Raw genomic sequence first — 55,927 nt, 5'->3', positions numbered from 1 at the left:
GGAGCCCGGACTTTCCTCCCCGTATGCCTTACGCGATACGCGGCGACTGTCTGCCCGTCCCGTGTGCGGCGCGGATTATAACACGAAACGCAAAAATGCCGTCTGAAGCGGCACAGGCTTCAGACGGCATACAGCCTAAACTACACACCCTGTTTCAGGCTGGCTTCGATAAAGCCGTCCAAATCGCCGTCCAATACGGCTTTGGTGTTGCCGACTTCGTAGCCTGTGCGCAAGTCTTTAATGCGTGAGGAGTCCAAGACGTACGAACGGATTTGGCTGCCCCAACCCACATCGGACTTGCCTTCTTCCAACGCCTGTTTCTCTTCGTTGCGTTTGCGCATTTCCAATTCGTACAGTTTGGATTTCAACATTTCCATCGCAGCAGCTTTGTTGGCGTGTTGCGAACGGTCGTTTTGACATTGCACCACAATCCCTGTCGGCTCGTGGGTAATGCGCACGGCGGAGTCGGTTTTATTGATGTGCTGACCGCCCGCGCCCGATGCACGGTAGGTGTCGATGCGCAAATCGGCGGGGTTGATTTCGATTTCGATGGAATCGTCGATTTCAGGGTAAACGAACACGGAGGCAAACGAGGTATGGCGTTTGTTGTTCGAGTCAAACGGCGAGTAACGCACCAAGCGGTGAACGCCGGTTTCGGTACGCAGCAAACCATAAGCGTATTCGCCTTCCACTCGGATAGTCGCGCGGTTGATGCCTGCGATTTCGCCGTCGTCTTCTTCGAGGATTTCGATTTTGAAGCCTTTGCGCTCGGCGTAGCGGCTGTACATACGGAACAGCATCCCCGCCCAGTCTTCCGCTTCGGTACCGCCCGCGCCTGCGGTGATGTCGATAAAGCAGTTGTTCGGGTCGGCAGGCTGGTTGAACATCCGTTTGAACTCCAAATCCGCCATCTGTTTTTCCAGTCCCGACACGTCTTCCTGCACGGCGGTAAAACCTTCTTCGTCGTTTTCTTCAACGGTCATTTCAATCAGCATGCGGTTGTCTTCAATGCCCGAAGCGATGTTGTCCAGCGTCAGCACGATGCCTTCGAGGATTTTGCGCTCTTTGCCGATTTCTTGGGCGCGTTTCGGGTCATTCCAAAGTTCCGGGTCTTCGGAGAGGCCGATGACTTCTTCCAATCGGTCTTTCTTGCCCTGATAGTCCATATAGACGCGGATGTCTTCGCTGCGCTTCTCCAAGTCGTTCAGTGTATTGTTAAGCTGGTTGATTACTTCGGCTTCCATGATTCTTTTGTTCTTTCAAAATTTTAGGGGCGTATTGTACGGGATTCGGGTATTTTTTTCTATGGATAAAGCCTTCTGGAAACACGTTCAGACGGCATAGCGTCAATAACGGTATGCCGCCAGTTTACGTTTGATTTCAGGCAATGCGGCACGCGCTGCCTCCTCGCCCAACCGGATGGCGCGTTTTTTCTGATCGAAACCGCCGACTGCACCCAAATCCAAAACCTGCGGTTTGATAACCACATCCGCCTGCCCCAACTCATTTTGCAACGCGGAAACGCTCATTACGTTCAGCGTCTGATCGAGATAAGAGAAGAAACCTTGACCGACATTTTTGCTCGGACGTGCGGAAATATCGACGGCAATCACGAAATCCGCTCCCTGCCGCCGGGCGGCACTGACGGGCACGGGCTGCGACAGGCCGCCGTCAACATATTTGTGCCTGCCGATGATGACTGGCTGGAACACATTGGGAATGGCTGCGGAAGCACGAACCGCCTGCCCGGCATTCCCCTGATTGAAAGCGGCGGCCTTGCCGGTTTCAAAATCAGTGGCAACGGCGGCAAATTTGATGGGAAACTGCTGAATCTGCCTGCCGCCGACTTTTCGGTTGATGTAATTTTGCAGCTTTTCGCCTTTGATAAAACCACTGGTGGACAAGGTTAAATCGACTAAATCCGTTTTACCTAAAATCTCGGCTTCCAATTCAAGGCGGTCGGGCGACATACCCGATGCAAAAAGGGTGCCGACTATCGAACCTGCCGATGTGCCGGTAACCACCTTCACAGGAATACCGTTTTCTTTCAAAACCTTAATAATGCCTATATGGGCAAATCCTTTAGATGCACCGCCACCGAGTGCCAAACCGACCACTGCGGCGGGTTTGGCGGTTTGCACCGGCTTGCGGGCGGCATTGTTTCCCGCCGTACCGCAGGCGGCAAGCAACACGGCAGCGGCGATTGCCAAAAGTGATCTGATTTTTGAAAACGTTACCATATTTTCCATTCCTTTATATATCGCACCCCGTCAAAGGGAGATTGCTTTTCTTAACAATCTCCTTTGACAGCCAAGCGAAAGGGAGCTTTGTTAAGTCATCATAAAAATTAATATTTTCTTTTTTTTCCTTTACGGAAATTGTAATTGTTGGGGTCATATGAATGATCGAAGCCACCATCAATAGTTTCATTTTCCAGCGACATAGACCGTTGCCCCTATAAATACTGAGATGGTAAAGGAAATATGCCTTCACTTTCTGGATAATTTTCCATATTACTAGACAGCCAGAGTTCAAAGATTTTGTAATCGTCAAAGAAACCAAATATATACCCTCGCTTTAGTAAGTCTATATAATCTTTTTGAGAAACTACCAAAGGATTTCCGTTTCTCATTACTCTTGATTGTCTAATAAAAAGTTCTTTATTGTATGATAAGAAAATCGCTAAATCTGGATATATTATATTTTCTTTCTCTAAATCAACTTGCCCTATCAGTTTCCAAATCTTCTTTCTTATGGCTGTTTCTATACAGGATTTATAAGTCTTAAACCCAACAGAAAGAAGCTCATCCATATTGGCTGTCTTTTCCGAGAGATAATCAAAAATACCAAACTCGTATTGCCTCACCCTACATATGTAAGCAAATTTCCCATTTGGGAGCGAGATTTCATAGATTTTTCCATATTTTTTTACATTCTTGTCCATATTGATTATTTTTAATGTGTTTTATTTAATAAATTGTCATCGAGTAGTCCCGTTTTGTTATTGTCGGGATTAACATTTGAAAGCATACCGTCCAAGGCGGGAATTATCTCACAACACCGCCGTTATCCAAATATCCCACCTTTTTCCCTTTCTTCCCGTCAAAATACTTTCTCTTTATATTCATTAACTTGTTAAATTATTGGCTGCCGAGTGTCAGTTTTTCCGACAAAATCCGTCTAATGGGGTATCAACAGAACCAAAATAGGAACACTTATGAAAATCGGAACAACTTGGCAGACGGCATCCGCTATGCTGGTTTTGCGTCTGTTTGCCGCATATGAATTTTTGGAATCGGGTTTGCAAAAATGGAACGGGGAGAATTGGTTTTCCGAAATCAACGATCAATTCCCATTCCCGTTCAACTTGCTGCCGGATGCGTTAAACTGGAATCTTGCGATGTATGCGGAGCTTTTGCTGCCCGTACTGTTGCTTTTGGGTTTGGCAACGCGCCTGTCGGCATTGGGGCTGATGGTCGTTACCGCCGTCGCCTGGGCTGCGGTTCACGCCGGTTCGGGTTACAATGTCTGCGACAACGGTTATAAAATGGCTTTAATTTATATCGTGGTATTAATCCCGCTGCTTTTGCAGGGTGCGGGCGGATGGTCGCTGGATACGCTGCTGAAAAAACGGTTTTGCCCCCGATGCCGTCTGAAACAAGATTGATTCAGTCGTGGAATCTGACTTTAAACATTCCAACCTTATCTCGTTAACTTGATATTCTGAAAAGGAAATAGAAATGAACAAAAACATTGCTGCCGCACTCGCCGGTGCTTTATCCCTGTCTTTGGCCGCCGGCGTCGTTGCCGCCGACAAACCGGCAAGCAACGCAACAGGCGTTCAAAAATCCGCCCAAGGCTCTTGCGGCGCGTCCAAATCTGCCGAAGGTTCGTGCGGCGCGGCTGCTTCTAAAGCAGGCGAAGGCAAATGCGGCGAGGGCAAATGCGGTGCAACCGTAAAAAAAGCCCACAAACACACCAAAGCATCTAAAGCCAAAGCCAAATCTGCCGAAGGCAAATGCGGCGAAGGCAAATGCGGTTCTAAATAATCCCGCCCCTTCAAACCAAGCCGCGTTTTTCAGTAAAATGCGGCTTTTTTAACGGCAAACAAAGATTTTTTTAAACAAGCACATTATTCTTTTGTGCCATCCGAACCGGGTAAAAATATGATTCAACACGCAGGCTTGGGCTACCGCCGCGACTTGGCGGAAGACTTTCTCTCCCTTTCCGAAAACAGCCCGATATGCTTTATCGAAGCCGCACCGGAAAACTGGCTGAAAATGGGCGGCAGGGCGCGCAAACAGTTTGACCGCGTGGCGGAACGGCTGCCGCTGGCGTTGCACGGATTGTCTATGTCGCTGGGCGGGCAAGCCCCGCTGGATACTGATTTGATAGACGGCATCAGAGAAATGATGCGCCGTTACGATTGCACGTTTTTCTCCGACCATTTGAGCTACTGCCACGACGGCGGTCATCTTTACGATTTGTTACCGCTGCCTTTCACTGAAGAAATGGTGCATCATACGGCGCGGCGTATCCGCGAAGTGCAAGACCGTTTGGGCTGCCGCATCGCCGTGGAAAACACGTCCTACTACCTGCATTCTCCGCTTGCCAAGATGAACGAGGTCGAGTTCCTCAACGCGGTTGCCCGTGAAGCCGACTGCGGTATTCATCTGGACGTGAACAATATCTACGTCAACGCCGTCAATCACGGTCTGTTGTCGCCGGAGGCTTTTTTGGAAAACGTTGACGCAGGGCGCGTGTGCTACATCCACATCGCCGGACACGATGCCGAAAATCCCGAATTGCTGATTGATACCCACGGGGCGGCGGTTTTGCCGACTGTTTGGGACTTGCTCGAACTTGCCTATGCCAAGCTGCCGACGATTCCGCCCACCCTGTTGGAACGCGATTTCAATTTTCCGCCTTTTGCCGAACTCGAAGCCGAAGTCGCCAAAATCGCCGATTATCAAACGCGTGCCGGAAAGGAATACCGCCGTGCAGCCTGAAACCTCCGCCCAATACCAGCACCGTTTCGCCCAAGCCATACGCGGGGGCGAAGCCGCAGACGGCCTGCCGCAAGACCGCCTGAACGTCTATATCCGCCTGATACGCAACAATATCCACAGCTTTATCGACCGCTGCTATACCGAAACGCTGCAATACTTTGACAGCGAAGAATGGGGTCGTCTGAAAGAAGGTTTCGTCCGCGACGCGCGCGCCCAAACGCCCTATTTTCAAGAAATCCCCGGCGAGTTCCTACAATATTGCCAAAGCTTGCCGCTTTCAGACGGCATTTTGGCACTGATGGATTTTGAATATACCCAATTGCTGGCAGAAGTTGCACAAATTCCGGATATTCCCGACATTCATTATTCAAATCACAGCAAATACACCCCCTCCCCTGCGGCCTTTATCCGGCAATATCGATATGATGTTACCGATGATTTGCAGGAAGCGGAAACAACCTTGTTAATATGGCGAAACGCCGAAGATGATGTGATGTACCAAACATTGGACGGCTTCGATATGATGCTGCTGGAAATAATGGGTTCCTCCGCGCTTTCGTTTGACACCCTTACCCATACCCTTGTCGAATTTATGCCCGAAGCCGATAATTGGAAAAATATTTTGCTTGGGAAATGGTCAGGCTGGATTGAACAAAGAATTATCATCCCCTCCCCGTCCGCCATATCCGAAAATATGGAAGGCAATTCCTCTGGCCAAAACCATCTATCCGCATAAAATTATCTTACTCCCGATACTATGCCGCTACCCGACCTGACCGATGCCGAATTAATGGAGTCGCGCAAACTGCTTCTGCATTTTGCGCGGCTTCAATTGCCCGACCATCCTGATTTGGCTGAAGATTTAGTGCAGGAAACATTGCTGTCCGCATACAGCGCAGGCGACAGTTTTCAAGGCAGGGCGCTTGTCAACAGCTGGCTTTTTGCCATATTGAAAAACAAAATTATTGACGCATTACGTCAAATCGGGAGACAAAGGAAAGTCTTTACCGCACTGGATGACGAGCTGCTGGATGAAGCATTTGAAAGCCATTTTTCCCAAAACGGGCATTGGACGCCGGAAGGACAGCCGCAACATTGGAACACTCCGGAAAAATCATTAAATAACAACGAATTTCAAAAAATTCTGCAAAGCTGCCTATACAACCTTCCTGAAAACACCGCACGGGTATTCACCCTGAAGGAAATACTCGGTTTTTCATCCAACGAAATACAACAAATGTGCAGTATCAGTACAGCCAACTACCACACCATTATGCACCGCGCCCGAGAATCATTGCGCCAATGTTTGCAAATTAAATGGTTCAACCAAGAAAACCCAAAGTAAACGTTATGAAAAAATGCCGCGATATTGCCCTGCTTCTTTCCAAACATCAGGAACGGGAAACCACTCCGGGCGAGAAGATTTCCATATATATGCACCTGCTGTTCTGCCCGCATTGCCGGGAATATAAAAGACAGCTTCAAACCATCAAAATATCACTGGCAAAAACAACCAGAACTTCAAAATAAATGCCGTCTGAAAGGGCTTCAGACGGCATAAGCTGACGGAAACAAATCAAACCGATTTACTGTTATCGGCAGTTCATCCATAATACACGCTTCAAAAGCAGCATATTCCTCCATACGGAATGTATAAATACGCAAAACACGAAGGCTGCATCAATTTGCCATATTTGCCTTATTTCACAGACGGCACTACCCCTCCCGCCCAACCCGTTCTTTCTGAATGAGCGGATTTCAATGATTAAGGAAACCCTAATGCGCCCAATCTTCCTATCTTTCGTTTTACTCCCTATATTGCTAACCGCCTGCAGCACACCGGACAAGTCTGCCCGATGGGAAAATACCGGCACGATCTCAAACGGCAATATTCATACATATATCAATAAAGACAGCGTGAGAAAAAACGGAAATCTGATGATTTTCCAAGATAAAAAAGTTGTTACCAATCTAAAACAAGAACGTTTTGCCAACACCCCCGCATACAAGACTGCCATTGCAGAGTGGGAAATCCACTGCAACAACAAAACATACCGCTTAAGTTCGCTACAGTTGTTTGATACAAAAAACACAGAAATTTCCACACAAAGCTACACAGCCTCTTCCCTCCGCCCGATGAGCATCCTGTCCGGGACATTAACCGAAAAACAATATGAAACCGTATGCGGAAAAAAACTCTGATTGTAACTTATACACAAACTTATCCACAAGCCTTATCATAAAAATGCCGTCTGAAATACTGAAATATCAGCATTTCAGACGGCATTTTGCCATTTCCCTGAAAAGTTATCCCTGAAATTATCCACATTATTTTTTTAAACCGGCTTTCATCCGAAATATAAACCCGCTATACAACTTCATTATCCAAACGTAAATTGTTCCATTGATACACAAAACTGCTTGCCCCCATAATTTTGATAAAGCATTTTTTGCATTTCCGGCTCCGTCCCGTAACCAACACAGCCTCTAAAAAATAATCGCTTGTTTTGACACTGATACACTCATACAGATACAGAAATTCAAGAAAATAACCTTGTGTATTGACCATCTCAAGCAATTCAGAAAAATCAAGAAATTTTCTGACCGTAAACAAACGTTTCCCTAAAAAGACGATGTCTTCAAAAATATCGACCAAATAATCGTCTTCGGCGTTTCCATTTTCATGGGTTAAAACAACACGGGAAAAATCTGTTTTTAGATGCTTGCCCGCTTGATTGTTTGGATTGTTGTTCAGAACGATAAAACCGTCCTCAAAATCAAAGCAGACGTTGTGTCCTTCTACCTTTATCTCTGTGCAATAACAATCATGTAGAGAAATACCATCCGAAAAATTTTTTCTTTGTGTATGCAAAAAAGTTTTCATTCAAGCACCCATATCTAACGCAAACGTTTACCTGTTTCCCCGTCAATAATCTGACTCGGCAATTTCTGCCTGCCGATTCTCCCACCAACAATCCACACATCGCGTCCGAATTGCCTTCTGACTTCCCTCTCCGTCCGACACGCGCGTTTGCCTGCGCGGTTGCACGAAGTCGAGACCAAAGGCGTTTGCAAAGCCTGACACAAGCGGCGCGCACCTACATGGGCGGGAACCCTGACCGCCAACTTGCTGCGCTGTTTCCCGCGTAACTCAGGTAATACGCAGGATTTGGCAGATAATAGGAACGTTTTAGGGGCGGGCCATTCTTTTCTAAGCATAGCCTGCAGATTTTCAGACGGCATTTGAAGTAAAGGCTGCAACTGTTCAAATTGATTCCCGATGACAATCATACCCTTGTGTTGCGGCCTTTTTTTCAAATGAGCCAACTTACCGAGTGCTTTGGCTAATGTCGGAAGACACCCCAAACCATAACAAGATTCGGTCGGATAAGCGACCAAACCGCCTTTTTTCAAATAAACGCTTAACTTACGTTGCGCTGATGCTGCGATAATTCTCGGAAATAACATAATATCAAATGCCGTCTGAAGCGTATCAGTCACTTGGCTTCAGACGGCATCATCCTCTTTCTAATTAACGGTTAATCGCTTTATCAGCAATGTCTTTACGGTATTGCATCCCGTCGAAGCTGATTTTTTCCAACGCGCCATATGCCTTGGCTTTCGCTTGCGCCACATCATCGCCCAATCCTACGACACACAATACGCGTCCGCCGTTGGTCAATACGTCGCCTTTCCCGTTTGCCGTTGTGCCAGCATGGAAAACTTTGCCTACTTGGTTGGCAGCATCCAGACCGGAAATAACATCGCCTTTTTTAGGCGTTTCGGGGTAATTTTGCGCCGCCAGCACCACGCCTACGGCAGTTTGCGGATTCCATTCTGCGGCTACACTATCGAGTTTGCCGTCTATTGCTGCTTCGACCAAATCCGCCAAGTCGCTGTTCAGACGACTCATAATCGGCTGGGTTTCTGGATCGCCGAAACGGCAGTTAAACTCAATCGTATAGGGTGCGCCGTTTTTATCAATCATCAAACCTGCGTACAGGAAGCCGGTGAACTCGTGCCCTTCCGCTTTCATACCCGCTACGGTCGGCAAAATAATCTCGTTCATCGCGCGCTCGTACACGGCAGGCGTTACCACAGGCGCGGGGCTGTACGCACCCATACCGCCCGTATTCGGGCCTTTGTCGCCATCTAAAAGACGCTTGTGATCTTGGCTGGTCGCCATAGGCAATACATGATTACCATCAACCATAACGATAAAGCTCGCTTCTTCGCCTTGCAGAAAATCTTCAATCACAACGCGTGCGCCTGCATTGCCCATTTTATTGCCCAACAACATATCATCAATTGCAGCATGCGCTTCATCCAAAGTCATTGCCACAATCACGCCTTTACCTGCCGCCAAACCATCGGCTTTGATGACGATGGGCGCACCTTTCTGATTGACGTAATCGTGTGCAGCATCGGTATTTTTAAAGGTTTGATATTGCGCGGTTGGAATGTTGTATTTCGCCATAAATGCTTTGGCGAAATCTTTAGAACTTTCCAACTGCGCCGCATATTGTGTCGGACCAAATATTTTTAACCCCGCGGCACGAAAATCATCCACAATACCTGCCGCCAAAGGTGCTTCAGGACCAACGACGGTAAAAGTAATATTTTCTTTACGACAGAATTCAATCAAATCCTGATGCGCAGTCAAGGCGATGTTTTGCAACTTGGGTTCAATCGCCGTACCGGCATTACCGGGTGCAACAAATACTGTTTCCACTTTGGGCGACTGCGCCAATTTCCAAGCCAGCGCGTGTTCGCGACCACCATTACCGATAACCAGCAGTTTCATGCCATCTCCTTGACAAATATGTACTTTTAACGAAAACTCGATACAAGGGGACTTTTGTCCCATTTGAAGAAATTTTGGTGGAATCAAACAAAAGACCGCTTCATTCCACTTTGCAACCTATTTGACTTATCCACGAAATTAAAAAAGGACAAGTAACCATGCAAAAACGTATTGATGAAATCCAAAGCAAATACCGCGAATGGTGTCATCTACTACCGCAATTGGAAGAAGACATCCGGCGTTGGAAACATGCCGTCGCTTTGATTCGTGATATAGACAATTTTTATACCCACGAGTATCAGGCGTGTTATCAGGCTATTGAAGACGGGGCAGAACTGGATTTAAATACGGAAGGCGAATACAGCATTATGAGTAAAGATGCGCTATGGAACGCGCTGGGCGAATTCCATCAATTAGCCTGGCTATATTTGCGCTCCAGCGTCGATGCCTTAGACAAATATACACAAGAAGATTAATCAGCAAAGAGGTCGTCTGAAATACCATTACAAAGCATTTCAGACGACCTTTTCATTCAAAAGGCTTTTCCGTATTTACTTCAATCTGCCGTGTATTCTTCCAAGCCGCAACACAGACTTCATAATTTGCCAACGACAAACTTACCGTCAATCGGCAATCCAACTGCAAATCCTGCTCCAATATATCCACCTGATATTGTTTGGCAATGCGTATCGCTTCATTCAAAAACGGATATTCACATTTCAGCCAAACGGTTTTTTCAATATTCTTTTCAACCACTTCCTCAACTGCCAATGCCTGAGCCGTTGCCTCTTTGTATGCGTGAATCAGACCAGGAACGCCCAATAAAGTACCACCGAAATAGCGCACAACAACGACCAAAACATCGGTTACCCCTACCGAATCAATCTGCCCTAAAATCGGCCGACCCGCGCTTCCTGATGGCTCTCCATCATCATTGGCACGAAATTGCATACCATCCACACCCAAACGATAGGCATAGCACCAGTGTCGTGCTTTATGATGTTCTTCCTTTAACGAATAAAGGTATTTTTTCACATCAGCCAATGTCCGAATCGGATAGGCAAATGCAATAAAACGGCTACCTTTATCTTTAAACTCAGCCTGTGTCGGGGAAGTAATGGTTTTATAAGTCGTAATCATGCTGAAATGTTTTCAGACGACCTCATTAATAAAAAGGTCGTCTGAACGTTTCACGTGAAACATCAATTTTTCAATGCTTCTGTTAATTGCGGGACGATTTCGAATAAATTGCCTACCAATCCGTAATCGGCCACATTGAAAATCGGCGCATCGGCATCTTTGTTGATTGCGACAATCACTTTGCTGTCCTGCATACCGGCAACGTGTTGAATTGCACCTGAAATACCGATTGCAAAATAGAGTTGCGGCGCAACCACTTTACCGGTTTGTCCGACTTGCACGTCATTCGGCGCATATTCGGCATCAACTGCCGCACGGGATGCACCAATTGCCGCACCTAAAACATCCGCCAACGGTGTCAGCACTTCATTGAATTTTTCCGCACTACCCAACGCACGGCCACCGGAGACAATGACTTTTGCCTGAGTCAGCTCAGGACGATCGGAATGGGAGAGCTGACGGCCCACAAAACGGCTCAGGTTTTGAGCAGGGGTCGCTTCAACATTAACCGCCTCAGCATGACCACCTTGCGCCGGAGCTGCGTCAAAAGCCGTTGCACGGAAAGTCAACACCAATTTTTCTGAATCGGCTTGCACGGTTTCAAATGCATTCCCTGCATAAATTGGGCGCACAAAAGTCGTGTTATCCACAATTTCGGTCAAATCAGAAATTTGCGGTACATCTAATAATGCGGCTACGCGGGGCAGAAGGTTTTTACCGAATGTAGTTGCCGTTGCTGCAACATAGCGGTAATCCTCTGCCAATTTGACAACCAGCGGAGCCAGTTCTTCAGCCAAACCTTCGGCATAATGGGCAGCATCCGCAACCAAAACTTTTTCCACACCCGCTACTTGTTTCGCGGATTCCACTACGACCGACGCGCCGTTTCCGGCAACCAATAAATCGACTTTACCCAGTTTAGCGGCAGCGGTAACAGCATGCAAAGTGGCAGGATTCAACTGTTTGTTGTCGTGTTCGGCAATAATCAATACGCTCATTTCAGTCTCCTCAAATCACTTTGGCTTCGTTTTTCAATTTTTCAACCAATTCGGCAACGCTTGCTACTTTTACGCCTGCCTGACGCGCCTTAGGTTCGGCAAATTTCACCGTTTTCAGACGAGGGGAAATATCCGCAACCAAATCATCAGGCGCCAGTTTTTCCAAAGGTTTTTTCTTTGCCGCCATAATATTGGGAAGTTTGACAAAGCGCGGCTCGTTCAAACGCAAATCCGCGCTGATAACAGCAGGCAGTTTCAATGCGATGGTTTCTTCGCCGCCATCAATTTCGCGCACAATCTGCACTTCGTCGCCTTCAATTTGTACTTTGGACGCGAACGTACCTTGCGCCGCATTCAGCAAAGCAGCCAGCATTTGCGCCACTTGGTTGGCGTCATCATCAATCGCTTGTTTGCCCAAAAAGAAAATTTGTGGATTTTCTTTGTCCGCAACGGCTTTCAGCAGCTTGGCAACTGCCAGCGGCTCCAATTTAGTATCGGTTTCAACATGAATTGCACGGTCGGCACCCATCGCCAAAGCTGTACGCAACGTTTCTTCGCATTTCTTTTCGCCCAAAGAAACCGCTACGATTTCGCTTACTTTTCCGGCTTCTTTCAAACGGACGGCTTCTTCCACAGCGATTTCGTCAAACGGATTCATCGACATTTTGACATTGCCGATATCCACATCCGAACCATCGGCTTTTACACGAACTTTGACGTTGTAGTCCACTACGCGCTTTACTGCGACCAGTGCTTTCATTGAATTCTCCTAAAAAGAACGTTGCTTTCACCATCTAGCGAAACCAAACCTTCTTCTCTATAAAATCAAATCCGTTTTCCTTAAAAACGAATTCATTCAGAAATCTTTCGGATAATGCTTGCCGATTTATACCATTTTAAAGCATTTACTCAGGCTGGTGGATATACATTCCTACACTCAACGAACTGTAAATACCATGCCGTTATATCAGTTTCAGACGACACATTAGCCTTTGCCTGCTGCAACACAATCTATCAGCGTTTGATAAACCAAATCTGCGGTCGGAATCTGCCCGATATTGCCCAAATTTTTTGCAACAGCCGAAACTTGAACGCCTGTTTTAATCGGATCGGTATCGGTATAAATACCGACCACAGGTTTTTCCAAAGCATTTGCCAAATGCAGCAAACCGGTATCCACGCCAACAATTCCGACCGCGTGTTTCAGCAGATACGCCGCCTGCAATAAATTCATTTTGTTGCACACAATGGCAAATAGCAGTCCGTCTGCAATTTGTTCGGCACGCGTTTTTTCAGTTTCATTTCCCCATGGCAGGTAAACGCTGCATTGTTGTTCTTCATTCAGCTTTTGCAGCAACGCCCGCCAGTTTTCCACAGGCCATAACTTACTGTCCCGGCTGGTCGCATGCAAAGCCGCATAATACGGCTGCTCTAAACTTTTCAGACGACCTGCTTCAGGAACGGTCAAACCGAATACCTGCGTTTCCGGTATTGCATATCCAAATACTTGAGCGAACAGCTCACGGTTGCGCCAAACGGCATTTTTCCCTTTCGGTACGGCGTATGTTTTCGCATACGCCAGAGCAGACCATCCCTCGCGCGCGCTGTTTTTATCTAAACCATAAATAGGGGATTTTGCCATTTTGGCGAAACACGCGCTTTTAATCAGACCTTGACTGTCCAATACAAAATCAAATGCTTCCTGCCGCAAGGCCTGTTTCAGACGACCTATTTCCCGCCAAGTTTCAGCCTGAAAGAGATATTTTCGCCATTGCCGCCATTTCATCACATGGATTTTTTTTACGAACGGATGCAGGCGCGCAATATCCGCAAATCCGGCTTCACACAGCCAATGCAGTTCTACATCAGGACATTGTCGCGCCAAATCTTCGATTGCGGGCAAAGTGTGAATTAAATCACCCATACTGGACAAACGGACAAGCAAAATTTTCATATTTAGGAAAGGTGTTTCACGTGAAACTATTTCAGCTTATTAATTATTAATATATTTTTTAATTTCTTCAGCGTTTTTTAAGATGATTGCACCTAAAGAACGCATTTCCTGCCACGCGGCTTTAATAGTATCAGGCGTAATGCCCCGACAAGCCGCTTCATTCACGATAACCTGCCAACTACCCCCTTTAAGCAACTGCAAAACCGTTGTTTTAACACAATAATCCGTAGCCAGCCCACCGACAATGACCGTATCTGTATTTTGACAGCACAGCCACTCAATCAGCCCCGTGCTTAGTTTTTCCTCAATATCGTGAAAACACGCGCCGTAAGGATGCAATTCAGGATCAACGCCTTTCCAAACGCAATAATCGTATTCCTTAACAGAAGGCAGCCCGTCCAACAATTCATAGCCGCGCGTACCGACCATCGCATGAGCCACCCAAGTCAAATCCGCATCGGGCAAACCTGTCGGTTTCAACATATCAATAGGGTTATCCACAAGCCATTTCGCCGCCATATGATGCGCATCTTTCGTCATCACGCGCAAATCCGCCAAAGCGGCTTGGGCATTCAACTCTTCGACAATCAAATGCCCCTCATTCACAGGCAGTTCATCAGGACACAGTGGCGTAAACGTTTTTTGTGCATCAACATCAATGGAAACAATCATCTCATCATTTCAACACGATTAAAATGCCCTGTATTATAACAAATTACTGCCCAAAAGCGGCAAAACCGACTATGATAAGATAGCGTTTTTCCGAAAAACTTATCCACAACCTTATGGCTTATACCATTACCCCCATCGGCACCGCCCGCTCGCCCTACAAACAGAAATTCGGCATCGCCCGCCAGCCCGGTTTGGTCTCCGCCGCAGAAGTATGCATCGAGCTGAATCCTGAATTTACCGCAGACAGCGTACGCGGACTGGAACACTTCGGCTATGTGTGGATAAGTTTTATCTTTCACGGCATATTGGATGAAGGCTGGGCGCAAATGGTGCGCCCGCCACGGCTCGGCGGCAAACAAAAAATGGGCGTATTCGCCACGCGCAGCCCCCACCGCCCCAACCATCTCGGACTCTCGCTCCTGAGACTCGAACGCATCGAAACCGGCAAACCCGTCCGCCTCTATTGCAGCGGCTCAGACCTGCTGGACGGCACGCCGATTGTGGACATCAAACCTTACATCCCCTTTGTCGAATCCAAACCCGATGCCGCATCCGGCTTTGTCAGCGGCAAACCCGAAGAGTTGGAAGTCGTTTGGCAGGAAAACATCGGCGCGGAAAATTTATCTGTAAACACGAAAAAACTCATCAGCCAAAGTATTGCCCAAGACCCGCGCCCCGCCTATCAGGATATTCCCGAACGGATTTATGTGATGAATATTGCGGATTACGAAGTCAGGTTTCAAATCAAAGGAAACCGCGCAACCGTTATTGATTTTTCTCCAACCCTGCTTTAAATCGGGCAAAAATCCGGTTTTGCCGCATGGCAGATGAACAAACGGCTGTTGTTTGTTCGCCATAAGCCGCAATATCAAGTTACAGACAAACAATGCCGTCTGAACGCAATGTGTTCAGACGGCATTTACTTATCCACAGGTTTGTTCAAGCCTTAGATTTTGCTTGCAAAGTATTCCAAAGTGCGGACGAGTTGGCAGGTGTAGGACATTTCGTTGTCGTACCAGGCAACGGTTTTCACCAGTTGTTTGCCGCCCACGGTCATCACGCGGGTTTGGGTCGCATCGAAGAGCGAGCCGTATTCGATGCCGACGACGTCGGAAGAAACGATTTGATCTTCGGTGTAGCCGTAAGATTCGCTGGCGGCGGCTTTCATTGCGGCGTTGATTTCTTCTTTGGTTACGGTGCGTTCGAGGATGGAAACCAATTCGGTCAGCGAGCCGGTGGCAACAGGGACGCGTTGGGCGGAGCCGTCGAGTTTGCCGTTCAATTCAGGGATAACCAGACCGATGGCTTTGGCAGCGCCGGTGCTGTTGGGCACGATGTTGAGCGCGGCGGCGCGGGCGCGGCGCAAATCGCCTTTGCGGTGCGGCGCGTCAAGGGTGTTTTGGTCGCCGGTGTAGGCGTGGATGGTGGTCATCAGGCCTTCAACTACGCCGAACTCTTTTTGCAGGACTGCCGCCATCGGGGCAAGGCAGTTGGTGGTACAGGAAGCGGCGGAAATGACGGTTTCGCTGCCATCCAAAATGTCTTGGTTTACGCCATATACGACGGTTTTTACATCATTGCCGCCGGGTGCGGAAATCACGACTTTGCGCGCGCCGGCACGGATGTGTGCTTCGGCTTTGGTTTTGCTGGTAAAGAAGCCGGTACATTCGAGGACGACGTCCACGCCCAATTCGCCCCAAGGCAATTCTTCAGGATTCGGATTAGCGAAGACTTTGATTTCTTTGCCGTTCACTACGATGGTATCGTCTTTCAATTCGGCAGTACCTTGGAAGCGGCCTTGTGTGCTGTCGTATTTGAAAAGGTGCAGCAGCATTTCGGCAGGGGTCAGGTCGTTGACGGCGACGACTTCGATGCCGTGGGCTTTTTCAATTTGACGCAATGCGAGGCGGCCGATGCGGCCGAAACCGTTAATCGCTACTTTAATGCTCATGTTTATACTCCAAGCTATGAAACGAAATTTCAATACCTGTATTGTATTCTGAAATAAAGTTACATTCTACTATTGCATCCAACTACTTGACGCTTATTTGATATAGATGAATTTTGCCGGTTTCACAGATTTCCAAAACTTTTATTATCAATATTTGAATTTAAAATTTTAATGATGATTTTGATGATTGCCGACCTGCTTGTGCATAAGTAGCAAATATCCAATATTTTCATTACCTTTTTTGTCAAATAAGTTTGAGTTTAAGGCTTACCGTATAAGACAGATAAGCGTGGATGTTTTTTGACTTAATAATATTCTTGTGGATAACTTTACTGTTTTCCTATTTGTCTCCACAACTTTATTGACAGGCTTACGGTCAGTCTCATTCCGTCGAAGACAAAACCTTTTGCTACAATACCGTTTTCCTAATGATAAGGCAGCCCCATGTCCAAATCCGCCGTTTCCCCGATGATGCAGCAGTATCTCGCCATCAAAGCGCAACATGCCGACAAACTGGTGTTTTACCGCATGGGCGATTTTTACGAGCTGTTTTTGGATGACGCAGTGGAAGCGGCAAAGCTGCTGGACATTACCCTGACCACGCGCGGGCAGATGGACGGCGTGCCGATTAAAATGGCGGGCGTGCCGTTTCACGCGGCGGAACAGTATCTGGCGCGGTTGGTGAAGATGGGCAAAAGCGTGGCGATTTGCGAACAGGTCGGCGAAGTCGGCGCGGGCAAAGGGCCGGTGGAACGCAAAGTTGTCCGCATCGTAACGCCCGGCACGCTGACCGATTCCGCATTGCTGGAAGACAAGGAAACCAACCGCATCGTTGCCGTGTCCCCCGACAAAAAATACATCGGTTTGGCGTGGGCATCGCTGCAAAGCGGCGAATTCAAAACCAAGCTGACAACTGTGGATAAATTGGACGACGAACTGGCGCGCCTGCAGGCGGCGGAAATCCTGCTGCCGGACAGTAAAAACGCGCTGCAACTTCAGACGGCATCGGGTGTTACACGCCTGAACGCGTGGCAGTTTGCCGCCGATGCGGGCGCGAAATTGTTGACCGAATACTTCGGCTGCCAAGACCTGCACGGCTTCGGTTTGGACGGCAAGGAACACGAAGCCGCCGTCGGCGCGGCGGGCGCGCTGTTGAACTATATCCGCCTGACGCAAAACCTGATGCCGCAACACTTGGACGGCCTGTCGCTCGAAAACGACAGCCAATATATCGGCATGGATGCCGCCACGCGCCGCAATCTCGAAATCACGCAAACCCTCTCCGGCAAAAAATCGCCGACCCTGTTTTCCATACTAGACGGCTGCGCCACCCATATGGGCAGCCGCCTGTTGGCATTGTGGCTGCACCACCCTTTACGCAACCGCGCCCACATCCGAGCGCGCCAAGAAGCCGTTGCCGCGCTGGAAAGCCAATACGAACCCCTCCAGTGCCGTCTGAAAAGCATTGCCGACATCGAACGCATCGCCGCCCGTATTGCCGTGGGCAATGCCCGCCCGCGCGATTTGGCATCTTTACGCGACAGTCTGTTTGCCCTGTCCGAAATCGACTTGTCCGCAAACGGCAGCAGCCTGTTGGAAACCCTCAAAGCCGTTTTCCCGGAAAACCTATCCACAGCCGAACAGCTCCGCCAAGCCATTTTGCCCGAACCTTCCGTCTGGCTGAAAGACGGCAATGTCATCAACCACGGTTTTCATCCCGAACTGGACGAATTGCGCCGCATTCAAAACCATGGCGACGAATTTTTGCTGGATTTGGAAGCCAAGGAACGCGAACGTACCGGTTTGTCCACACTCAAAGTCGAGTTCAACCGCGTTCACGGCTTTTACATTGAATTGTCCAAAACCCAAGCCGAACAAGCACCTGCCGACTACCAACGCCGGCAAACCCTCAAAAACGCCGAACGCTTCATCACGCCGGAACTGAAAGCCTTCGAAGACAAAGTGCTGACTGCCCAAGACCAAGCCCTCGCCTTAGAAAAACAACTCTTTGACGGCGTATTGAAAAACCTTCAGACGGCATTGCCGCAGCTTCAAAAAGCCGCCAAAGCCGCCGCCGCGCTGGACGTGTTGTCCACATTTTCAGCCTTGGCAAAAGAGCGGAACTTCGTCCGCCCCGAGTTTGCCGACTATCCGGTTATCCACATCGAAAACGGCCGCCATCCCGTGGTCGAACAGCAGGTACGCCACTTCACTGCCAACCACACCGACCTTGACCACAAACACCGCCTCATGCTGCTCACCGGCCCCAATATGGGCGGCAAATCCACCTATATGCGCCAAGTCGCGCTGATTGTTTTATTGGCACACACCGGCTGTTTCGTGCCTGCCGATGCCGCCACAATCGGGCCTGTCGATCAAATCTTCACCCGCATCGGCGCATCGGACGACCTCGCCTCCAACCGCTCCACCTTCATGGTCGAAATGAGCGAAACCGCCTACATCCTGCATCACGCCACCGAACAAAGCCTTGTTTTAATGGACGAGGTCGGACGTGGTACTTCCACTTTCGACGGCCTCGCCCTCGCGCACGCCGTTGCCGAACACCTGTTGCAAAAAAACAAATCCTTCAGCCTGTTTGCCACCCACTATTTCGAGCTGACCTTCCTGCCCGAAGCCCACTCCGCCGCATTCAATATGCACCTTTCTGCGCTAGAACAGGGACAGGACATCGTGTTCCTGCACCAAATCCAACCGGGTCCTGCCGGAAAAAGCTACGGCATCGCCGTCGCCAAACTCGCCGGCCTGCCCGTACGCGCATTGAAATCCGCCCAAAAGCATTTGAACGGACTGGAAAACCAAGCCGCCGCAAACCGGCCCCAACTGGATATTTTCAGTACCATGCCGTCTGAAAAAGGAGATGAACCGAATGTGGACAGCTTTGTGGATAAAGCAGAGGAAAGACATTTTGAAAGCATATTGGCAGCAGCCCTGGAAAACCTCGATCCCGACAACCTGACCCCGCGCGAAGCATTGTCAGAACTGTACCGTCTGAAAGATTTGTGCAAATCCGTATCTTAATTTCCGTTGGCGGAGCAGCATCAAACCATATGGAAAAATCTGTGGATAAATATTATAGTGGATTAACAAAAATCAGGACAAGGCGACGAAGCCGCAGACAGTACAGATAGTACGGAACCGATTCACTTGGTGCTTCAGCACCTTAGAGAATCGTTCTCTTTGAGCTGAGGCGAGACAACGCCGTACCGGTTTTTGTTAATCCACTATATCTGACAGGAAGTTTCCAGACATAAAAATGCCGTCTGAGCTGTTCAGACGGCATCTGTCCATTCGGCTTAAACCTTATCCACATCCAAACGCATAACCGTAACCCATTCCCCGTTATGGAAATGTCGCCCGACAACCGCCCAGCCGAATGATTCATAAAATATTTGCACATCAGGCGTATAAAGATACAAGAATTTTATCCCCAGCGAACGCGCTACGCCTATGCAGTGGACGACCAGCCTCCTGCCAATGCCTTTTCCGCGATATTCAGGTAAAACAAAGACATCACCCAACCAATATTCATACTGTGGAAAACTTTCCATATCATGCCGCTTGACCGCAGCCGAACCCAACAGGGTTCCGGAATCATCCACAGCTGCAAAAGCCAGCGGCAGTTCGTCATCCTTCAAACACCTGCCGTAATAGGCACGAATCTTATCCACAGAAGACCACGGTTCAAATCCGTGCCACTCCTTAAACAACGCCTGAACCAACCTGCCGATATGCCCGGCTTTCAGCCGTGTAATGAAAACAGTATTGTCCACAAAGAGGGAATTCATCGGTCAATTTCCCGCCGCTTTTGTCCCGCCCGCGCCGTAAACCGCATTCCAAGCCTTGTTCAAGCGCAATCCCGCCTGCCTCAATTCCTCTTCCTGACGCGCTTTCACCGCCATCGCCTTGGGGATTTCCGCTTCCAAACGGGCGATGTCTGCCTGAGCCGTCTGCAAACGCCGGCGCGCATCTTCCAAATCCGACTGCATCCCGATGATTTTTCCGTCCAGATTGTTTTGTTTTTGCAGTAAGGCACGATAGCCGGATTGGATGCTGAGCAGATTGTCTTCCGCATCCCCCGCCCATACGCCTGTAGAAAAAGCAAGTATCAGAAAATACAATATTTTTTTCATATTCAACTTCCGTTTGAATGCCGTCTGAAGCCGCATTCCGACATCAGACGGCATTGCACGAACCTGTGGATAACTTAAGCGCGGATGCGTTTCAACACTTCCTCTTTGCCGATCAATGCCAATACGGCATCGACGCTCGGGGTTTTCGCCGTACCGCATACAGCGAGGCGCAGGGGCATGCCGAGTTTGCCCATTTTGATGCCTTCTTCGTCGCAGAAGGGTTTGAACAGGTCGTGGATGGCTTCGTCGTTCCAGTCTTCCAGCCCTTCGAGGCGTTCGGCAAAGCGCAGCATACGGGCGGCGGCTTCGTCGTCCCAGTGTTTCTGCACGTCCGCTTCGGCAGGGGTTTGTTTGACGTAGAAGTAGATGCACTCGTCGGCAAGCGTGTTCAGGTCTTGGGCACGGTCTTTGACCAGTGCCAACACGTCTTCCAACGCAGGTTTTTCGGTTTCATGAATATCGCGCAGCGCAAGGCGGGGTTTGACGAGTTCGGCGAGTTTTTCGTTGGGCGTGATTTTGATGTGTTCACCGTTAATCCAGTAGAGTTTCTTCAAGTCCATACGGCTTGGGGATGGGGAAACGTCTTTCAAATCAAACCATTCAATGAATTGCTCCATCGTAAAGAACTCGTCGTCGCCGTGCGCCCAACCCAGACGCGCCAGATAGTTGAGCATGGCTTCGGGCAGGATGCCCATCGCGCCGAAATCGGTGATGGCGACGGTATCGCCGCTGCGTTTGGAGATTTTTTTGCCTTGTTCGTTGAGAATCATGGGCAGGTGGCCGTATTCGGGCAGGTTCGCGCCGATGGCTTTTAAGATGTTGATTTGTTTCGGGGTGTTGTTCACATGGTCGTCGCCGCGGATAACGTGGGTAACGCCCATGTCGTAGTCGTCCACCACGACGCAGAAGTTGTAAGTCGGCGTGCCGTCGGCGCGGGCGATAATCAGGTCGTCGAGGGCTTCGTTGGGAATGGAAATTTCGCCTTTGACCAAGTCAGTCCACTTGGTTACGCCGTCCAAAGGCGTTTTGAAGCGGACGACGGGTTGCACGCCGGCAGGGATTTCGGGCAGGGTTTTGCCTGCTTCCGGCCGCCAGCGGCGGTCGTAAGTCGCCGTGCCTTCCTTTTCGGCTTTCTCGCGCATCGCTTCCAATTCTTCTTTGCTGCAATAGCAGTAGTAGGCATCACCTTTTGCCAAGAGTTCGGCAATGACTTCTTTGTAGCGGTCGAAGCGGCGGGTTTGGTACACCACGTTGTCGGCGTTGTCGTAATCGAGACCGACCCATTTCATACCGTCAAGGATGATGTTGACGGATTCGGCGGTGGAACGCGCCAAGTCGGTGTCTTCGATACGCAATAAAAATTCGCCTTTATGATGGCGGGCAAACGCCCACGAAAACAAGGCGGTGCGAACGCCGCCGATGTGCAGGTAGCCGGTGGGGCTGGGGGCGAAACGGGTTTTGACGGTCATGATGGCTCCGAAATCTTTGAAAGCGTTTATTTTACTGTTTTTACCGTGCTTGGGCATCAAAAATGCCGTCCGAACCCTGCCTATGGATAAGTTTCAGACGGCATTTTCCTTGTTTTCAATGCTTCGGCACGCGGAACAGTGTATCACGCGCCGCCGACCGGATTCCTTCGGGATTGCGTCCGAAAAAAAGTTCAATGAAACAGCCAATTGAAAAAATCCCGCCCCCATTTTTCCAAACGGTAGAGGGATAACGCATATCCCTCTTGCAGCATAAAGATTTTTTTCTTATTTCCCGCATCAAACCGCGTGGTCGGCGTGGCAGACATATAAACGCGGACACCCAAATCCTCCGCCATTTCCGCCGCCCGCGCCAAATGGTAGGGATCGCTGACAATCACCACGCTGGCAATACCGTTGGCACGCAAAACCGGACGGATGTTGTTCAGGTTTTCATAAGTGTTGCGCGAAGTGTTTTCAAACAGGATGTTGCGCGCCGGAACTCCCTGTTTGAGCGCGTACCGCCGCCCGACTTCGGCCTCCGTCATGTAACCCTTTTTACTTCTGCCGCCGGTAAAAATAATTTTACCAACCCTGTGGCCCTGATAAAGCGCAATGGCGTGGTTGATGCGTTCGCGAAAAACCGGGGAGGGGCGTTTGTCCCACGCGGCGGCGCCCAACACCAGCGCGGCATCCGCCCGGACATACGGCGGCAAAACCTGCCCGCCCGTCCGATAAACCGCCCAAACGGATGAGGCAAACACCAGCAAAAGTGGAAAAACACTCAAACAGAAACCGCCCAACAGGTAATAGCGCAAGCCGTTGCGGCTGCAAAACAGCCGTTTGTTCACAATACCGCTTCGATATTTTCCAGCGGTCTGCCGACAGCCGCCTTACCGTTCGCCAAAACAATCGGACGCTCCAACAGGGCGGGATGATCGGCGATGGCACGCAGCAGCGCGTCATTGTCCAAATCGGGGTTGTCCAAACCCAATTCCTTATACAAATCATCTTTCACACGCATCATCCCGCGCGCCGATGCCAAGCCCAATTTGTTGAAAATATCCTTCAATTCGGACAAGTCGGGCGGCGTATCCAAATATTTGACCACTTCGGCAGCAATGCCGCGTTCTTCCAATAGGGACAAGGCGGCACGCGATTTGCTGCAACGCGGATTGTGGAAAATTTTGATTTCAGACATGACATTTCCTTACTTCTCGATAATCCCCTTATTATCGGCTTACGCAGGGTTTTACTCAATATCCCGCCCCCAACCGTACCAAACGGTTTACAATACCTGAATCGACATACAAAGGACAAAACGATGAAACACTTGAATCTTGCCGCAATCGCCCTTGCCGCCACATTTGCCGCACATACCGCCTCGGCAGACGAACTTGCCGGATGGAAAGACAACACCCCGCAAAGCCTGCAATCGCTCAAAGCCCCCGTACGCATCGTCAACCTTTGGGCGACTTGGTGCGGCCCGTGCCGAAAAGAGATGCCGGTTATGTCCAAATGGTACAAAGCCCAGAAAAAAGGCAGCGTCGATATGGTCGGCATCGCGCTCGACACATCCGACAATATCGGCAACTTCCTCAAACAAACCCCCGTCAGCTATCCGGTTTGGCGTTACACCGGGGCGAACAGCCGAAACTTTATGAAATCCTACGGAAACAATGTCGGCGTACTGCCCTTTACCGTCGTCGAAGCCCCGAAATGCGGATACAGGCAGACCATTACCGGGGAGGCAAACGAAAAAAGCCTGACCGAAGCCGTCAAACTCGCCCGTTCAAAATGCCGTTAAACGCCGGATGCCGTCTGAAGCCGCTTCAGACGGCATTTTTCTTTTCCACCCGCCTGCCGGTGCAAACTTATCCACTATCTAAAAGCAGGCGGAATCTTTATAATCGGCACTGTCTTACCTATTGTTCAGACGGCATATCCTGGCGGACGCAACCGCCCGAAACGATATGCCGCCCTTCCTTACAGGACCACCTATGATCCGTTTCGAACAAGTTTCCAAAACCTATCCCGGCGGTTTTGAAGCCCTGAAAAACGTCAGCTTCCAAATCAACAAAGGCGAAATGATATTTATCGCGGGACACTCCGGTTCGGGCAAATCCACCGTCCTCAAGCTGATTTCGGGCATCACCAAGCCGAGCAGGGGCAAAATCCTGTTTAACGGGCAGGACCTCGGCACATTGTCCGACAACCAAATCGGCTTTATGCGCCAACACATCGGCATCGTGTTCCAAGACCACAAAATCCTCTATGACCGCAACGTCCTGCAAAACGTCATCCTGCCCCTGCGGATTATCGGCTATCCGCCGCGCAAAGCCGAAGAACGCGCCCGCATCGCCATCGAAAAAGTCGGCTTGAAAGGTCGAGAATTGGACGACCCGGTAACCCTCTCCGGCGGCGAACAGCAGAGGCTGTGCATCGCCCGCGCCGTCGTCCACCAGCCCGGCCTGCTGATTGCCGACGAACCATCCGCCAACCTCGACCGCGCCTACGCACTCGATATTATGGAATTGTTCAAAACCTTCCACGAAGCAGGAACCACCGTCATCGTTGCCGCCCATGACGAAACCCTTATGGCGGACTACGGACACCGCATCCTGCGCCTCTCGAAAGGACGTCTCGCATGAGCATCATCCACTACGTCTCGCTGCACGTCGAATCCGCGCGCACCGCGCTTAAACAGCTTCTGCGCCAACCCTTCGGCACACTGCTTACCCTCATGATGCTTGCCGTCGCCATGACCCTGCCGCTGTTTATGTATCTGGGCATCCAAAGCGGGCAAAGCGTGTTGGGCAAACTCAACGAGTCGCCGCAAATCACAATCTATATGGAAACCGCCGCCGCACAAAGCGACAGCGATACCGTCCGCAGCCTGCTGACGCGCGACAAACGGATTGACAACGTCCGCTTCATCGGCAAGGAAGACGGTTTGGCGGAATTGCAGTCCAATCTCGACCAAAATCTGATTTCCATGCTTGACGGCAACCCCCTGCCGGATGTCTTTATCGTTACCCCCGACCCGGCAACCACGCCCGACCAAATGCAGGCAATCTACCGGGACATTACCAAGCTGCCTATGGTCGAATCCGCGTCTATGGATACCGAATGGGTGCAAACGCTGTACCAAATCAACGAGTTCATCCGTAAAATCTTATGGTTTCTTTCCCTGACGCTGGGTATGGCGTTCGTCCTTGTCGCACACAACACCATCCGCCTGCAAATCCTCAGCCGCAAAGAAGAAATCGAAATTACCAAACTCTTGGGCGCGCCCGCGTCGTTTATCCGCCGCCCCTTCCTTTATCAGGCAATGTGGCAGAGTATCTTCTCCGCCGCCGTCAGCCTCGGATTGTGCGCCCGTTTGCTTTCCTCAGTGCGCCCCTTGGTCGATGCCATCTTCAAACCCTACGGCTTGAACATCGGCTGGCGTTTCTTTTACCCTGAAGAAATCGTGCTGGTGTTCGGCTTCGTCATCGCGTTGGGCGTATTCGGCGCGTGGCTTGCCACCACCCAGCACCTGCTCGGCTTCAAGGCCAAAAAATAAAACACCGTCAAAAATGCCGTCTGAAGCCGTTTCAGACGGCATTTCGATTTGCCAGTATAATGGCGCATTTTCCCAATAAGGACTCCCCACTATGCTGACACCCGAACAAGTCAAAGCCCTGATTGCAGGCGTGGCAAAATGCGAACACATCGAAGTAGAAGGCGACGGACACCATTTTTTCGCCGTCATCGTTTCATCCGAATTTGAAGGCAAGGCACGCCTTGCACGCCACCGCCTGATTAAAGACGGGCTTAAAGCCCAACTGGAAAGCAACGAACTGCATGCACTTTCCATTTCGGTTGCCGCCACACCGGCAGAATGGGCAGCCAAAGCACAATAACCGCCATACAAAATGCCGTCTGAAACAGCACAACGTTTCAGACGGCATTTTGTATATCAAACCGTTTACTCGCCGCGTTTTTCCAAAGCGGCTACTGCTGGCAGCTCTTTGCCTTCCAAGAATTCGAGGAACGCGCCGCCTCCGGTGGAGATGTAGCCGATTTGACCGGTAACGCCGAATTTGGCAATCGCCGCCAGCGTGTCGCCGCCGCCCGCAATCGAGAACGCTTTGCTTTGGGCAATAGCTTCGGCAAGGGCTTTCGTGCCACCTGCGAACTGGTCAAACTCAAACACACCGACCGGACCGTTCCACACCACCGTGCCGGCGGCTTTGAGCAGTTCAGCAAGCGCGGCGGCGGATTTCGGGCCGATGTCCAGAATCATGTCGTCTTCGGCAACGTCGGCAATGTTTTTTACAACCGCTTCGGCATCGGCGGCAAAGACTTTGGCAACGACGACATCGGTCGGCAGCGGTACAGAACCGCCTTTGGCCGCCATTTTCGCCATGATTTTTTTGGATTCTTCCACCAAATCGTGTTCCGCCAAAGATTTGCCGATGGCTTTGCCTTCCGCCAACAGGAAGGTGTTGGCAATGCCGCCGCCGACGATAAGCTGATCGACTTTGTCCGCCAACGATTCGAGGATGGTCAGTTTGGTGGACACTTTGCTGCCGGCGACAATCGCCACCATCGGGCGCGCGGGCTGTTTCAGGGCTTTGCCCAAAGCGTCGAGTTCGCCCGCCATCAATACGCCGGCGCAGGCAACGGGGGCGGCTTGGGCAACGGCTTCGGTCGAAGCTTGGGCGCGGTGGGCGGTGCCGAACGCGTCGTTGACGAACACGTCGCACAAAGAAGCGTAGGCTTTACCCAGTTCCAAATCGTTTTTCTTCTCGCCTTTGTTGATGCGCACGTTTTGCAGCATGACGACATCGCCCGCGTTCAGGGCGGGTTTGTTTTCACGCCAGTCATTCAATACTTTCACGTTTTTGCCCAACAGGCTGCCTAAGTGTGCGGCAACGGGCGCGACATCGTCTTCAGGATGGAACTCGCCCTCGGTCGGGCGGCCCAAGTGGGTCATCACGATAACGGACGCGCCGTTGTCCAAGCAGTATTGGATGGATGCGAGCGAGGCGCGGATACGGGTGTCGTCGCTGATTTTGCCGTCTTTGAACGGCACGTTCATATCGGCGCGGATGAGGACGGTTTTGCCCTGCACGTTTTGTTCGGTCAGTTTTAAAAATGCCATAATCAGTCCTTTTCAATCAGTGTTTGCGATACAGAAACAATTGATGCCGTCTGAAGCCTTCAGACGGCATCGCAACCCGATCAGCCGGATACGCGCTCGATGTTCGCGCCGACGCTGCCGAGTTTTTTTTCAATATTTTCATAACCGCGATCCAAGTGGTAAATCTGTTCGACCACGGTTTCGCCGCGTGCCGCCAAACCGGCGATAACGAGGCTTGCGGACGCGCGCAAATCCGTCGCCTTGACGACCGCGCCGGAAAGCTGTTCCACCCCCTGCACAAATGCCGTATTGCCCTCGGTTGTAATGTTCGCCCCCATCCGGTTCAACTCGGGGACGTGCATAAAGCGGTTTTCAAAAATCGTTTCCACCACGCGGCAGCTTCCCTCCGCCACGGCATTCAATGCCATAAACTGCGCCTGCATATCCGTGGGGAAGCCGGGATGGACGACCGTGCGGATATCCACCGCCTTCGGACGCTGCCGCATATCGATGGCGATCCAATCGTCGCCCGCCTCGATCACCGCACCTGCCTCGACCAGTTTGTCCAACACCACTTCCATCGTTTTCGGCGCGGTATTCCGCAAAACCACCCTGCCGCCGGTTATCGCCACCGCGCACAGGAACGTCCCCGCTTCAATCCGGTCGGGGACGACGCTGTGTTCGCAGCCGTGCAGCTCATCCACCCCTTCCACAATCATGGTCGATGTTCCGATGCCGCTGATTTTCGCGCCCATTTTGACCAGGCATTCCGCCAAATCGACCACCTCGGGCTCGATGGCGCAGTTTTCCAAAACCGTCGTACCTTCCGCCAGCGTCGCCGCCATCAGCAGGTTTTCCGTACCGCCGACGGTAACGACATCCATCGCCACACGCACGCCTTTGAGTTTGCCCTTGACTTTGACGTAACCGTGTTCGATGACGATTTCCGCCCCCATTGCCTCCAAGCCCTTCAAATGCTGATCGACAGGGCGCGAACCGATGGCGCAGCCGCCCGGCAGGCTGACTTGCGCCTCGCCGAAACGCGCCAGCGTCGGGCCAAGCACCAAAATCGAAGCGCGCATAGTTCTGACCAGCTCATACGGCGCGCACGTGTTGTTGACCGTACCGCCGTTGATTTCAAATTCGCTGATATTGTCGGTCAAGACGCGCGCGCCCATGCCCTGAAGCAGCTTTTGCGTGGTTTTCACATCTGCCAGCATAGGGACATTTTTCAGGCGCAACGTACCCGATGTCAGCAAACCCGCGCACATCAGCGGCAATGCCGCGTTTTTCGCGCCCGAGACCGTTATTTCCCCGTTGAGCGGGCCGTTTGCGGAGATTTTCAGTTTGTCCACGTTTGTTCTTTCCTGGTGGGTACTTGTAATATTTCAATACTCGGGACAACGCATAAAGCCTCACCCGATGAAGGTTGCAGAGACAGAATTATAAGGGATTTTCGGGAAAAATACGGAAGCCGCACCAAAGAATTTGACGAAATGCCGCGCTTTCCGAACAAGGATTGTCGGAAAGCAAAAAAAGCCGAGTTTTGAAAACTCGGCTTTTTTTTGTTTTATCTGGTGGGTCGTGAGCGATTCGAACGCTCGACCAACGGATTAAAAGTCCGCTGCTCTACCAGCTGAGCTAACGACCCGATAAGCTCGAAATTTTATACATCAAGCCTGATGCTGTCAACCATTTTGTCGGCATTCAGACGGCATTTTATTTATCGGACTGTTTTTTCGTATAAATTAACGAGGTCAGTATCGATGCACCCAACGCACCGAAGACGACCGACAGCGAAACGGAAATCGGGATATGCACCCAATACATTACCAGCATTTTCACACCGATAAAACCCAACACGAATGCCAAGCCGTATTTCAGGAAGATAAAGCGTTCCGCCACATCCGCCAGCAGGAAATACATCGCCCGCAAGCCCAGAATTGCAAAAATATTGGAAGTCAGCACGATAAACGGATCGGTGGTAACGGCAAAGACGGCGGGAATGCTGTCCACGGCAAACACGACATCGCTCAATTCAATCATGACCAGCACCAAAAACAGCGGCGTGGCGATTTTTTTGCCGTTTTCGACGGTAAAAAATTTCTCGCCGTCAAACGCCGTGCCGACCGGAACGACTTTCTTGACGGCATTCAGCAGCCTGCTGTTTGCCAAATCCTCTTCCTCATCGCCTTCGGGCTTCATCATGTGTATGCCGGTATAGAGCAGGAACGCGCCGAACAGATACAGAATCCACTCGAACTGCCGAACCAGTGCCGATCCGACGAAAATCATGACGGTGCGCAATACCAATGCGCCCAATACGCCGTACAGCAGCACGCGGTGCTGAAACTGCGGTGCGACTTTGAAGTAGCCGAATATCATCAGGAACACGAAAATATTGTCGACTGCCAACGATTTTTCCAAAATGTAGCCGGTAAAGAATTCCAATACTTTTTCTTTTGCGACTGCCGCGCCGTAGCCGGGATTGCCGGCAAGTTCGAAATACAGCCAGCCCGCGAACAAGCAGGATACAGCAACCCACAAGCCGCTCCATGCCAAGGCTTCTTTGACACCGACTTTATGGCTGCCGTTTTTCTTCAGCGAAAACATATCCAAGGCAATCATGACCAGCACTGCCGCAAAAAAAACGCCGTAAAACAACGGCGACCCGATACCGGGATATTCTGTCATGGTTCAATCTCCTGATTTGAAATGTAGTTGTGTTACCAACCGATATAAAACATCGCTTTTGCCAAAAACACAATCAGCAGCATATGGGTAAAGACGACGGCGTGTATGTATTTCGACCAGCCGACCGTCAGTGTGGAACGCGCCATTTTGACGACGGCGATGGCGAAATGCGCCAACACGCTGAACGCCAACAGGATTTTCAGCGTCAGCATCGTACCAAAGGAAGTGGCAAACGGTTCGCCCAATATAGGAAGGTAGCGGTTTGCCGCCATCACGATGCCGCTGGCAAACAGCAGCCCGACCACAAACGGCATCACCCTGACGGCGCGGTAGGACATGGCTTTTTCCACTTCGCGCCGCGCCTCGCGCGACACCCGTCCCGTATGCAGGACGGACAAAACCAGTACTTCAAAAAACACGCCGCCGACAAAGGCAATGGCGCAATACAGATGGACGATGTGCGCGACGGCATAAATACTCATACGATGCTCCAACCGGAAAACTCGGATACGGATTGTATCACTATCGCCCCCAATGTCCGCATACCGCTTCCTGCACCGCCTCGGCGATTCTCGCGCCTGCTCCGCGATGTTGTGCGATAAAGCCGTCCACGCGCGCCTGCATCCGCATTCCGCCCCCCTCGTCCGATAAGGTTTTTTCAACGGCTTCCCGCCACGCGTCCGCCGATTCGACTTGAACCGCCGCACCCGATGCCAAGGCGTGCCGGCAGGCTTCGGAAAAATTGTAGGTCGAAAAGCCGAATATCGTCGGAACGCCGCAGGAAAGCGGTTCGATGATGTTCTGACAGCCCGAATCGACCAGACTGCCGCCGACAAAAGCGACATCGGCACACAGGTAATACGCATACAGCTCGCCCATACTGTCGCCTATCCACACCTGCGTATCGGGTTCGACCGGCAAACCGTCGCTGCGCCGCTGAACCTTAAACCCGAAGCGTTTTGCCGTTTCAAATGCCGTCTGAAAATGCTCGGGATGGCGCGGCACAACGACCAGCAGGGCATCGCCGCGATATTGTTGCCACGCCGCCAGCAGTTTTTCCGCCTCGTCCTCGCCCCGATAGACGCGCGTGCTGCCGCACACGGCAACCTGCCGGCCTCCGATTCGTTTTTCAAACTGCCCCGCCAGCGTTTTCATCTGTTCAGACGGCATCAGGTCGTATTTGGTATTGCCGCACACCTGCACGGATGCCGCGCCCAATTCCGCCAACCGCGCCGCATCTGCCTCCGTCTGCGCCAGACAACCCGTCAGCGAAGCGGCTGCAGGACGGATCAGGCGGCGGACTTTCAGATAACCGTTCAGCGATTTTTCCGACAGCCGCGCATTCGCCAAAAACAGCGGCACCCCCGCGCGCCGGCATTCCTTCATCAGATTGGGCCAGATTTCGGTTTCCATCAAAATGCCGAACATCGGGCGGTGTTCGTGCAAAAACTGCCGCACCCACGTTTTTTTGTCATACGGAAGATAGCGGCATTGCGCATCGGGAAACAGAACTTGCGCGGTTTCCCGTCCCGTCGGGGTCATCTGCGTCATCAGCAGCGGCGCATCGGGAAAACGCTGCCGCAACTCGCGTATCAAAGGTTGGGCGGCACGCGTTTCCCCGACCGAAACGGCGTGTATCCAAACCGCGCCGGTAACGGGATTCGGATACGGCTTGCCGAAACGCTCGCCCCGATGCGCCCGATATGCAGGGGCACTTCCGGAGCGTTTGTCCAAATAACGCCGTATCCATATCGGCGCAAACAGCCACAATACATCATAAAGCCATTGGAACATCTTTCTATTTCCTGCAAAACAAATGCCGTCTGAACGGTTCAGACGGCATTTCGGCAACGGAATCAAATATCGTAGGTTGTCGAAGCGGTATCTCCGCCCTTGCCCGTCCAGTTGGTATGGAAAAACTCGCCGCGCGGTTTGTCGGTGCGCTCATAAGTGTGCGCGCCGAAGTAGTCGCGCTGTGCCTGCAAGAGGTTGGCAGGCAGACGTTCGGTCGTGTAGCCGTCCAAGAACGTAATCGCCGATGCCGTGCAGGGCATAGGGATGCCGCATTCGACCGCCTTGGCAACCACCTTGCGCCACGCCGGCAGGCAGTTTTCCAAAATATTTTTGAAATACGGATCTGTACCCAAGAACACCAAATCGGGATTGTTTTCATACGCGTCGCGGATATTGCCCAAAAACGCGCTGCGGATGATGCAGCCTTCGCGCCACAGCAGCGCAGTGTTGCCGTAGTCCAAATCCCAGCCGTAGCTTTCGCCCGCTTCGCGGATCAGCATAAAGCCTTGTGCGTAGGAAATGATTTTGGATGCAAGCAGGGCCTGTCTCAACGCCTCGACCCATTCTTGTTTGCCGCCTTCGACGGGCGTAACGGTTCGGGCGAACAGCTTGCCGGTCTGTACGCGCTGTTCTTTGAACGACGAAACGCAGCGGGCGAATACCGCTTCGGAAATCAGCGTCAGCGGAATGCCCAAATCCAAGGCATTGATGCCCGTCCACTTGCCCGTGCCTTTTTGCCCTGCCGTATCGAGGATTTTCTCGACCAGCGGCTCGCCGCCTTCGTCTTTATAGCCCAAAATTGCCGCTGTGATTTCAATCAGATAAGAATCCAGCTCGGTTTTGTTCCACTCGGCAAACACGCGGTGCATTTCGTCGTAGGACAGTCCCAAACCGTCTTTCATGAACTGGTAAGCCTCGCAAATCAACTGCATATCGCCGTATTCGATGCCGTTGTGCACCATTTTGACAAAATGTCCCGCGCCATCCCTGCCGACCCAGTCGCAACACGGTTCGCCCTGCGGCGTTTTGGCGGCAATCGCTTGGAAAATCGGTTTGACGGCTTCCCAAGCGCGTTTATCCCCGCCCGGCATGATGGACGGGCCGCGCCGCGCGCCTTCTTCGCCGCCGGATACGCCCGCGCCGACAAACAAAATCCCTTTTCCGGCAAGGTAATGTGTCCGCCGTGTCGTGTCGGGGTAATTGGCATTGCCGCCGTCGATAATGATGTCGCCTTCTTCCAACATCGGAAGCAGTTGTTCGATAAAGTCGTCAACCACCGAACCTGCGCGAACCATCATCATGATTTTTCTTGGTTTTGCCAGCTTATCGACCAAGTCTTGCAGGGAGTGCGCGCCGATAATACCCGTCCCCTTTGCCGCGCCGTTTAAAAACTCGTCCACTTTATTGGTTGTCCGGTTGTAGGCAACCACCTTAAATCCGCAATCGTTCATATTCAGAATCAGGTTTTGCCCCATAACCGCCAAACCGATTACGCCAATATCGCCTTTCATTGCAGGAAGCTCCATTATAGATTTAATTTATCGGCCGCAACTCTACCCGATTTACACTTGTTTAACAATCCTTAACTTTTTAATTTTTTGAAAAGATGCATTTACGTTTTGCTGTCCCGTTTTGCTGAAGGGTTATAAATAAAATATAAAATTTAAATAATAAAACGATGATTATATTGATATGAAAAGTTTTCTGTGGGTAACTTTTTTTTATTTTTAAAATCATCGGGATTGCTGTTTTTAAAGGGTGTCGGTAAGGCGGTTTTCCTTTTGTGTATCCCTGTGGATTGTTTTTCGTGGGGAATAGGTTTTGTGGATAGTTTGCTTGTTGTGCAGATGACATCCCGCTTTTCTTTACCGAATGGCTGCCGGTGCCTTTAAGGACGGGAATGCTGTGGAGATTTGAGCAGGAAATGTGTTTGGAACTTGTGGGGATAAGAAAGTGTCGGCACGGATGTCTTTTTTCTGCATATTGGCAGGGTGTGCATCCGGATTTGTGTATAAGTGGTGGAGAAAATGAGATTTGCGGGTAAATCTCGTAATATTTCAAAAAGATAGCTTTGGACGGATTGTGTATAAGTAAAGTTTCGGATGGGGATACGTATATAAAAATGCCGGCTGAAGCGGGTATTTTATCGATTCAGACGGCATTTGTTTGGAAAAGGGAGCGTTATCCACATTTTTTAATGTTCAGCTCGTGAAATGCGTCGGGCAAATCATCGCTGTCGGCAAATTCCACCCATTCGTAAGCCGTTTCGTCTGCCAAAACCGCGCGCAAAAGGGCGTTGTTGATGGCGTGTCCCGATTTGTAGCCTTCAAACGCGCCGACAATCGGGTGTCCGACGATATACAAATCGCCGATGGCATCGAGGATTTTGTGGCGGACAAACTCGTCGGGATAACGCAAGCCTTCGGGATTCAGGACATCCGTGTCGTCAATCACGATGGCGTTGTTCAGATTGCCGCCCAGGCCCAGATTGTGGGCGCGCATCATTTCCACTTCGTGCATAAAGCCGAAAGTGCGCGCGCGTGCGATTTCGTCGATGTAGGATTTGCCTGCGAAATCGATTTCAAACGTCGGCGAGCTGCGGTTGAAAACAGGGTGGTCGAATTCGATGGTCAGTGTTACCTTAAATCCGTCATACGGTGTAAAGCGTACCCATTTGCCCGCTTCCTTGATTTCGACGGGCTTGAGGATTTTCAAAAAACGCTTTTGCGCCTTTTGGTCGACCACGCCCGCATCTTGCAAAAGGTAAATAAACGGCAGGCTGGAGCCGTCCATAATCGGGATTTCGGGCGCGTTCAGCTCAATCAGCGCATTGTCGATGCCGTAGGCGGACAGTGCGGACATGATATGTTCGATGGTGCCGACGCGCACGCCTTTGTCGGTAACGATGGTGGATGAAAGGCGGGTATCGTTGATTAAATAAGGGGTCAGTTTGATTTGTTCGCCCATTTCGCCGTCCAAATCGGTGCGGCGGAAGGAAATCCCGCTGTTTTCAGGTGCGGGGTGCAGGGTCAGTGCGACGCGTTCGCCCGAATGCAGCCCGACTCCGGTAACGCTGATGGATTTCGCCAAGGTTCTTTGCAGCATAAACCGCTTCCTTAAAAATTGCTTATGGTCGGGATAATACGATAAAAGGGAAAAAACAATCCATCAAATTTAATAGTATTTGCCAATACGGATATTTTTTTTGAAAACAAAATGCCGTCTGAAACCGCAATCTGTATTTCAGACGGCATCAGGTGTGCTGTCTTATTCGTACACTTTCAGCAGCTCGACTTCAAATATCAAAGTGGCGTGCGGGGGAATCACGCCGCCCGCGCCGTGTGCGCCGTAGCCCATTTCCGAAGGGATGGTCAGCTTGCGTTTGCCGCCTTCCTTCATTCCGCCGAAGCCTTCGTCCCAGCCTTTGATGACTTGTCCGACACCGAGCGTGATGGTCAGCGGCTGGCGGCGGTCGAGGCTGGAGTCGAATTTGGTTCCGTTTTCCAGCCAGCCGGTGTAGTGGACGGTGATTTCTTTACCCTTTACCGCCTCTTTGCCGAAGCCTTCCTGCAAATCTTCAATAATCAGGCTGCCCATATCTGTCCTTTCGTTGCTTGTTGGTCAAAACGGCAAGGGTAACATACCGTCCGTCGAAGTCAAATGCCGCTCAAACGTCATCCGCACCGGTGCAGCGGGAACAGCGGTTGTTGTTTGGCCGTTTTGTTTTTTTCGTAGCGGTTCCAGACTTTTTCATGGAAATAGAAAACGACGGTGTTGATCATAGGTTCGACCAGCGCGACCGCCCCTGATACGCCTATACTGCCCGTCAGTACATAGGTTACACTGAAGGCGACGCTGAAATGCAGTGCGGCAAAAGTCAAGGTTTTAAGCATCATCATCTCCTTGATTGAAAAATTAATTGAAAATTTACGGAGAGATGATAAAGATTATCATAAGGCTGCGCGGTTTAAATTTACTATTTACTGTTAGCGTAAATAAATCGTTTTTCAAATAAGGATAGAAATTATGAATCATAAAAAGATAGTCGTATTGGATGCGGATACTTTGCCCGGCCGGGTTTTTCATTTTGATTTTCCGCACGAGCTCGCGGTTTACGGTACGACCGGCGCGGATGAAACGGCAGAACGGGTGCGCGACGCACATATTGTCATTACCAATAAAGTGATGATTTCAGAGGATATTATTGCAGGCACGCCGCAGCTTGAATTGATTGCCGTCAGCGCGACCGGCGTGAACAATGTCGATATTGAGGCTGCGAAGGCGGCGGGCGTTGCGGTATGCAATGTCCGCGCATACGGAAACGAATCGGTTGCGGAACACGCCTTTATGCTGATGATTGCGTTGATGCGGAATTTGCCCGCCTATCAGCGTGATGTTGCGGCAGGATTATGGGAAAAATCGCCGTTTTTCTGCCATTACGGCGCGCCGATTCGGGATTTGAACGGCAAAACGCTGGCGGTTTTCGGACGCGGCAATATCGGGAGGACGCTGGCCGGATACGCGCAGGCATTCGGTATGGGGGTGGTGTTTGCCGAACACAAACACGCGCCCGACGTGCGCGAAGGCTATGTTTCCTTTGAAGATGCGGTACGGACTGCCGACGTGTTGTCGCTGCACTGTCCGCTGAACGCCCAAACTGAAAATATGATAGGCGAAAACGAATTGCGGCAGATGAAGCCCGGTGCGGTTTTGATTAATTGCGGGCGCGGCGGGCTGGTGGATGAAAACGCGCTGATTGCCGCACTCAAATACGGGCAGATCGGCGGAGCTGGTGTCGATGTTTTGACGGAGGAGCCGCCAAGGGGCGGCAATCCCTTGCTGAATGCACGCCTGCCCAATCTGATTGTTACGCCGCATACCGCGTGGGCGAGCCGCGAGGCTTTGGACAGGCTGTTTGATATATTGTTGGCGAACATTCACGCCTTTGTGAAAGGTGAGGCGCAAAACCGCGTGGTTTGAGCTTGTCGGGATGACGAAAAACAATGCCGTCTGAACGCCCAAAGGGTTCAGACGGCATTGTTTTTGATATTTCTACTTAACCGACTTTGTCGCCCGGTTGCGCGCCTGTATCCACATCCAAGAGCTTCAGTTTCCCGTCTGCCGTGGCGGCGGAGAGAATCATGCCTTCAGATACGCCGAATTTTGCCATTTTGCGCGGGGCGAAGTTGGCGACGGCAATGACCATGCGGCCGTTCAATTCGGCAGGATTTGGGTAAGACGCGGCGATGCCGGAGAAGATGATGCGTTTTTCAAAACCGAAATCGAGGTCGAATTTTAAGAGTTTGGTGCTGCCTTCGACGGCTTCGCAGTTCAATACTTTGGCAACGCGCATATCGATTTTCATAAAGTCGTCGAAACTCGCCTGTTCGGCGACTTTTTCGTATTTGCCCGCTTCAACGGGCGCGGATGCCGTCTGAATGCTTTGTTTGTTGGCTTCGATTAAATCGTCCACTTGTTTTTGTTCCACTCGTTGCATGAGATGTTCGTATTTGTTGATGGCGTGTTCGCCCAAGGTTACCCTTGTGTTCGTCCAAGTAATCGCGTCCAGATTGAGGAAACGCGCAGCGTTGGCGGCGGTTTGAGGCAATACGGGGGCGAGGTAGGCGGTCAGCATCGTAAAGGCGTTGATGAGTTCGCTGCATACTTCGTGCAGGCGTTCGTCTTGGCCTTCTTGTTTCGCCAGTTCCCACGGTTTGTTGGCATCGACGTATTCGTTCACAGCGTCTGCCAATGCCATGATGTCGCGCAGGGCGCGGGCGTATTCGCGGTTTTCATATTGCTCGGCTATGTTGTCGCTTTCGGCGGCGAGTTTTGCCAGCAATGCACTGCCTGAAACGTCTTTCAGACGGCCTTCAAAGCGTTTGGCGATGAAACCTGAAGCGCGGGCGGCGATGTTGACGTATTTGCCGACGAGGTCGCTGTTTACGCGGCTGATAAAGTCTTGCAGGTTCAAATCGATGTCTTCGATTTTGCTGTTGAGTTTGGCGGCGATGTAGTAGCGCATCCACTCGGGGTTCAGGCCTTGTTCCAGATAGGATTTGGCGGTGATAAACGTGCCGCGTGATTTGGACATTTTTTGTCCATCGACGGTCAAAAAGCCGTGTGCGTACACGCCGGTCGGAGCGCGGTGGCCGGAGAAATGCAGCATAGCGGGCCAGAACAGGGCGTGGAAATAGAGAATATCTTTGCCGATGAAGTGGTACATCTCGGTTTGGCTGTCGGCTTTGAAGTATTCGTCAAAATCGATGCCGATGCGGTCGCACAGATTTTTAAACGATGCCATGTAGCCGACGGGCGCATCCAGCCAAACGTAGAAATATTTGCCCGGCGCGTCGGGGATTTCAAAACCGAAATACGGCGCGTCGCGGGAAATGTCCCAGTCGGACAGCGTGGTTTCTTCGCCTTCGCCCAACCATTCTTTCATTTTGTTGAGGGCTTCGGCTTGCAGATGGGGCTTGCCGTCGTGCGGGTTGTTGCCGGAAGTCCAGGCTTTGAGGAAGTCGGCGCATTCGCCCAGTTTGAAGAAGAAGTGTTCGGATTCGCGCAATTCGGGTTTCGCGCCGGAAACGGCGGAATACGGGTTGATCAGTTCGGTCGGGGAATAGGTCGTGCCGCAGACTTCGCAGTTGTCGCCGTATTGGTCTTGGGCGTGGCATTTCGGGCATTCGCCTTTGACGAAGCGGTCAGGCAGGAACATTTGTTTTTCGGGGTCGAAAAGCTGCTCGATGACGCGGCTCTCAATCTTGCCGTTGGCTTTCAGCGCGCGGTAAATGTCTTGGGAAAACTGTTTGTTTTCAGGGGAATGGGTGCTGTAATAATTGTCGTAGCCGATGCCGAAACCGGTAAAGTCGGCGAGGTGCTCTTCGCGCACTTTGGCAATCATGTCTTCGGGCGCGATGCCTTGTTTTTGCGCGGCAAGCATCACGGGCGTGCCGTGGGTGTCGTCGGCGCAGCAGTAGTGGCATTCGTGGCCGCGCAGTTTTTGGAAGCGCACCCAAACGTCGGTTTGGATGTGTTCGACCATGTGGCCGAGGTGGATGCTGCCGTTGGCATAGGGCAGCGCGGAGGTAACTAAGATTTTGCGTGTCATATTGTGCTTTGCAAACAATGGGTAAAGGCGGATTATACCGCAAATCAAACGGGGAAATGCCGTCTGAAGCCTGAAAAATCGGGCTTCAGACGGCATTTTTGCAAAACGGCGGGCGTTATTCGACGGTTACGGATTTCGCCAGATTGCGCGGCTTGTCCACATCCGTGCCGCGTGCGAGGGCGGTGTGGTAGGCGAGGAGCTGCACGGGGACGGTATGCACGACGGGGGACAATTCGCCGACGTGGCGCGGCGCGCGGATGACGTGCACGCCTTCGGTGGCATTAAAATTGCTGTCGAGGTCGGCAAAGACGAAAAGTTCGCCGCCGCGCGCGCCGACTTCCTGCATATTGGCTTTGACTTTGTCCAGCAGGCTGTCGTTGGGCGCGATGACGACGACGGGCATATTTTCGTCCACTAAAGCAAGCGGCCCGTGCTTCAATTCGCCGGCAGGATAGGCTTCTGCGTGGATGTAGGTGATTTCCTTCAGCTTCAACGCTCCTTCAAGGGCAATCGGGTAATGGATGCCGCGCCCCAAAAACAGTGCACTGGTTTTCTTGGCAAACTGTTGCGCCCAGGCGGCAATTTGCGGTTCGAGGTTCAAAGCGTGCTGCACGCTGCCAGGAAGCTGGCGGAGTTCTTCGGTGTAACGTGCTTCATCTTCGCCGGATACCAAGCCGCGTACCTTCGCCAGCGTTACCGCTAAACCGAACAGTGCAACCAGTTGCGTGGTAAACGCCTTGGTCGAGGCGACGCCGATTTCCGCACCGGCACGGGTATAAAGCACGAGGCTGCTTTCGCGTGGCAGGGCGGATTCCATCACGTTGCAGATGGAGAGGCTGTGGCGGTGTCCCAAGGATTTGGCGTATTTCAAAGCCTCCATCGTGTCCAGCGTTTCGCCGGATTGGGAAATGGTAATGACCAGTTGGTCGGGGTCGGCAATCACGCTGCGGTACCGGTATTCGCTGGCGATTTCGACATCGGACGGGATTTTGGCGATGGATTCCAACCAATATTTGGCGGTCAGCGCGGCGTAATAGGACGTGCCGCAGGCAAGGATTTTGACGCTGCGGATGCTTTCAAACACGCTTTTGGCGTTTTTGCCGAAGTTTTCGGGGATGAAGCCGCCGTCGAGGAAAACCTCCGCCGTATCCGCAATCGCGCGGGGCTGCTCGTGGATTTCCTTTTGCATAAAGTGGCTGTACGGGCCCAGTTCCAAAGAGGCGAGCGAGAGTTCGGATACCTTGACTTTGCGTTCGGCGGACAGGCCGTTTTTATCGGTCAGCCTTTTGATGCCGTCTGAAGCCAGCAGCGCGATGTCGCCGTCTTCGAGGTACGCCACGCGGCGCGTAAAGGCGATGACGGCGGATACGTCCGAAGCGATAAAGGTTTCATCGTCGCCTAAAGCGACCAAAAGCGGGCAGCCCATACGCGCCACGACCATCTCGTCCGGGTTGTCCTGAGCCATGACGGCAATCGCATATGCGCCGTGGAAACGGGCGGATGCGGATTGCACGGCTTCAAACAGCCTGCCGCCGTTTTGCGCGTATTCGTGATTGATGCTGTGTGCGATGACCTCGGTATCTGTTTGAGATTCAAAACGGTATCCCAAACCTTCCAAACGTTCGCGTTCGCTTTCAAAGTTTTCGATGATGCCGTTGTGTACGACGGCAATCATACCGCCGCTGATGTGCGGGTGGGCGTTCGGCTCGGTAACGCCGCCGTGTGTCGCCCAACGCGTATGTCCGATGCCGATGCTGCCTGCTATTCCTTTTTCACGGGCCGCGTCTTCCATCAACTGAACCCGGCCGACACGGCGCACGCGCTTGATGTTGCCGTCGGTATTGACGGCAATGCCTGATGAATCATAACCCCGGTATTCGAGGCGTTTGAGGCCGTCGGTCAGAAAATCGACGACGTTGTGATGGGCGCGGATGGCGCCGACGATACCGCACATGACTGTTCCTTAGTATCCGGTTGAAAAAAAAACAGGCGCGGACGGCTCCCGTGCCGCACCTTCCGCTTCGGATTATAAACCGCCTCTCGTGTCGGAAAACAGCAAAATGCCGTCTGAAGGCTTGGGCTTGCTCAAAAAAAGGAGGGATTTCCCTGTTTATCTGGGATGGGTGTTCAGACGGCATTACCTGCCGTCGGTTTATAGTTTTTGCAAATCAATATTGACAAGCTGAAAAAAAAAAACAATATACTCGCCAGGTCTTAATATTAACGGAGTATGGAAATGAAACAAATGCTTTTGGCCGTCGGCGTGGCGGCGGTGTTGGCGGGCTGCGGTAAGGATGCCGGCGGTTACGAGGGTTATTGGCGCGAAAAGTCGGACAAAAAAGAGGGTATGATTGCCATCAAAAAAGAAAAAGGCAATTATTTCCTTAATAAAATCCACGTGGTTACAGGCGAGGAAGAGTCTTTGCTTTTGTCTGAAAAAGACGGCGCGCTTTCGATAAACACAGGGATAGGGGAAATCCCGATCAAACTTTCCGACGACGGGAAAGAGCTGTATGTTGAACGCAGGCAGTATGTGAAAACCGATGCGGCGATGAAGGACAAAATCATCGTCCATCAGAAAAAGTGCGGACAAACGATACAGGCATACCTCGACGCACGAAAGGCGTTGCCGTCAAACCAAACGTATCAGCAGCGTCAGGCGGCGATCGAACAATTGAAACGGCGGTTTGAAGCCGAGTTTGACGAATTGGAAAAAGAAATCAAATGCAACGGCAGACCCTCGGCATTGTTGCTTTAGCAGAGGACAACCGGGAGGATGCCGCCGTCCGAATCGGATGTGCGGTTTCCGTACCGGTACGGGCGGGCGGGAATGTCCGCTTTTTTTTGTTCGGACGCGTTTGAATACCCGTTTGATTCCGACCATTTGCAAGGGGTATTTCCGTTCGGGCGGAAATCCATTCCGCCAAATATAGTGGATTAACAAAAATCAGGACAAGGCGACGAAGCCGAATAGTACGGCAAGGCGAGGCAACGCCGTACTGGTTTTGTTAATCCACTATAAAAAAGGCGTTTTGTCCGACCGGCCGACTTGTGCCTGCGGTATCTCAAAACCTCACCTTAATGCGCCCGATTGGCCGTGATGGGCTTCAGACGGCATTGTTTTGCCGGTTTACGGCCGGTATTCGGGCTTCATGCCGTTGGGTAGAAGCTGCCAGACGTACCCCGTGGTTTTCTGTTTTCCGGCAAGTTCCCCTGCTTCGTCGCCGTAACCCCAGAAATAATCCACGCGCACCGCGCCTTTAATCGCGCTGCCGGTATCCTGCGCCATAATCAGGCGGTTGAGGGCTTTGCGGGTAATCGGGTGGGCGGTAGCGACAAATAAGGGCGCGCCCAAGGTAATGTAGTGCCGGTCGACTGCGCCGGCATATTCCCCCATCAACGGAGTGCCCAGTGCGCCGACGGGGCCGTCATTGCTGCTTCCGGCAAGCTCGCGGAAAAAGACATAGCTGGGGTTCTGCCCCAAAACTTCGGCGAGGCGTTGCGGGTTTTGCCGCATATAAGATTTAATGCCCTGCATGGAGGTTTGCCCGAGTTTGAGGTAACCCTTATCCGCCATGTATTTTCCGATGGAAACATAGGGATGCTCGTTTTTGTCGGCATAGCCGATGCGGATGTATTTGCCAGACGGAGTTTTCAGACGGCCTGAGCCTTGTATGTGCATGAAAAAAAGTTCGACGGGGTCTTCGGCATAGCCGAGGATGGGGGCTTTGCCATCAAGCGCGCCGCCGTTGATTTGGTTGCGCGTGTGGTAAGGGAGGAAGCGGCTTCCTTCAAACCTGCCCTTGATTGCCGTTGTGCGCGCGGTGATGGGGAATTGGGAGAGGTCGGCGGTATGTGTGCCGCCGGTATTGTCGATTGTGCCGCTGTTTTTTCCCGTCTGCCTGATGCGGACAAGGTTTTTTCCGCTCCTCAAACCTGCAGGCAGCGGGACGGAAATAAAATCATTGGGAATGCCGTAAATAGGGAAGCGGGCTTGGGCCGTCCGCCTGTCATCTCCTTGCAGTACCGGTTCGTAATAGCCGGTAACCGTGCCGGCAAGGCTTCCGTTGCCTGCAACCTGCCAAGGGGTGAAATAGCGTTCAAAAAAGTATTTTGCCGGCAAATGTTGCACGGGGGTTTGAAAGGCTTGGGCACACACATCCTGCCAGCCTTGGCGGTTTTTCAAATTTGAGCAGCCAAGCCTGAAAGACTGCAGGCTCTGGGTAAAGTTTTGCGCGCTCCAGTGCGGCAGGCTGTCGTGAGGAACCGCCGTGTAAACCGCCCCTCCGCCCGAAACTGCCGTACCGGCGGGAAAAGGGGTACCCGCAGGGCGGTCGGGGCCTTGAATAACGGATGTATCGGGAATCGGGAGGGTTTGGATGCTTTTGCTTTGACAGGCGGCAAGAATGGCGGCAACTATGCCGAACAGCGCCGTTTGAAACAGGTGTTTTTTCATAATGGGGCAATACCGTTGAAATCCTTGAATCGGATTTTCAAGAGACTGATTTTTTAAAGGTTTGAAAAAGGAGATTTTAACACAGCCCTGAAGTTTTCCGACGGTGGGGTAGTTTGAAAAAAATAGGGCAAAATAGTTTGTATTCTTATTTACAAGTCATATAAATGTCCTGATAATATACCGTCCATTTACTTATAAACTGATACTTATGCTGGTTGCTTTTCTAATTATGTTGCGCGAGGGTATCGAAGCTGCACTCATCGTCGGTATCGTTGCAGGTTTTTTGAAGCAGTCCGGACATTCCAAGCTGATGCCTAAGGTCTGGTTCGGGGTTGTTCTTGCTTCTTTGATGTGTTTGGGCATCGGATACGGCATCCATTCGGCAACGGGCGAGATTCCCCAGAAGCAGCAGGAGTTCGTCGTCGGCATTATCGGTTTGGTTGCTGTCGCGATGCTGACTTATATGATTTTATGGATGAAAAAGGCGGCGCGTTCGATGAAGCAGCAGCTTCAGGATTCTGTGCAGGCGGCTTTGAACCGTGGCAGCGGCCAAGGATGGGCCTTGGTCGGTATGGCGTTTCTTGCTGTGGCGCGCGAAGGTCTGGAGAGTGTTTTTTTCCTGCTTGCCGTATTCAAACAGAGCCCGACGTGGCAGATGCCGGCCGGCGCGGTAGCGGGGGTTTTGGCTGCCGCCGTTATCGGAGCGTTGATTTATCAGGGCGGGATGCGCCTGAATTTGGCGAAGTTTTTCCGTTGGACGGGGGCGTTTCTGATTGTTGTTGCCGCCGGCCTGCTTGCCGGTTCGCTGCGCGCTCTGCACGAAGCAGGTATTTGGAACTCGCTTCAGGACATTGTGTTCGACTCATCAAAATATTTGCACGAAGACAGTCCGTTAGGTGTGCTGCTCGGCGGATTTTTCGGTTATACCGACCATCCGACGCAGGGCGAGGCCTTGGTTTGGCTGCTGTACCTTATTCCCGTCATGACTTGGTTTTTACGCGGCAGCAGGCCGTCTGAAACTTTAACCCGTAAAGAGGAACTGAAATGAGAAAACTCAATTTGACCGCATTGTCCGTTATGCTTGCCTTAGGTTTGACCGCATGCCAGCCGCCGGAGGCAGAGAAAGCTGCGCCGGCAGCGTCCGGTGAGGCGCAAGCCGCCAACGAGGGCGGTTCGGTCAGTATCGCCGTCAACGACAACGCTTGCGAACCAATGGAGCTGACCGTACCGAGCGGACAGGTTGTGTTCAATATTAAAAACAACAGCGGCCGCAAGCTCGAATGGGAAATCCTGAAAGGTGTGATGGTGGTGGACGAGCGCGAAAACATCGCCCCCGGACTTTCCGACAAAATGACCGTAACCCTGTTGCCGGGCGAATACGAAATGACTTGCGGCCTTTTGACCAATCCGCGCGGCAAGCTGGTGGTTACCGACAGCGGCTTTAAAGACACCGCCAATGAAGCGGATTTGGAAAAACTGTCCCAACCGCTCGCCGACTATAAAGCCTACGTTCAAGGCGAGGTTAAAGAGCTGGTGGCGAAAACCAAAACCTTTACCGAAGCCGTCAAAGCAGGCGACATTGAAAAGGCGAAATCCCTGTTTGCCGCCACCCGCGTCCACTACGAACGCATCGAACCGATTGCTGAGCTTTTCAGCGAACTCGACCCCGTCATCGATGCGCGTGAAGACGACTTCAAAGACGGTGCGAAAGATGCCGGATTTACCGGCTTCCACCGTATCGAACACGCCCTTTGGGTAGAAAAAGACGTGTCCGGTGTGAAGGAAACCGCAGCCAAACTGATGACCGATGTCGAAGCCCTGCAAAAAGAAATCGACGCATTGGCGTTCCCTCCGGGCAAAGTGGTCGGCGGCGCGTCCGAACTGATTGAAGAAGTGGCGGGCAGTAAAATCAGCGGCGAAGAAGACCGGTACAGCCACACCGATTTGAGCGACTTCCAAGCCAATGTGGATGGATCTAAAAAAATCGTCGATTTGTTCCGTCCGCTGATTGAGGCCAAAAACAAAGCCTTGTTGGAAAAAACCGATACCAACTTCAAACAGGTCAACGAAATTCTGGCGAAATACCGAACTAAAGACGGTTTTGAAACCTACGACAAGCTGAGCGAGGCAGACCGCAAAGCGTTACAGGCACCCGTCAACGCGCTTGCCGAAGACCTTGCCCAACTTCGCGGCATACTCGGCTTGAAATAAGCCGCAAGCGTTCAGACGGCATTTGGCGACAGATGCCGTCTGAAATTTTATCTGCAAAACCGGAAAGGTATTGAAAAAGGCGGAGGTTTCCGTTCCCCGCGTTCCGCCGTATCGGATACAGAGTTTAAACAAAGGATAAAACATGAGTACGAACAACCCGACACAACCGACCAGGCGCACTCTCTTTAAAACTGCGATCGCAGCCGGAGCAGTCGGCGCAATCGGAGGTTATCTCGGCGGTAAAAAACAGGGCAAAATCGCCGAACGCACCGCCGAAAGCCAACATTCGCCCCAAGCTTATCCCTGCTACGGCGAACATCAGGCAGGCATCGTTACGCCGCAGCAGGCATTTTCGATTATGTGCGCCTTCGACGTAACCGCGCAAAGTGCCAAGCAGCTGGAAAATCTGTTCCGCACGCTGACCGCCCGCATCGAGTTTCTCACCCAAGGCGGCGAATACCAAGACGGCGACGACAAACTTCCGCCCGCCGGCAGCGGCATTTTGGGCAAAGCCTTCAACCCAGACGGATTGACCGTTACCGTGGGGGTGGGCAGCAGCCTGTTTGACGGCCGATTCGGACTCAAAGACAAAAAACCGGTTCATTTGCAGGAAATGCGCGACTTCTCCAACGATAAGCTGCAAAAAAGCTGGTGCGACGGCGATTTGAGCCTGCAAATCTGCGCCTTTACCCCCGAAACCTGCCAAGCTGCCCTGCGCGACATCATCAAACACACCGCCCAAACCGCCGTTATCCGCTGGAGTATCGACGGATGGCAGCCTAAATCCGAACCCGGCGCAATGGCGGCGCGCAACCTGTTGGGCTTCCGCGACGGCACGGGCAACCCCAAGGTTTCCGATCCTAAAACCGCCGACGAGGTTTTGTGGACGGGTGTGGCCGCCAACAGCCTTGACGAACCGGAGTGGGCGAAAAACGGCAGCTATCAGGCAGTCCGCCTTATCCGCCACTTTGTCGAGTTTTGGGACAGGACGCCGCTTCAAGAGCAAACCGACATTTTCGGGCGGCGCAAATACAGCGGCGCGCCGATGGACGGCAAAAAAGAAGCCGACCAACCGGATTTTGCCAAAGACCCCGAGGGTAATACCACGCCCAAAGACAGCCATATGCGCCTGGCGAATCCGCGCGATCCCGAATTCCTCAAAAAACACCGCCTCTTCCGCCGCGCCTACAACTATTCGCGCGGACTCGCCTCAAGCGGACAGCTTGATGTCGGGCTGGTGTTCATCTGCTATCAGGCAAACCTTGCCGACGGATTCATCTTCGTGCAAAACCTCCTTAACGGCGAACCGCTGGAGGAATACATCAGCCCCTTCGGCGGCGGCTATTTCTTCGTCTTGCCCGGCGTGGAAAAAGGCGGCTTCTTGGGGCAAGGGCTGCTGGGCGTATAAACTTGCCTGACGGATAAATGCCGTCTGAATCCGACAAGGGGTTCAGACGGCATTTTACTGTTTGGGCGGTCAGGCTTTTTTGACGAATTCGGATTTTAAATTCATCGCGCTGCCGTCGATTTTGCAGCCGATGTTGTGATCGCCTTCCTGCAGGCGTATGCCTTTGACTTTCGTACCTTGTTTGATCACCATCGAGCTGCCTTTTACCTTGAGGTCTTTGATGAGGATGACGGTGTCGCCGTTTTGCAGCGCCGCGCCGTTGGCATCGAGCACTTGAGCCGCAAGGTCGGCGGCGGATTCGGTTTCATTCCATTCGTGGGTGCATTCGGGGCAGATGTATTGTCCGCCGTCTTCATAGGTGTATTCGGAGGCGCATTGCGGGCATGGGGGTAATGACATGGTTTGCCGTCCTTATCTGATATCGGAGGGGTTTGATGCTGTCTGAAACCTGAAACCGGTTTCAGACGGCATGGCTTTATTGTTTGTCTTTTTCCGGCCTTACCCAGCCTTCGATGACGGTTTGGCGGGCGCGGGCGAGGGCGAGTTTGCCGTCTTCGACGTTGCGGGTAATCGCGCTGCCTGCACCTGTGGTTACTTTGTTGCCCAGTGTGACAGGGGCAACCAGTACGCAGTTTGAACCGATGCGCACTTCGTCGCCGATGACGGTTTTGTGTTTGTGCACGCCGTCGTAGTTGGCAATAATCGTACCTGCGCCGAAGTTGGTTTTGCTGCCGACTTCGGCATCGCCGATGTAGGTGAGGTGGTTGGCTTTGGTGCCGTTGCCGATGGCGGCGTTTTTGACTTCGACGAAGTTGCCGATGTGTACGTCGTCTGAAAGGCGGGCTTGCGGACGCAGGCGGGCGTAGGGGCCGATTCGGTTGTTTTCGCCGACTTCGCAACCTTCAAAATGGGAGAATGGGGCGATTTTGGTGTTGGCACCGATTTTGGCGTTTTTGATCACGCAGTGGGCACCGATTTCGACGTTGTCGCCGAGTTCGACGTCGCCTTCGATGACGACGTTGACGTCAATCACGACATCTTGTCCGTGTTTCAGACGGCCGCGTAAATCGAAACGTGCCGGATCACGCAGGGTTACGCCTGCTTTGAGCAATTCTTGCGCCTGTCCGGTTTGGAAGATGCGTTCGAGTTCGGCGAGCTGGCGTTTGTTGTTCACGCCGGCGGCGAGGTGGGAGGCGCGGACTTGGACGGGATGAACTTTAATACCGTCGGCAACGGCTTTGGCGATGAGGTCGGTCAGGTAGTATTCGCCTTGGGCATTGTTGCTGGAAAGGCTGTTCAACCAAGTTTCGAGTTTGGCATTGGGCAGAACCAAAATGCCGGTATTGATTTCTTTCACGGCTTTTTGGGCGACACTTGCGTCTTTTTCTTCGACGATGGCGGTTACGCTGCCGTTGCTGTCGCGGATGATGCGCCCCAAGCCTGCCGGGTCGTCGGGCACGTCGGTCAACAGGCCGACTTCGTCGCCTGCGGCTTCGAGCAGGGTTTCGAGGGTGGCTGCGTCAATCAGGGGGACGTCGCCGTACAACACCAGCGTGCGGCCTTCGGCAGACAGGTGCGGCAGGGCGGTTTTGACGGCGTGGCCGGTGCCGAGCTGTTCGGTTTGTTCGACCCAGACGACATCGCGTTTGACGGTGTCCAAGACTTGCTCTTTGCCGTGGCCGATGACGACGCAGATGTTTTGCGGATTCAGCGCGGCGGCGGTGTCGATAACGCGCCCGAGCATTGTTTCGCCGCCGATTTCGTGCAAAACCTTGGGCTTTTGCGAATACATGCGTGTGCCTTTACCTGCGGCGAGGATAACGATGTTTAAAGTGTTGTGCGGCATAGCGTTTTCCTGTGCAATGCCGTCTGAAGCGGCTTCAGACGGCATAGGTTGGGTTTATCGGTTTTGAAACTTTGGCTTTTGCCAGTGTTGGCGATGCTCTTCGTCGGCGTTGTTGCCGGTTTGGTTGGGCAACACGGCATGGCGTTCGGGGCGGTATTGGTTGTAGTTCATATTTTTCGAGTAGCTGCCGTCTTGGTAATAAACAGGTGTACCGGCAGGATATTTTTGACGGACGGCGGTTTTGCCGTTTTCGTTCCGGTAGGTTTCCCATGAGCAGCCTGACAGTACGGCGGCGGCAGTCATCAGAATAAGGAAGGTTTTACGCATGGCTTTTCTTTCGTATTTTCGGGGTTTAGAGGGTATTGTAATGAGTTTGGCGGTGTTCTGACAAAGTTTCTGCATACCGAGCCAGTTGCGCCATATCGCGTGCGCAGGCATCGATAAAGGGCAGATTGTGCACTTTTGCGCCGAACCAGACGGTTTTCATGCCCAATGCTTTTGCCTGATGCAGGTTGTCCGCGCTGTCGTCCACCATAATGCAGCATTCGGGCGGTACGTCCAATAGGCGGCAGACATTGAGATACGCTTGCGGATTGGGTTTGTAGAGCAGCCCGAAATCATCCGTGCCGAACAGTGCGTCGAAACGGTTTTCCAAACCGAGTGCGCCGACAACGGCGCGAACGTAAAACGACGGGCCGTTGGAAAAAACCGCCTTGCGCCCGTTCAGACGGCATAGGGTGTTTTCCGTATCCGCCATACCGTGCAGCCTGGTCAGGATTGCATCGATCGGATGGCTTTCGCGCAAAAATTCCGCAATGTCGATTTCGGGGTGGTGGATTTGCAGTCCGGCGAGCGTTGCGCCGTAGCGGTGCCAATAGTCTTGACGCAGGTCGGACGCGGCGGATTCGGATAGTTTGAGGCGGCGTGCCATATAGCGTGTCATGGCGCGGTTGATGAGTGTGAAGATGCCTGAGTCGGCATCGTGCAGCGTGTTGTCGAGGTCGAACAGCCACACGGTCGGATTTTCTTGCATTTTGAACCGTGAAAATTTGTTAGAATGTTATTTTACAGCGAATAGAGGAGGACTCGGAATGAAACAGAAAATTTGGCTGCTGCCGCTGCTGGCGGTTTCGGCATACCTGCAGGCGCAGACGGAAGTCAGGCTGGCGGTGCATAAGTCGTTCAGCCTGCCCAAAGGGCTGATTGCGCGCTTCGAGCGGGCAAACGATGCGAAGGTGTCGATTATTCAGGCGGGCGGCGCGAACGAAATGCTCAACAAACTGATTTTGAGCCGCGCCAACCCGATTGCCGATGCGGTGTACGGCTTGGACAACGCCAATATCGGCAAGGCGCGGGAAATGGGCATTTTGGCGGCGGCGCAACCCGGATCCGCCCCCGTCGCGGTCGGGCTGCCTTCGGCTTTGGCGGTTGATTACGGCTATGTGTCCATCAATTACGACAAAAAATGGTTTGAAGGCAAAAAGCTGCCCCTGCCGCAAACCCTGCAGGATTTGACCCGCCCCGAATATAAAAATCTATTGGTCGTGCCGTCCCCCGCCACGTCGTCCCCCGGCTTGGGCTTCCTGATGGCGAACATCAGCGGGATGGGTGAAGAAGGTGCGTTCAAATGGTGGGCACAGATGCGGCAGAACGGCGTGAAGGTCGCCAAAGGCTGGAGCGAGGCGTATTACACCGACTTTTCGCACAACGGCGGCGCGTATCCGCTGGTGGTCGGCTATGCCGCCAGCCCGGCGGCGGAAGTGTATTTTTCCAAAGGCAAATACAGCGAGCCGCCGACGGGCAACCTGTTTTTGAAAGGCGGCGTATTCCGTCAGGTCGAAGGCGCGGCGGTCTTGAAGGGCGCGAAACAGCCGAAGCTGGCGGCAAAACTGGTGCAATGGCTGCAAAGTCGGGAAGTGCAGCAGGCGGTTCCGTCCGAAATGTGGGTTTACCCCGCCGTCAAAAACACGCGCCTGCCCGATGTGTTCCGTTTTGCACAAGCACCGACGTACACCACCGCACCCGCGCAGCGCGATATTGATGCGAACCAGCGCGGATGGGTTTCCCGTTGGATCAGGACGGTTTTGAAATAAAACAAACATACCGCCCCGTAGGGCTTCAGACGGCATTTTTACACCGGTGCCGATTCCGCCGCACGGGGCGGATGTTCGATCGAGAGGAAAAACAATGGACTTCAAACAATTTGATTTTTTACACCTGATGAGTGTTTCCGGCTGGGAGCATCTGGCTGAAAAGGCGTGGGCGTTCGGGCTGAACCTTGCCGCCGCGCTGCTTATTTTCCTGATTGGGAAATGGGCGGCGAAACGCATTGTCGCCGTAATGAGGGCGGCGATGACGCGCGCCAAGGTCGATGCCACGCTGATTAGTTTTTTGTGTAATGTTGCCAATATCGGCTTATTGATTTTGGTGATTATTGCCGCATTGGGTCGGTTGGGCGTTTCCACAACATCCGTAACCGCCTTAATCGGCGGCGCGGGTTTGGCGGTGGCGTTGTCCCTGAAAGACCAACTGTCCAACTTTGCCGCCGGCGCGCTGATTATCCTGTTCCGCCCGTTCAAAGTCGGCGATTTTATCCGCGTCGGCGGTTTTGAAGGGTTTGTCCGGGAAATCAAAATGGTGCAGACTTCTTTGCGGACGACCGACAACGAAGAAGTCGTGCTGCCCAACAGCGTGGTGATGGGCAACAGCATCGTCAACCGTTCCACACTGCCGCTGTGCCGCGCCCAAGTGGTTGTCGGCGTCGATTACAACTGCGATTTGAAAGTGGCGAAAGAGGCGGTGTTGAAAGCCGCTGCCGAACACCCCCTGAGCATTCAAAACGAAGAGCGGCAGCCCGCTGCCTACATCACCGCCTTGTGCGACAATGCCATCGAAATCACACTGTGGGCTTGGGCAAACGAAGCAGACCGCTGGACGCTGCAATGCGACTTGAACGAACAAGTGGTCGAAAACCTCCGCAAAGTCAATATCAACATCCCGTTCCCGCAACGCGATATACACATCATCAATTCTTAAACGCCGTCTGAAAGGGGAGTGGGAAATGGACGCATTGCACACCATCGCCCGAAACCTGACGAAAAAACGTCAAACCGTAAGCTGTGCCGAATCCTGCACGGGCGGAATGCTTGCCGCCGCATTCACAAGCGTTGCAGGCAGTTCGCAATGGTTCGACCAGAGTTTTGTAACATACAGCAACAAAGCCAAAGAAGACCGCTTGGGCGTGTTGCCCGAAACCCTGCTCGAACACGGCGCGGTCAGCCGCCAAACCGTCTATGAGATGGCGCGCGGCGCGAAAGCCGTGGCGCAGGCGGATTACGCCGTCGGTATTTCCGGCATCGCCGGTCCGGGCGGCGGCAGCGAAAGCAAACCTGTCGGCACGGTTTGGTTCGGGTTTGCCTTTCCGGGCGGAAGTTGCGAAGCAATGCGCCGTTTTGACGGCAACCGCGAATCCGTCCGCGCGCAGGCGGTCGCCTTCGCGTTGGAACAGTTGGCGGGGCTGGTAGAAAGCGGCGGCGATGCCGTCTGAACAAAATCCCCATCGGATAAAAAATGCCGTCTGAAACGTTTCGGGTTTCAGACGGCATTTTGTCGGGTTAGGCGGCGGTGCGGATTATTTCACTTTGCCTTTCAATGCGCCGTAGCCTGCCGCGTCCATTTGTTCCAGCGGGATGAATTTCAGGCTCGCGCCGTTGATGCAGTAGCGCAGCCCGCCTTTGTCGCGCGGACCGTCGGGGAAGACGTGTCCCAAGTGCGAATCGGCGGCGCGGCTTCTGACTTCGGTGCGGCGCATATTGAAGCTGAAATCATCGTGTTCGGTAACGGATTTTGCATCAATCGGGCGCGTGAAGCTCGGCCAGCCGCAGCCGGAATCGAATTTGTCGGCGGAGCTGAACAGGGGTTCGCCGCTGACAACGTCCACATAAATGCCGGGTTTGAACAGATGGTCGTATTCGTGGCTGAAGGCGTATTCGGTCGCGCTGTGTTGGGTAACTTGGTATTGCTCTTCGGTCAGGGTGCGTTTGAGTTCGGCGGCACTTGGTTTTTTATACGTTGCCGCGTCGAAACCTTTGCCTTGCGGGGCGGCTTTGGTTTTGCCCGGCAGCGGTTCGTCGGCTTTGCGGATGTCGATGTGGCAGTAGCCGTTGGGGTTTTTAATCAGGTAGTCCTGATGGTATTCCTCGGCATCGTAGAAGTTTTTCAGCGGCTCGTTTTCAACAACGAGGGGAAGTTTGTATTTTTGCTGCTCGCGTTTGAGGGCGGCGGTGATGACGGCTTTTTCGGCAGGGTCGGTGTAGTACACGCCGCTGCGGTATTGCGTGCCGGTGTCGTTGCCTTGTTTGTTGAGGCTGGTCGGATCGACGACGCGGAAATAGTATTGCAGGATGTCGTCGAGGCTGAGTTTGTCGGCATCGTAGGTAACTTTGACGGTTTCGGCGTGACCCGTATGGCGGTAGGACACGTCTTCGTAGCTCGGATTTTTCGTTTTGCCGTTGGCGTAGCCAGATACCGCGTCAACCACGCCGTCTATGCGTTGGAAATAGGCTTCCAAGCCCCAGAAGCAGCCGCCTGCGAGGTAAATGGTGCGCGTATTCATGATTGCTGAATCCTTTTTCTGTGTGTCGGGTTTGTAGAACGAATTTTTCAGACGGCCCAAATCGGCATTCGGGTCGCGGATTAACGCCAATGCCTGCGCTTCGTTGATGCTGCCTTTGACGATGCGCTGCACGTCGCCGTCTTTACCGATTAACGCCCACGAGGGGTAAACGCCGATATTCAGGCTTTGGGCGATCGTGCCGCCGTTGTCGGTAACGACGGGCAGCTTGGGATAGTTCAAACCGGCATACCATTTTTGGAAGTCACCGTCTTTTTTCTCGTGCAAAAAGCCCGGGGAGGCGACGGTAATCAGGTTGGCGGAGCTGAATTTTGCATCCTGCGCCCATTTTTCGGTCTGCCCCAGTTCGGACAAACACAAAGGACACCAGCTCGCCCAGAATTTAATCAGCGTCGGTTTGCCTTTTTGCAAATAAACGTCTGCGGGGCGGTTGTCCGCGGTTTTTAATGTGGACAAAGTGTGCGGCACGGTCGCGGCTTCGGCATCGGCAATTTTGGGCGAACATGCGCCCAGCGCAAGCAGGCAGCCGAACTTGGCGCAAAGGGAAAAGAAAGTACGGTGTTTCATTTTGATGTTTCCTGTGTGGACGGTTTGTATGATTAGACGTTTGAGATGCCGAAACCTTACAGCCCGGATTTTCAGACAACCTTGCCGCGTAAAATACGCTACAATACGCCCTATTTCAAGTTTCTAAAATTAAAAGGAAAATTCAATGTTCAGCTTCTTCCGTCGCAAGAAAAAACAGGAAACGCCCGCCCAAGGAGAAACCCGCATTCAGGAAACCGCCGCCGAAGCCGCAGGACGCGCCGAAACCGCTGTTTCGCAAATGATTGAAACGGTTTGGGAAAACACCGCCGAAAAAGCGGAAGAGCTGACGGCGGCAGACGCGATGCCGTCTGAAGCGGTTGAAGCTGCTGAAGAAGTGGCAGAACAGGCTGAAGCGGCTGAAAAAGTAGCGGAACACCTTGAATCCGCAAAAGAAGCGGTTGTTGAAACCGTCAGCGAAACCGTTGAGCAAGTTCAAGAAACCGCCGCCGAAATGCCGTCTGAAGCTGCTGAAGAAGTGGCAGAACAGGCTGAAGCAGTCAAAGAAGAAGCTGCTGAGGCAGTTAGCGGAGCTGCCGAGCAGATTCAAGAAGCCGTTGCCGAAATGCCGTCTGAAGTGGTTGAAGCTGCTGAAGAAGCAGCGGAACACCTTGAATCCGCAAAAGAAGCCGTTGTTGAAACCGTCAGCGAAGCTGCCGAGCAAGTTCAAGAAACCGTTGCGGAAGCCGTTGCGACAACTGAAGAACACAAGCTCAGTTGGGCGGCGCGTTTGAAACAGGGTTTGACCAAATCGCGCGACAAAATGGCGAAATCGCTGGCGGGCGTGTTCGGCGGCGGACAAATCGACGAGGATTTGTACGAAGAGCTGGAAACCGTGCTGATTACCGGTGATATGGGCATGGAAGCCACCGAATACCTGATGAAAGACGTGCGCGACCGCGTCAGCCTCAAAGGTCTCAAAGACGGCAACGAATTGCACGGCGCATTGAAAGAAGCCTTGTACGACCTGATTAAGCCCTTGGAAAAACCGCTGGTCTTGCCCGAAACCAAAGAGCCTTTCGTGATTATGCTTGCCGGTATCAACGGCGCGGGCAAAACCACGTCTATCGGCAAACTCGCCAAATATTTCCAAGCGCAGGGTAAATCCGTATTGCTGGCGGCAGGCGATACTTTCCGTGCCGCCGCGCGTGAGCAGCTTCAAGCTTGGGGCGAGCGCAACAACGTAACCGTCATTTCGCAAACCACGGGCGATTCCGCCGCCGTCTGTTTCGATGCCGTCCAAGCCGCCAAAGCGCGCGGCATCGACATTGTGCTTGCCGACACCGCCGGCCGCCTGCCCACGCAGCTTCACTTGATGGAAGAAATCAAAAAAGTGAAGCGTGTGTTGCAAAAAGCCATGCCCGACGCGCCGCACGAAATCATCGTCGTGCTTGATGCCAACATCGGGCAAAACGCCGTCAACCAAGTCAAAGCCTTTGACGACGCATTGGGGCTGACGGGGCTTATCGTTACCAAACTCGACGGCACGGCAAAAGGCGGCATCCTCGCCGCGCTTGCCTCCGACCGTCCAGTTCCCGTCCGCTACATCGGCGTGGGCGAGGGTATAGACGATTTGCGTCCGTTTGACGCACGCGCGTTTGTGGACGCACTGCTGGATTGAGCCGAAATGCCGTCTGAAAACGGCAGACCGATGCCGTCATTCCCGCGCAGGCGGGAATCCAGTGTGTTCGGTTTCAGTTGTTTTTGGGTTTTGGGTAATTTCCAAATCGTCATTCCCACGAAAGTGGGAATCCAGACCTGTCAGCACGGAAACTTATCGGGTAAAAAGGTTTCTCCAGTCCCGAGTCCTAGATTCCCACTTTCGTGGGAATGACGGAATGTAGGTTCGTAGGAATGACGGTTTAGGTATTTTTATAGAAAGCCGTAGCAACTGTATTTTTCACCCCGTCGGGCAA

Annotated in this window: 57 protein-coding genes, 1 tRNA gene and 1 other RNA gene (1 of these 59 cut by a window edge); 23 read left to right on the top strand and 36 right to left on the bottom strand. The window is 52.2% G+C overall.

Features of this window, described 5'->3' with window-relative positions; translation table 11 throughout:
• The 4 genes from rnpB to Q9J32_RS05170 form a co-directional block, all read right to left on the bottom strand.
• Positions 1-62, bottom strand: an RNA gene (rnpB, locus tag Q9J32_RS05185) — RNase P RNA component class A; it reaches 298 nt to the left of the window's first position.
• 78 nt (positions 63-140) lie between these two features.
• Positions 141-1,244, bottom strand: coding sequence for a peptide chain release factor 2 (prfB, locus tag Q9J32_RS05180; protein WP_301882875.1), 1,104 nt, complete (start codon positions 1,242-1,244; stop codon positions 141-143).
• Positions 1,245-1,346: 102 nt separating this feature from the next.
• Positions 1,347-2,240, bottom strand: a complete 894-nt coding sequence (locus Q9J32_RS05175) for a patatin-like phospholipase family protein (protein WP_301882874.1) — start codon at positions 2,238-2,240, stop codon at positions 1,347-1,349.
• Between the two features lie 215 nt (positions 2,241-2,455).
• The gene (locus tag Q9J32_RS05170) at positions 2,456-2,944 is read right to left on the bottom strand and encodes an Imm26 family immunity protein (RefSeq protein WP_301882872.1); all 489 of its coding nucleotides are present in this window, start codon (positions 2,942-2,944) and stop codon (positions 2,456-2,458) included.
• Between the two features lie 273 nt (positions 2,945-3,217).
• Here Q9J32_RS05170 and Q9J32_RS05165 point away from each other — a divergent pair, with 273 nt between their 5' ends.
• The 7 genes from Q9J32_RS05165 (at position 3,218) to Q9J32_RS05135 (ending at position 7,211) form a co-directional block, all read left to right on the top strand.
• Positions 3,218-3,667: an HvfX family Cu-binding RiPP maturation protein gene (locus tag Q9J32_RS05165; protein WP_003710760.1), complete on the top strand. Its 450-nt coding sequence runs from the start codon at positions 3,218-3,220 to the stop codon at positions 3,665-3,667.
• A 73-nt stretch (positions 3,668-3,740) separates the two neighbouring features.
• Positions 3,741-4,049: an HvfA family oxazolone/thioamide-modified RiPP metallophore gene (locus tag Q9J32_RS05160; protein WP_301882871.1), complete on the top strand. Its 309-nt coding sequence runs from the start codon at positions 3,741-3,743 to the stop codon at positions 4,047-4,049.
• 117 nt (positions 4,050-4,166) lie between these two features.
• Complete coding sequence (locus Q9J32_RS05155) at positions 4,167-5,009, top strand: HvfB family MNIO-type RiPP peptide maturase (protein ID WP_301882870.1); 843 nt, start codon at positions 4,167-4,169, stop codon at positions 5,007-5,009.
• A complete protein-coding gene (locus Q9J32_RS05150) occupies positions 4,999-5,745 on the top strand; it encodes an HvfC family RiPP maturation protein (protein WP_301882868.1) in 747 nt (248 codons plus the stop codon). Before Q9J32_RS05155 ends, Q9J32_RS05150 begins: the two co-directional genes overlap by 11 nt.
• 21 nt (positions 5,746-5,766) lie before the next feature.
• Positions 5,767-6,354, top strand: coding sequence for a sigma-70 family RNA polymerase sigma factor (locus Q9J32_RS05145; protein ID WP_301882866.1), 588 nt, complete (start codon positions 5,767-5,769; stop codon positions 6,352-6,354).
• Between the two features lie 5 nt (positions 6,355-6,359).
• Positions 6,360-6,539: a zf-HC2 domain-containing protein gene (locus Q9J32_RS05140; protein ID WP_003710764.1), complete on the top strand. Its 180-nt coding sequence runs from the start codon at positions 6,360-6,362 to the stop codon at positions 6,537-6,539.
• Between the two features lie 231 nt (positions 6,540-6,770).
• On the top strand, positions 6,771-7,211 hold the full coding sequence (locus tag Q9J32_RS05135) for a surface-adhesin E family protein (RefSeq protein ID WP_301667598.1): 441 nt from the start codon (positions 6,771-6,773) through the stop codon (positions 7,209-7,211).
• A gap of 166 nt (positions 7,212-7,377) precedes the next feature.
• Here the strand turns inward: Q9J32_RS05135 and Q9J32_RS05130 are convergent, their stop codons facing one another.
• Genes Q9J32_RS05130 through purD form a run of 3 tightly spaced genes read right to left on the bottom strand, consistent with a single transcriptional unit; the run spans position 7,378 to position 9,813 of the window.
• Complete coding sequence (locus tag Q9J32_RS05130) at positions 7,378-7,893, bottom strand: hypothetical protein (RefSeq protein WP_301882864.1); 516 nt, start codon at positions 7,891-7,893, stop codon at positions 7,378-7,380.
• Between the two features lie 14 nt (positions 7,894-7,907).
• A complete protein-coding gene (locus Q9J32_RS05125) occupies positions 7,908-8,510 on the bottom strand; it encodes an L-threonylcarbamoyladenylate synthase (protein ID WP_301667601.1) in 603 nt (200 codons plus the stop codon).
• Positions 8,511-8,541: 31 nt separating this feature from the next.
• Positions 8,542-9,813 (bottom strand): phosphoribosylamine--glycine ligase, encoded by a 1,272-nt coding sequence (gene purD, locus Q9J32_RS05120; protein ID WP_301667602.1) that lies wholly within the window; start codon positions 9,811-9,813, stop codon positions 8,542-8,544.
• Between the two features lie 158 nt (positions 9,814-9,971).
• Between purD and Q9J32_RS05115 the strand changes: the two genes are divergently transcribed.
• A complete protein-coding gene (locus Q9J32_RS05115; protein WP_301882860.1) occupies positions 9,972-10,289 on the top strand; it encodes a DUF4298 domain-containing protein in 318 nt (105 codons plus the stop codon).
• Between the two features lie 52 nt (positions 10,290-10,341).
• Here Q9J32_RS05115 and Q9J32_RS05110 read toward each other — a convergent pair whose 3' ends face one another.
• The 5 genes from Q9J32_RS05110 to Q9J32_RS05090 all read right to left on the bottom strand — a co-directional run bounded on the left by Q9J32_RS05110 (position 10,342) and on the right by Q9J32_RS05090 (position 14,577).
• On the bottom strand, positions 10,342-10,953 hold the full coding sequence (locus Q9J32_RS05110; RefSeq protein WP_301882857.1) for an IMPACT family protein: 612 nt from the start codon (positions 10,951-10,953) through the stop codon (positions 10,342-10,344).
• 62 nt (positions 10,954-11,015) lie between these two features.
• Positions 11,016-11,951 (bottom strand): electron transfer flavoprotein subunit alpha/FixB family protein, encoded by a 936-nt coding sequence (locus tag Q9J32_RS05105; protein ID WP_301882854.1) that lies wholly within the window; start codon positions 11,949-11,951, stop codon positions 11,016-11,018.
• 10 nt (positions 11,952-11,961) lie between these two features.
• Positions 11,962-12,711, bottom strand: coding sequence for an electron transfer flavoprotein subunit beta/FixA family protein (locus tag Q9J32_RS05100; protein WP_301882851.1), 750 nt, complete (start codon positions 12,709-12,711; stop codon positions 11,962-11,964).
• Between the two features lie 225 nt (positions 12,712-12,936).
• Positions 12,937-13,905, bottom strand: a complete 969-nt coding sequence (gene waaC, locus Q9J32_RS05095) for a lipopolysaccharide heptosyltransferase I (RefSeq protein ID WP_301882849.1) — start codon at positions 13,903-13,905, stop codon at positions 12,937-12,939.
• A 39-nt stretch (positions 13,906-13,944) separates the two neighbouring features.
• The gene (locus Q9J32_RS05090; RefSeq protein ID WP_301882847.1) at positions 13,945-14,577 is read right to left on the bottom strand and encodes a nicotinamidase; all 633 of its coding nucleotides are present in this window, start codon (positions 14,575-14,577) and stop codon (positions 13,945-13,947) included.
• A 113-nt stretch (positions 14,578-14,690) separates the two neighbouring features.
• Here Q9J32_RS05090 and tsaA point away from each other — a divergent pair, with 113 nt between their 5' ends.
• Positions 14,691-15,371 (top strand): tRNA (N6-threonylcarbamoyladenosine(37)-N6)-methyltransferase TrmO, encoded by a 681-nt coding sequence (tsaA, locus tag Q9J32_RS05085; RefSeq protein ID WP_301882844.1) that lies wholly within the window; start codon positions 14,691-14,693, stop codon positions 15,369-15,371.
• Between the two features lie 152 nt (positions 15,372-15,523).
• Here tsaA and gap read toward each other — a convergent pair whose 3' ends face one another.
• Positions 15,524-16,528: a type I glyceraldehyde-3-phosphate dehydrogenase gene (gene gap, locus Q9J32_RS05080; RefSeq protein ID WP_301882843.1), complete on the bottom strand. Its 1,005-nt coding sequence runs from the start codon at positions 16,526-16,528 to the stop codon at positions 15,524-15,526.
• A gap of 444 nt (positions 16,529-16,972) precedes the next feature.
• Here gap and mutS point away from each other — a divergent pair, with 444 nt between their 5' ends.
• Entirely contained in the window at positions 16,973-19,567 is a 2,595-nt protein-coding gene (gene mutS, locus Q9J32_RS05075; protein ID WP_301882841.1) for a DNA mismatch repair protein MutS, read from the top strand.
• A gap of 275 nt (positions 19,568-19,842) precedes the next feature.
• Here mutS and Q9J32_RS05070 read toward each other — a convergent pair whose 3' ends face one another.
• The 5 genes from Q9J32_RS05070 to arsC form a co-directional block, all read right to left on the bottom strand.
• Positions 19,843-20,334, bottom strand: a complete 492-nt coding sequence (locus Q9J32_RS05070; RefSeq protein WP_301882839.1) for a GNAT family N-acetyltransferase — start codon at positions 20,332-20,334, stop codon at positions 19,843-19,845.
• Positions 20,335-20,337: 3 nt separating this feature from the next.
• Positions 20,338-20,733 (bottom strand): coiled-coil domain-containing protein, encoded by a 396-nt coding sequence (locus Q9J32_RS05065; protein WP_301882837.1) that lies wholly within the window; start codon positions 20,731-20,733, stop codon positions 20,338-20,340.
• A gap of 20 nt (positions 20,734-20,753) precedes the next feature.
• Entirely contained in the window at positions 20,754-22,148 is a 1,395-nt protein-coding gene (gene gltX / locus Q9J32_RS05060; protein WP_301882835.1) for a glutamate--tRNA ligase, read from the bottom strand.
• Between the two features lie 191 nt (positions 22,149-22,339).
• A complete protein-coding gene (locus Q9J32_RS05055; protein WP_301882833.1) occupies positions 22,340-22,996 on the bottom strand; it encodes a YdcF family protein in 657 nt (218 codons plus the stop codon).
• Positions 22,993-23,346 (bottom strand): arsenate reductase (glutaredoxin), encoded by a 354-nt coding sequence (arsC, locus tag Q9J32_RS05050; RefSeq protein WP_002242104.1) that lies wholly within the window; start codon positions 23,344-23,346, stop codon positions 22,993-22,995. Before arsC ends, Q9J32_RS05055 begins: the two co-directional genes overlap by 4 nt.
• 123 nt (positions 23,347-23,469) lie before the next feature.
• Here arsC and Q9J32_RS05045 point away from each other — a divergent pair, with 123 nt between their 5' ends.
• The 4 genes from Q9J32_RS05045 to Q9J32_RS05030 all read left to right on the top strand — a co-directional run bounded on the left by Q9J32_RS05045 (position 23,470) and on the right by Q9J32_RS05030 (position 26,050).
• A complete protein-coding gene (locus Q9J32_RS05045; RefSeq protein WP_301882831.1) occupies positions 23,470-23,952 on the top strand; it encodes a TlpA disulfide reductase family protein in 483 nt (160 codons plus the stop codon).
• A gap of 193 nt (positions 23,953-24,145) precedes the next feature.
• Positions 24,146-24,796, top strand: coding sequence for a cell division ATP-binding protein FtsE (gene ftsE / locus Q9J32_RS05040; RefSeq protein ID WP_002215189.1), 651 nt, complete (start codon positions 24,146-24,148; stop codon positions 24,794-24,796).
• Positions 24,793-25,710: a permease-like cell division protein FtsX gene (ftsX, locus tag Q9J32_RS05035; protein WP_301882825.1), complete on the top strand. Its 918-nt coding sequence runs from the start codon at positions 24,793-24,795 to the stop codon at positions 25,708-25,710. The genes ftsE and ftsX overlap by 4 nt, the downstream gene beginning before the upstream one ends.
• Positions 25,711-25,801: 91 nt before the next feature.
• A complete protein-coding gene (locus Q9J32_RS05030) occupies positions 25,802-26,050 on the top strand; it encodes a BolA family protein (protein ID WP_002247180.1) in 249 nt (82 codons plus the stop codon).
• Between the two features lie 65 nt (positions 26,051-26,115).
• Here the strand turns inward: Q9J32_RS05030 and Q9J32_RS05025 are convergent, their stop codons facing one another.
• From Q9J32_RS05025 to Q9J32_RS04980, 10 genes are all read right to left on the bottom strand, one after another.
• Positions 26,116-27,294 carry a phosphoglycerate kinase gene (locus tag Q9J32_RS05025; protein WP_301882824.1) on the bottom strand — a complete coding sequence of 393 codons (1,179 nt, stop codon included), beginning with the start codon at positions 27,292-27,294 and terminating at the stop codon, positions 26,116-26,118.
• Between the two features lie 80 nt (positions 27,295-27,374).
• A complete protein-coding gene (murA, locus tag Q9J32_RS05020) occupies positions 27,375-28,628 on the bottom strand; it encodes a UDP-N-acetylglucosamine 1-carboxyvinyltransferase (RefSeq protein WP_301882822.1) in 1,254 nt (417 codons plus the stop codon).
• 220 nt (positions 28,629-28,848) lie between these two features.
• A tRNA-Lys gene (locus Q9J32_RS05015) sits at positions 28,849-28,924 on the bottom strand.
• Between the two features lie 68 nt (positions 28,925-28,992).
• Complete coding sequence (locus Q9J32_RS05010) at positions 28,993-29,967, bottom strand: TerC family protein (RefSeq protein ID WP_301882820.1); 975 nt, start codon at positions 29,965-29,967, stop codon at positions 28,993-28,995.
• A gap of 32 nt (positions 29,968-29,999) precedes the next feature.
• Positions 30,000-30,449 (bottom strand): CopD family copper resistance protein, encoded by a 450-nt coding sequence (locus Q9J32_RS05005; protein WP_107819869.1) that lies wholly within the window; start codon positions 30,447-30,449, stop codon positions 30,000-30,002.
• Between the two features lie 40 nt (positions 30,450-30,489).
• The gene (gene waaA / locus Q9J32_RS05000; protein ID WP_301882816.1) at positions 30,490-31,761 is read right to left on the bottom strand and encodes a lipid IV(A) 3-deoxy-D-manno-octulosonic acid transferase; all 1,272 of its coding nucleotides are present in this window, start codon (positions 31,759-31,761) and stop codon (positions 30,490-30,492) included.
• 62 nt (positions 31,762-31,823) lie between these two features.
• On the bottom strand, positions 31,824-33,272 hold the full coding sequence (gnd, locus tag Q9J32_RS04995) for a decarboxylating NADP(+)-dependent phosphogluconate dehydrogenase (RefSeq protein WP_301882815.1): 1,449 nt from the start codon (positions 33,270-33,272) through the stop codon (positions 31,824-31,826).
• Between the two features lie 670 nt (positions 33,273-33,942).
• Positions 33,943-34,866 (bottom strand): UDP-3-O-acyl-N-acetylglucosamine deacetylase, encoded by a 924-nt coding sequence (lpxC, locus tag Q9J32_RS04990; protein ID WP_301882812.1) that lies wholly within the window; start codon positions 34,864-34,866, stop codon positions 33,943-33,945.
• Positions 34,867-35,028: 162 nt separating this feature from the next.
• Entirely contained in the window at positions 35,029-35,358 is a 330-nt protein-coding gene (locus Q9J32_RS04985) for an FKBP-type peptidyl-prolyl cis-trans isomerase (RefSeq protein ID WP_002240914.1), read from the bottom strand.
• Positions 35,359-35,435: 77 nt separating this feature from the next.
• A complete protein-coding gene (locus tag Q9J32_RS04980; RefSeq protein WP_301882810.1) occupies positions 35,436-35,654 on the bottom strand; it encodes a DUF2061 domain-containing protein in 219 nt (72 codons plus the stop codon).
• Positions 35,655-35,787: 133 nt separating this feature from the next.
• Between Q9J32_RS04980 and Q9J32_RS04975 the strand changes: the two genes are divergently transcribed.
• Positions 35,788-36,741 (top strand): D-2-hydroxyacid dehydrogenase, encoded by a 954-nt coding sequence (locus tag Q9J32_RS04975; RefSeq protein ID WP_301882809.1) that lies wholly within the window; start codon positions 35,788-35,790, stop codon positions 36,739-36,741.
• Positions 36,742-36,817: 76 nt separating this feature from the next.
• Here the strand turns inward: Q9J32_RS04975 and metG are convergent, their stop codons facing one another.
• Entirely contained in the window at positions 36,818-38,872 is a 2,055-nt protein-coding gene (metG, locus tag Q9J32_RS04970; protein WP_301882806.1) for a methionine--tRNA ligase, read from the bottom strand.
• Positions 38,873-38,987: 115 nt separating this feature from the next.
• A complete protein-coding gene (gene glmS, locus Q9J32_RS04965; RefSeq protein ID WP_301882803.1) occupies positions 38,988-40,826 on the bottom strand; it encodes a glutamine--fructose-6-phosphate transaminase (isomerizing) in 1,839 nt (612 codons plus the stop codon).
• 282 nt (positions 40,827-41,108) lie between these two features.
• On the opposite strand from glmS, the gene Q9J32_RS04960 reads away from it, so the two are divergent.
• Positions 41,109-41,630: a hypothetical protein gene (locus Q9J32_RS04960; RefSeq protein ID WP_301883330.1), complete on the top strand. Its 522-nt coding sequence runs from the start codon at positions 41,109-41,111 to the stop codon at positions 41,628-41,630.
• A 372-nt stretch (positions 41,631-42,002) separates the two neighbouring features.
• On the opposite strand, the gene mltA is transcribed toward Q9J32_RS04960, so the two are convergent.
• Positions 42,003-43,328, bottom strand: a complete 1,326-nt coding sequence (gene mltA, locus Q9J32_RS04955) for a murein transglycosylase A (protein WP_301883328.1) — start codon at positions 43,326-43,328, stop codon at positions 42,003-42,005.
• Between the two features lie 208 nt (positions 43,329-43,536).
• Here mltA and efeU point away from each other — a divergent pair, with 208 nt between their 5' ends.
• The 3 genes from efeU (at position 43,537) to efeB (ending at position 46,947) form a co-directional block, all read left to right on the top strand.
• On the top strand, positions 43,537-44,376 hold the full coding sequence (gene efeU, locus Q9J32_RS04950; RefSeq protein WP_301883325.1) for an iron uptake transporter permease EfeU: 840 nt from the start codon (positions 43,537-43,539) through the stop codon (positions 44,374-44,376).
• Positions 44,373-45,539 carry an iron uptake system protein EfeO gene (efeO, locus tag Q9J32_RS04945; RefSeq protein WP_301883323.1) on the top strand — a complete coding sequence of 389 codons (1,167 nt, stop codon included), beginning with the start codon at positions 44,373-44,375 and terminating at the stop codon, positions 45,537-45,539. The genes efeU and efeO overlap by 4 nt, the downstream gene beginning before the upstream one ends.
• Before the next feature lie 142 nt (positions 45,540-45,681).
• The gene (gene efeB / locus Q9J32_RS04940) at positions 45,682-46,947 is read left to right on the top strand and encodes an iron uptake transporter deferrochelatase/peroxidase subunit (protein ID WP_301883321.1); all 1,266 of its coding nucleotides are present in this window, start codon (positions 45,682-45,684) and stop codon (positions 46,945-46,947) included.
• Between the two features lie 69 nt (positions 46,948-47,016).
• Here the strand turns inward: efeB and Q9J32_RS04935 are convergent, their stop codons facing one another.
• The 4 genes from Q9J32_RS04935 to Q9J32_RS04920 form a co-directional block, all read right to left on the bottom strand.
• Positions 47,017-47,346: a zinc ribbon domain-containing protein YjdM gene (locus tag Q9J32_RS04935; RefSeq protein WP_301883320.1), complete on the bottom strand. Its 330-nt coding sequence runs from the start codon at positions 47,344-47,346 to the stop codon at positions 47,017-47,019.
• Between the two features lie 76 nt (positions 47,347-47,422).
• The gene (glmU, locus tag Q9J32_RS04930; protein ID WP_301883332.1) at positions 47,423-48,793 is read right to left on the bottom strand and encodes a bifunctional UDP-N-acetylglucosamine diphosphorylase/glucosamine-1-phosphate N-acetyltransferase GlmU; all 1,371 of its coding nucleotides are present in this window, start codon (positions 48,791-48,793) and stop codon (positions 47,423-47,425) included.
• Positions 48,794-48,847: 54 nt separating this feature from the next.
• Complete coding sequence (locus Q9J32_RS04925; RefSeq protein ID WP_301883318.1) at positions 48,848-49,120, bottom strand: spore cortex protein; 273 nt, start codon at positions 49,118-49,120, stop codon at positions 48,848-48,850.
• Between the two features lie 25 nt (positions 49,121-49,145).
• Complete coding sequence (locus Q9J32_RS04920) at positions 49,146-49,826, bottom strand: pyrimidine 5'-nucleotidase (RefSeq protein WP_301883316.1); 681 nt, start codon at positions 49,824-49,826, stop codon at positions 49,146-49,148.
• Positions 49,827-49,884: 58 nt separating this feature from the next.
• Between Q9J32_RS04920 and Q9J32_RS04915 the strand changes: the two genes are divergently transcribed.
• The 3 genes from Q9J32_RS04915 (at position 49,885) to Q9J32_RS04905 (ending at position 52,340) form a co-directional block, all read left to right on the top strand.
• Positions 49,885-50,886 carry a thiamine ABC transporter substrate-binding protein gene (locus Q9J32_RS04915; protein ID WP_118793060.1) on the top strand — a complete coding sequence of 334 codons (1,002 nt, stop codon included), beginning with the start codon at positions 49,885-49,887 and terminating at the stop codon, positions 50,884-50,886.
• Between the two features lie 94 nt (positions 50,887-50,980).
• Positions 50,981-51,829: a mechanosensitive ion channel family protein gene (locus Q9J32_RS04910; protein ID WP_301883314.1), complete on the top strand. Its 849-nt coding sequence runs from the start codon at positions 50,981-50,983 to the stop codon at positions 51,827-51,829.
• 25 nt (positions 51,830-51,854) lie between these two features.
• Positions 51,855-52,340, top strand: a complete 486-nt coding sequence (locus tag Q9J32_RS04905; protein ID WP_301883312.1) for a CinA family protein — start codon at positions 51,855-51,857, stop codon at positions 52,338-52,340.
• 84 nt (positions 52,341-52,424) lie between these two features.
• Here Q9J32_RS04905 and msrAB read toward each other — a convergent pair whose 3' ends face one another.
• Positions 52,425-53,993, bottom strand: a complete 1,569-nt coding sequence (gene msrAB, locus Q9J32_RS04900; RefSeq protein WP_301883309.1) for a bifunctional peptide-methionine (S)-S-oxide reductase MsrA/peptide-methionine (R)-S-oxide reductase MsrB — start codon at positions 53,991-53,993, stop codon at positions 52,425-52,427.
• 322 nt (positions 53,994-54,315) lie between these two features.
• Here msrAB and ftsY point away from each other — a divergent pair, with 322 nt between their 5' ends.
• Complete coding sequence (ftsY, locus tag Q9J32_RS04895) at positions 54,316-55,632, top strand: signal recognition particle-docking protein FtsY (protein WP_373321621.1); 1,317 nt, start codon at positions 54,316-54,318, stop codon at positions 55,630-55,632.
• Positions 55,633-55,927 lie beyond the last annotated feature (295 nt).

The organism is Neisseria uirgultaei (genome assembly GCF_962719845.1).
GTDB lineage: Bacteria > Pseudomonadota > Gammaproteobacteria > Burkholderiales > Neisseriaceae > Neisseria > Neisseria bergeri.
Note: the sequence above shows the minus strand (reverse complement) of the source record. Positions and strands in the feature narration are given on the sequence as shown.

What these genes read in the sequence shown, in the direction of transcription:
- prfB (WP_301882875.1), bottom strand. Translation starts at nt 1,244, where the DNA reads ATGGAAGCCGAAGTAATCAACCAGCTTAACAATACACTGAACGACTTG.
- Q9J32_RS05175 (WP_301882874.1), bottom strand. Translation starts at nt 2,240, where the DNA reads ATGGTAACGTTTTCAAAAATCAGATCACTTTTGGCAATCGCCGCTGCC.
- Q9J32_RS05170 (WP_301882872.1), bottom strand. Translation starts at nt 2,944, where the DNA reads ATGGACAAGAATGTAAAAAAATATGGAAAAATCTATGAAATCTCGCTC.
- Q9J32_RS05165 (WP_003710760.1), top strand. Translation starts at nt 3,218, where the DNA reads ATGAAAATCGGAACAACTTGGCAGACGGCATCCGCTATGCTGGTTTTG.
- Q9J32_RS05160 (WP_301882871.1), top strand. Translation starts at nt 3,741, where the DNA reads ATGAACAAAAACATTGCTGCCGCACTCGCCGGTGCTTTATCCCTGTCT.
- Q9J32_RS05155 (WP_301882870.1), top strand. Translation starts at nt 4,167, where the DNA reads ATGATTCAACACGCAGGCTTGGGCTACCGCCGCGACTTGGCGGAAGAC.
- Q9J32_RS05145 (WP_301882866.1), top strand. Translation starts at nt 5,767, where the DNA reads ATGCCGCTACCCGACCTGACCGATGCCGAATTAATGGAGTCGCGCAAA.
- Q9J32_RS05140 (WP_003710764.1), top strand. Translation starts at nt 6,360, where the DNA reads ATGAAAAAATGCCGCGATATTGCCCTGCTTCTTTCCAAACATCAGGAA.
- Q9J32_RS05135 (WP_301667598.1), top strand. Translation starts at nt 6,771, where the DNA reads ATGATTAAGGAAACCCTAATGCGCCCAATCTTCCTATCTTTCGTTTTA.
- Q9J32_RS05130 (WP_301882864.1), bottom strand. Translation starts at nt 7,893, where the DNA reads ATGAAAACTTTTTTGCATACACAAAGAAAAAATTTTTCGGATGGTATT.
- purD (WP_301667602.1), bottom strand. Translation starts at nt 9,813, where the DNA reads ATGAAACTGCTGGTTATCGGTAATGGTGGTCGCGAACACGCGCTGGCT.
- Q9J32_RS05115 (WP_301882860.1), top strand. Translation starts at nt 9,972, where the DNA reads ATGCAAAAACGTATTGATGAAATCCAAAGCAAATACCGCGAATGGTGT.
- Q9J32_RS05110 (WP_301882857.1), bottom strand. Translation starts at nt 10,953, where the DNA reads ATGATTACGACTTATAAAACCATTACTTCCCCGACACAGGCTGAGTTT.
- Q9J32_RS05105 (WP_301882854.1), bottom strand. Translation starts at nt 11,951, where the DNA reads ATGAGCGTATTGATTATTGCCGAACACGACAACAAACAGTTGAATCCT.
- Q9J32_RS05100 (WP_301882851.1), bottom strand. Translation starts at nt 12,711, where the DNA reads ATGAAAGCACTGGTCGCAGTAAAGCGCGTAGTGGACTACAACGTCAAA.
- waaC (WP_301882849.1), bottom strand. Translation starts at nt 13,905, where the DNA reads ATGAAAATTTTGCTTGTCCGTTTGTCCAGTATGGGTGATTTAATTCAC.
- Q9J32_RS05090 (WP_301882847.1), bottom strand. Translation starts at nt 14,577, where the DNA reads ATGATTGTTTCCATTGATGTTGATGCACAAAAAACGTTTACGCCACTG.
- tsaA (WP_301882844.1), top strand. Translation starts at nt 14,691, where the DNA reads ATGGCTTATACCATTACCCCCATCGGCACCGCCCGCTCGCCCTACAAA.
- gap (WP_301882843.1), bottom strand. Translation starts at nt 16,528, where the DNA reads ATGAGCATTAAAGTAGCGATTAACGGTTTCGGCCGCATCGGCCGCCTC.
- mutS (WP_301882841.1), top strand. Translation starts at nt 16,973, where the DNA reads ATGTCCAAATCCGCCGTTTCCCCGATGATGCAGCAGTATCTCGCCATC.
- Q9J32_RS05070 (WP_301882839.1), bottom strand. Translation starts at nt 20,334, where the DNA reads ATGAATTCCCTCTTTGTGGACAATACTGTTTTCATTACACGGCTGAAA.
- Q9J32_RS05065 (WP_301882837.1), bottom strand. Translation starts at nt 20,733, where the DNA reads ATGCCGTCTGATGTCGGAATGCGGCTTCAGACGGCATTCAAACGGAAG.
- gltX (WP_301882835.1), bottom strand. Translation starts at nt 22,148, where the DNA reads ATGACCGTCAAAACCCGTTTCGCCCCCAGCCCCACCGGCTACCTGCAC.
- arsC (WP_002242104.1), bottom strand. Translation starts at nt 23,346, where the DNA reads ATGTCTGAAATCAAAATTTTCCACAATCCGCGTTGCAGCAAATCGCGT.
- Q9J32_RS05045 (WP_301882831.1), top strand. Translation starts at nt 23,470, where the DNA reads ATGAAACACTTGAATCTTGCCGCAATCGCCCTTGCCGCCACATTTGCC.
- ftsE (WP_002215189.1), top strand. Translation starts at nt 24,146, where the DNA reads ATGATCCGTTTCGAACAAGTTTCCAAAACCTATCCCGGCGGTTTTGAA.
- ftsX (WP_301882825.1), top strand. Translation starts at nt 24,793, where the DNA reads ATGAGCATCATCCACTACGTCTCGCTGCACGTCGAATCCGCGCGCACC.
- Q9J32_RS05030 (WP_002247180.1), top strand. Translation starts at nt 25,802, where the DNA reads ATGCTGACACCCGAACAAGTCAAAGCCCTGATTGCAGGCGTGGCAAAA.
- Q9J32_RS05025 (WP_301882824.1), bottom strand. Translation starts at nt 27,294, where the DNA reads ATGGCATTTTTAAAACTGACCGAACAAAACGTGCAGGGCAAAACCGTC.
- Q9J32_RS05010 (WP_301882820.1), bottom strand. Translation starts at nt 29,967, where the DNA reads ATGACAGAATATCCCGGTATCGGGTCGCCGTTGTTTTACGGCGTTTTT.
- Q9J32_RS05005 (WP_107819869.1), bottom strand. Translation starts at nt 30,449, where the DNA reads ATGAGTATTTATGCCGTCGCGCACATCGTCCATCTGTATTGCGCCATT.
- waaA (WP_301882816.1), bottom strand. Translation starts at nt 31,761, where the DNA reads ATGTTCCAATGGCTTTATGATGTATTGTGGCTGTTTGCGCCGATATGG.
- gnd (WP_301882815.1), bottom strand. Translation starts at nt 33,272, where the DNA reads ATGAAAGGCGATATTGGCGTAATCGGTTTGGCGGTTATGGGGCAAAAC.
- lpxC (WP_301882812.1), bottom strand. Translation starts at nt 34,866, where the DNA reads ATGCTGCAAAGAACCTTGGCGAAATCCATCAGCGTTACCGGAGTCGGG.
- Q9J32_RS04985 (WP_002240914.1), bottom strand. Translation starts at nt 35,358, where the DNA reads ATGGGCAGCCTGATTATTGAAGATTTGCAGGAAGGCTTCGGCAAAGAG.
- Q9J32_RS04980 (WP_301882810.1), bottom strand. Translation starts at nt 35,654, where the DNA reads ATGCTTAAAACCTTGACTTTTGCCGCACTGCATTTCAGCGTCGCCTTC.
- Q9J32_RS04975 (WP_301882809.1), top strand. Translation starts at nt 35,788, where the DNA reads ATGAATCATAAAAAGATAGTCGTATTGGATGCGGATACTTTGCCCGGC.
- metG (WP_301882806.1), bottom strand. Translation starts at nt 38,872, where the DNA reads ATGACACGCAAAATCTTAGTTACCTCCGCGCTGCCCTATGCCAACGGC.
- glmS (WP_301882803.1), bottom strand. Translation starts at nt 40,826, where the DNA reads ATGTGCGGTATCGTCGGCGCCATCCGCGCCCATCACAACGTCGTCGAT.
- Q9J32_RS04960 (WP_301883330.1), top strand. Translation starts at nt 41,109, where the DNA reads ATGAAACAAATGCTTTTGGCCGTCGGCGTGGCGGCGGTGTTGGCGGGC.
- mltA (WP_301883328.1), bottom strand. Translation starts at nt 43,328, where the DNA reads ATGAAAAAACACCTGTTTCAAACGGCGCTGTTCGGCATAGTTGCCGCC.
- efeU (WP_301883325.1), top strand. Translation starts at nt 43,537, where the DNA reads ATGCTGGTTGCTTTTCTAATTATGTTGCGCGAGGGTATCGAAGCTGCA.
- efeO (WP_301883323.1), top strand. Translation starts at nt 44,373, where the DNA reads ATGAGAAAACTCAATTTGACCGCATTGTCCGTTATGCTTGCCTTAGGT.
- efeB (WP_301883321.1), top strand. Translation starts at nt 45,682, where the DNA reads ATGAGTACGAACAACCCGACACAACCGACCAGGCGCACTCTCTTTAAA.
- Q9J32_RS04935 (WP_301883320.1), bottom strand. Translation starts at nt 47,346, where the DNA reads ATGTCATTACCCCCATGCCCGCAATGCGCCTCCGAATACACCTATGAA.
- glmU (WP_301883332.1), bottom strand. Translation starts at nt 48,793, where the DNA reads ATGCCGCACAACACTTTAAACATCGTTATCCTCGCCGCAGGTAAAGGC.
- Q9J32_RS04925 (WP_301883318.1), bottom strand. Translation starts at nt 49,120, where the DNA reads ATGCGTAAAACCTTCCTTATTCTGATGACTGCCGCCGCCGTACTGTCA.
- Q9J32_RS04920 (WP_301883316.1), bottom strand. Translation starts at nt 49,826, where the DNA reads ATGCAAGAAAATCCGACCGTGTGGCTGTTCGACCTCGACAACACGCTG.
- Q9J32_RS04915 (WP_118793060.1), top strand. Translation starts at nt 49,885, where the DNA reads ATGAAACAGAAAATTTGGCTGCTGCCGCTGCTGGCGGTTTCGGCATAC.
- Q9J32_RS04910 (WP_301883314.1), top strand. Translation starts at nt 50,981, where the DNA reads ATGGACTTCAAACAATTTGATTTTTTACACCTGATGAGTGTTTCCGGC.
- Q9J32_RS04905 (WP_301883312.1), top strand. Translation starts at nt 51,855, where the DNA reads ATGGACGCATTGCACACCATCGCCCGAAACCTGACGAAAAAACGTCAA.
- msrAB (WP_301883309.1), bottom strand. Translation starts at nt 53,993, where the DNA reads ATGAAACACCGTACTTTCTTTTCCCTTTGCGCCAAGTTCGGCTGCCTG.
- ftsY (WP_373321621.1), top strand. Translation starts at nt 54,316, where the DNA reads ATGCCGTCTGAAGCGGTTGAAGCTGCTGAAGAAGTGGCAGAACAGGCT.